Below are 56,445 nucleotides of genomic sequence, written 5' to 3'. Positions count from 1 at the left end.
GAGTTTTCCCCAACGGTCCGCTGGAGACAGTGACAACCGCCGACATCGACCAGGCGATCGATCTGCACATCCGCGCGCCCTTCCTGTTCAGTCAGGCCGCCGCGGCGGCCATGAGCGAAGGCGGCCGGATCATCACGATCGGTAGCAATCTCGCCGACCGCACCCCCTTTCCCGGGGTGACGCTGTACTCGACGACCAAGGCTGCCGTCGGCGCGCTCGCCCGGGGACTGGCCCGCGATCTCGGGCCCCGTGGAATCACCGCCAACGTGGTGCAGCCAGGCAATACCGACACCGAGATGAATCCGGCCGACAGCCCAGAAGCTCTCGCCGATCTACCGAACATTCCACTGGGACGCTTCGCTCAGGCCGGCGAAATCGCCGGCGCTGTCGCCTACCTCGCCGGCCCGGATGCGCAGTACGTGAACGGCGCAACCCTGACCGTCGACGGCGGCTACAACGCCTGACCCCGTGGAGACAAAGATGTCGTGGGCATTGCTGGTCTTCGCCGGCCTGCTGGAGATCGTGTGGGCACTGGCGATCAAGCAGTCGGATGGGTTCACCCGGTTGTGGTGGAGTGTGGTGTGCGTCGTGGCTGCGGCGGCCAGCTTCGTGATTCTCGCCATGGTGGTCAGACACCTGCCGGTCGGCACCGCGTACGCGGTCTGGGCAGGCATCGGCGCGGTCGGTGTCACCATCGCGGGAGTGGTGATGTTCAGCGATGCGTTGACGCCCTTGCGAATGACGTTCATCGCGATGATCGTGGTTGGCCTTGTCGGACTGCGGTTCGTCGAGTCGTGAGCCGATACGCCATGGCGTTGGCATATCGTTGACGCCGTGACGCCACCGCCGCCGAGCGGCGAATCAACCGAGCCGCCGAGCAGCGAATCGATGCTGCCCGTGTTCGTCGACGTCGACACCGGCGTCGACGACGCCATGGCGCTGGCGTATCTGCTGGCCAGCCCGGAAGCCGAGCTGGTCGGTATCGCCTCGACCGCGGGAAATGTTCCGGTACAACAGGTCTGCGCCAACAACCTCGGCCTGCTGGAGCTGTGCGGGGTGACCGGAGTACCGGTCTCCAAGGGAGCCGAACAGCCGTTGAGCGCTCCGCTGCGGACAGCCGAGGACACCCACGGGCCGCAGGGCCTGGGATATGCGGAGCTGCCGGCCAGCGACCGGCTGCTCACCGCGCACGACGCCGCCGAGGCCTGGGTGCGGGCCGCGCGCGCCTACCCCGGTGAGCTGATCGGGCTGGCCACCGGCCCACTGACCAACCTGGCGCTGGCCATGCGCGCCGAGCCCACCCTGCCCAAGCTGCTGCGCCGGCTGGTGATCATGGGCGGGGCATTCGATTACCGGGGCAACACCACACCCGTGTCGGAATGGAACATCAGCGTAGACCCCGAATCCGCAGCCGAGGTGTTCGGCGGTTGGAACGCCGCCTGGGGTCTGGACGAAGCCACCCATGTGCCAATCGTGCTGGGCCTCAACCTCACCGAGAACATCGCGATGACACCCGCGCTGCTGAACCGGCTGGCTTCCGCAGCTGGGTCACCGTCGACTCCGATGAGCGTGCTCGACGAGCGGGGCACCCGATCGAGCGCCGACAACCCGTTGATCCGGGCCCTCGAGGACGCCATGCGGTTCTACTTCGAATTCCACTTCGACACCGGTGACGGGTACCTGGCACACCTGCACGATCCGCTGGCCGCCGCGGTCGCCCTGGATCCAGAACTGGTGAGCTACCGGGAAACCACCGTCGACGTGGAGCTGAGCGGCACCCTGACCCGCGGCATGACGGTGGCCGACTGGCGGGGACACTGGGGCCGTCCACCGAATGCGCTGATCGGTACCGAGGTAGACCCCACAGCATTCTTCGACCGGTTCATCAGCCGGGTCGGGGCTTTCGCACAACGCCTGAGCTGATCAGCCCTCATTCATAGGCGCCCTCCAGATACCACCGACGCTGCCGATAACACAGCAGCAGTGCGAGATCGTCCCCTTCCCTGCCTCCAGAGCGCAGCAGCACCTGGACCCGCGCCGTCCGTCCGGCCCCTCGGTTCTCCGGATCCCACCACCGCTCGTCGACCGGCCATGGCCCGGCCCACCAGCGCAGCCTGCCGTCACGGCGGCCGGCACCGGCCAGCTGCGCAGGATCCGCCGAAAACAATCCGCGATTGGTGACTCGCACCAGATTTCCTTGTCCATCAAGCAATTCCACCGGATCATCCAGCAGCACGGTCGGTGAAGGCTCGGGCAACTGGCCAGGCCAGGGCTGGCGTGGATCGGCTCGCGGTACCGGCTCGTCCCCCAACGGCGTGAGGGTGATGCGCTCGGCAGGCCCGCGCCCGCCGCTGAGCACCGGAACCTGCACCGCTTCCGGACCGAGCAGCCCCTGAACCCGCAGCAGCGCCCGCCGGGCCCGCAGCCGATCCTCCTCCCCCAGCCCGCCCCACAGCGGCAATTGCAGCGCCGCCGCCGACACCACCTCCACCGGGCGCAGGCGCAGCACCGTGACCGGGCCGGTGGGCCGCTCGGAGGTGCGACGGTTCAGCCAGCCGTCCAGCTGCCAACGCACCCGGTCGGCGGTGGCATCCTCGGTCAAGGGTTCGGCACACCGCCAGACCCGTTCCAGCTCTTCACCGTTGGCGGTGATGGCGTGGATGGCCAAGCGGGTACAACCCACCCCGGCTGCCTCCAGATGACGATGCAGATCACTGGCGAGGGACCGTCCCGCAAAAGCCGCGGCGTCCACTCTTTCGATAGGCGGGTCACAGTTCATCACCGCATCGAGTTCGGTGGCCGGATCCCGCCCGGAGGGGCCACGGTCGGGCTCTCCGCAGGCGAACCGGTGCGCCGTCACCGCGTCGGCCCCGAACCGGGAGGCGACGTCGGTGCGGGACAACTCGGCGAGCTGCCCGAGGGTCCGAATGCCCATCCGCCACAACAGATCTGCCAGTTCTTCTCGCCCTGGGGCGGCCAGGGCCGGTTCAGTGGACAGTTGCCTGATCGACAGGCCGGACAGAAACCGCGCGTCGTTCCCGGGTTCGACGATGCAACCAGCCCGGGCGGCGAAGACCGCGGTGGAAAGTTGGTCGGCGATACCGACCTGGCATTCGGCCCCCGCCGCGGCGACAGCATCGATCAACCGTTCGGCCGCAACCGGTTCGGACCCGAAGTACCGTGCCGCGCCACGCACCGAGAGCACCAGCAGTCCCGGACGCAGCACCTCGGCGCGCGGCACCAGATCATCGACGGCGAGCGTCACGTTCTCGAAATGGCGGGCGTCCCTGGCCGGGTCCGCAGTGACGACGTGCAGTTGTGGGCACCGGGCCTGCGCCTCGCGCCGGCGCAGCCTGCGCCGGACCCCGGCCGCACGTGCCGACGCCGAGCAGGCGATCACTCGGTTGGCCAGAGTGACCGCGACCGGCACCGTCGAAGCCAGACCCGCTGCCGTCGCCGCGGCCACCGCCGGCCAGTCCATACACCAGAGGGCAAGCACCCTGGAATCAGCAGGCACGAGCTATCCGCCTGCCGCACAAGCCGATCCGACGCCCCGCCCCCTGGCTCGCATGGCCAGCCGGACCCGGCTGATCCGGCCGCGCCCAGGTGTCGGAGCGTCCTGGCCCGCACCGGCCACCTCATAACCGCACACCCGGGCCTCCAGCCGTGCCGATGCGCCCTGCCAGTCACCGTCGGTGACCAGCAGCGTGCAGCCTTTCTGCCGGGCCCGCGCCACCATCACCCTGGCCCGACTCGGAGGCACCGAACGCCCACCCAACCCGAGCACCACCAGATCCATCCCGTCCATCAGCACCGAGGCCACCTCGACCGGGTCGGCACCCGGATCGGGGATCACCGCGAGCCGGCTCAGATCGGCGCCCATCTCCACCGCGGCCAACAGGCCGACATCGGGCTGGCCGATGATCACCGCATGCCCACCCCCGGATGTCACAGCCGCCACCATGCCCAGCGTCAGCGACCGGGCACCCGCAGCCACCGCGACAGACCCGCGAGGCAGCATCGTCGGTAAGCCCTCAGGCAACGCCTCAACCAGGGTTTCAAGCGGCTCCAGCAAAGATTCGGGAGCCGGTACCATCGCTTCGGACCGGGGCGCGCCGCGATGCACCGGACCGACCTTCCCCGATACCGAGGCAATCTTGCGACGGAGGTGTTCTACCTGCTCAGAGCGGGTAAGCAGGCGCAAATCACGCTCAGCCGCAACAGTCACAACAACACCTCCCGCACCATCTGTATCGAATGATTTTCGAATGTATGTTCGATGGCTCGAGTAAACACCTACCCCCCGACAGCGTCAAGCCGCGCCCACCGGCGACCGCCCCGGGAAGGCGGGGCCGGCCGGGACCGTTCTGCGGCCGTGCCGACTCTGAGTTAGAGTTCGCCCCACCAGCACCCGCTTCGGGATGGGACTGGGCCGCCATTTGCGTTGCAGGTAGCGGGAATCCGCAGCGATTCGCCGAAGGCAAGTATCTGTAACAGCACGGGGGACAGTGAGGACAGCATCATGAAGTCTGGGCAGTTGACTCGTCGGCTCACCGTCATCGCAGGCGGTGCGGCAGTCATCGGGATGATCTCGTTCACCGCGGCATGCGGTACCGAAGAGCAGAAGGGTCCCGAGACCACCACGCCGACGACGACAACCACCACGACCACCACCGCTCCGGCCACTCCTGCCCCGCCGCCAACGGTCGAGCCGACCGAGAAGTCGATCAACCCCACCGGCGGCAACCTGTTCACCCCCGGCGTGAAGGCGCCGGCGGCACCGACCGCCATCCCCGGCAACAGGTCGAACTCCGGGTAGAACGCGGTTTCGGCGGCTTGCCGGGCCCTGGCGCCACATGCCCGGCAAGCAAAGTCGTCCCGTCACACCCCGATCGGCAGTGCCTGCAGCAAATGGCTCTGCGACCACGCGGACCTTAAGTTAGAGTTCGGTTCACCAGCACCCGCTTCGGGATGGGACTGGCCACCACTTTGCGTTGCAGGTAGTGGGAATCCACCAGGATTGGCCGAAGACCAAGTTCTGTAACAGCACGGGGGACAGTGAGGACACCATCATGAAGTCTGGGCAGTTGACTCGTCGGCTCACCGTCATCGCAGGCGGTGCGGCAGTCATCGGGATGATCTCGTTCACCGCGGCATGCGGTACCGAAGAGCAGAAGGGCCCCGAGACCACCACGCCGACCACAACCACCACCACGACCACCACCGCCCCGGCCACTCCTGCCCCGCCGCCAACGGTCGAGCCGACCGAGAAGTCGATCAACCCCACCGGCGGCAACCTGTTCACGCCCGGCGTGAAGGCACCGCCGGCACCGACCGCCATCCCCGGCGACAACTAAACGCGGAGCGCAGAGAGTCGGTCGTTCGCCGATGGCCGGGATGAACATCACCCCCGGGCGGGTGGTGCTGGCGCTGATCGTGTTCAGCACCCTGCTGGTCTCCGACCTGCGGGCTACACCCCCACCGGGCGGATCGGCGTACGGACCCACCCACATCACAGGTCCGTACGCCCAACTACTTTCCGCCTCAACCGATCTCGGCCCAGCCGGGAGTGGTTCGGCGCAGCTCACCATGACGCTGCACAGCGCCCACCGACCGGCTGCGCTGCTCGGGTGGGCCGAGGAGCATTCACTGTCGATCCGGTGGCGGCCCGGTGATTCCTGGGCCATTGCCGAAGGCCGATCCGCCGACCTGGCAACCGCTTTCGGCGTGGACATCCATGACTATCGGGGCCGGCGCGGGCAGGAGTTCTATGCCTCACCACAACAGCCCTCCGTACCCGAACGGCTGTCCGGAGAGGTCACCGAAGTCGGTCGCATCCTGGGCTACACGCCCTACCGGATGTCGCTGCCGGACCTGCGGAACCTGCCGACCGATGTTCCGGATCAGGGGTTGACGCCGCAGGGGGTGCTCAACACCTACAACCTGGGCAACCTGACGAAACAGGGATTCACCGGCAAGGGCACCACCATCGTGTTCTTCGCGTTCGACGGTTTCGATCAGGCTGACCTGGACACCTTCGCCACCACCTTCGACCTGCCCGAGTTCACGCCGATCGTGGTCGGCGGGCAACCGAGTGCCCCGCACGGCGAGACCACCATGGATCTGCAGCTCGCCCACGCCATCGCCCCGGATGCGCAGAAGGTCGTCGTCAACGCCCGGCCGACAGTCCAGGGCGACGGCGCCTACGAGAAGATCGGGAAGATGCTGGAATCCGCCGACCAGCAGTTTCCCGGTGCTATCTGGAGCTTCTCGATCGGCTGGGGCTGTGACAAGCTGATCACCGCTGCCGATCTCGCCCCGGTCCGCTCCGCCCTGGCCACCGCACACACCCACGGCACCACGGCATTCGATGCCAGCGGAGACCTGGCCGGCCTGGAATGCAAAGGCGGACAAGACTGGTCATCCGCACCCAGTGAGGACGACATCGGCCTGGACTCGGTGGCCTCCCTGCCGGAGATGACCGATGTCGGAGGCACGACACTGTCCACCGACGCCCACGGCGGCTGGCTGGCCGAGCAGGCCTGGTTCGACGTCCCGCTGTCGCAAGGCACCGGCGGTGGCGTCTCGGCCATCTTCGACCGCCCCGAGTGGCAACGCAACGTATCCGCTCCTGGCGACAACAGCGCCGGGCGGCGGCTCACCCCGGATGTGGCCGCAGTGGCCGATCCCTTCACCGGCGTGAAAATCGTTCTGAACAACCAGGTTCTGGTCGGGGGCGGCACATCGCAGTCCGCACCGCTGTGGGCCGGGATGGCCGCGGTGATGAACCAGTACCTGATCGCCAACGGCGGGCGGGCACTCGGCGACCTCAACCCGCTGTTGTACAAGATCGCCTCGGGTGCCCCGCTGCCGGCCTTCCGCGACGTCGATCTCGGCGGCAACGCGGTGGCCACCGCCTCACCCGGCTACGACCTGGTGACCGGACTGGGGTCACCCGATGTGGAGAACCTCGCCAAGAACATCCTTGTCCTGCAGAAGGCGCACCGATGACCGATACACCCGACGACACCGACGTGCCGACCACCGAGTGCCGGGTCTGCAAAGTCGATGTACCCGACGGCAAGTACTGCGGGCTGTGCGGGGTTCCGATCGACAAGGAACAAGGTGACGGCCCCGAATGGTTGCGCCTCAGCGCATCCTGCGTGGCTCCTGATGAACACCTGTTGCGGCCGTCGATCGCCAGCTCACTGTTCCCTCACCTGTCTCACCAGTCCCGCACCCCCTTCCGCATCGCGATGCTGGTCCTGCTGGCAGGTCTGGTGACCTGCGCCGTGCTGAGGTTGCCCGCGGCCCTGATCGCGGTGGCCGCACTCGGACTCCCGCTGCTGTTCCTGATCTATCTCTACGAGTCCGACGCCTTCCGCGACCTGCACCGTGTCAACCTGGTGGTGACCATCATGCTGGGAATCGCGTTGGGAATCGGCTGGGTGCTTCTCACCGGCCACATGATGGCCAAGTCCTACGGCGTCCCGCTCGGAAGCGGTGTGACCGCATTCCGGATCATGCGCAACGGCTTGGGAATTCCGCTGGGCGGAGCATTCCTGATGCTGGTACCCGCTGTCGTGGTCCGCCTGACCAACCGGTCGAGCCGGGAATCGTTGGACGGCTTCATGATCGGCGCCCTCGGCGCCACTGCCTTCACTGCAGCCACCACGCTCACCCGCCTGGCACCACAACTCACCACCGGCATGGTGGCGCGAAACCGCCCGATGTCCGGTCTGATCATCGAGGCCGGAATCCGCGGGGTAGCCATGCCTTTGACCGCAGCAGCCATCGGTGGCCTGATCGGCGCGGCCCTGTGGTTCACCCGTCCGGCCACCAAGGTCGACAAACACGTCGGCTATGTGCGGCTGGTGATGTTCTCCTGCGCGTTCGCGGTGCTGATCGTCTACTGCGCACTGGGTCTGATCGATGTGGCGCGGGTTCCGCAATGGGTCCAGTTGGGGGTGCACCTCACGGTTTCGGTGCTGGCGTTGTTGGCGTTGCGGGTCGGTCTGCATCTGGCGCTGCTGCACGAAGCCCAAGACGAGATCGCCGCCGATCAGCCCATCTTCTGCGCCCGCTGCGGCCATATCGTGCCCGACATGTCGTTCTGCCCGCACTGCGGTGCGGCCACCCACGCATCGTCGCGCACGTCCAGAGAACAGCGTCGTGAGCACCGGCCGGTGCGTGACCCGGGATCCGATGCCGGGTGAGCACATTCTTTCCCGGATATGCGGTGCCCATTTCCACGGGCAGAACCCGGGCCATTCGCCGCACCTCCGCCCTGAAAGTTGTGGCGACCCTGACCGCCGGAATCGCCCTCGTTGCCGGGGTACTGGCCTGGGTGTCACATGCGACGAGTGAGCCACCGGCTCGCTATATGTGCCCACCCGACTGCGGGTCGCCCCCGACCGGGCAGGCGGTGGCGATCAATCCGGTGTTCACCGCGCCCGACGGCAGCTTCTCGGTTTCCTACCCCGTGGCCTCCTCGGCATACACGGTCACCACCAACACGACCGGTGTCACCGCGGAGTTCAAAGCCGGTGACGGCGGCATGCTGCAGTTGTTCAGCGAGCCGGCAACCGGACGTAGCGCCGAGGAAATCGCCAACTCTCTGGTGAAGAAGACATATCCGGATACCAAGACCGCCTACAGCATCCCCAACGCCATGGTGGGTTACCACCCCGGATTCGGCCTGGTCGCCGACTGCTGGCCGCAGGGCGCGACGAGTAACTACATGCGGATGCGGGTGCTGGTGTTGGTCGCGGTGAAGGACGACCTCGCCCTCGTCGCGTCGGCCGTCGGACCGTATCGAGAATTCGGCCCCGGCTCGGGGGCCAGTAAACCGTCGGGCGCCAACCTGCAGTTGGCGCTGGACATGGGGAAATACGTCAACAGTTTCCGATGGCGCGGAGATCCCGACCGCTGATCGCCTGCCGTCCGGCCGGAAACACGGAATTGACGCCCACGCCGGAACGCACTGGGTTAGAGTTTGCTGGCAGGCCCGTTTCGCGGGCTGTATCTGTTTCGTCCGCGGGGGACAGTGAGGACTAATCATGAGGTCACGTCGATCAACTCGTCGCCTCGCAGCTGCCGCTGCCTCCGCCGCGATCATCGGAATGATCGGGCTCAGCGCTTGCGGTACCGGCGAGAAGGCACCAGAGACCACGACGCCGTCCACCACAACGACGACGACCACGACGCCGTCAGCGCCGCCGCCGACGGAGCCCACCGAGAAGAAGGTCACCCCCGGGGGCGCCAACAGCTTCACGCCCACCCACGTAGAACCCGTGGCCCCGCCCACCGGGCGTCACGGCATCGGCAGCCCTCATAGGCAATAGCGCCGGAACCGGCTCAGAGGAGCCGGAGCCCACCATCGAATGGCGGGTATGCCGGGTGTGCCGCACCGAAGTACCGGCCGGCACATTCTGCGGAGCGTGCGGCACCTACCTGAACCCGCGGCGCCAGGGGGCCGGGTGGTTACGGCCAGGGGCGTACTGCGCCGGCCGCGAGCACCTGCTGCGGCCGTCGGTGGTCAGCTCGCTGTTCCCGGCACTACCGCACCGTTCGCGGCTGCCCCACCGGCTTGGGATAGCAGCACTGGCGGTGGCGGTGCTCGCCTGCACACTGCTACGGATACCCGCCGCGATCACTGCCCTGGCCGCTTTCGGTTTGCCACTGCTGTTCGTCACATACCTTCGTGAATCCACTGTCTTCCAAAAACTTCCGTTACGGACTCTGCTGCAGACCGGCGTCCTGGGTGCCGGACTGGGCGCAGCCTGGACACTGCTGACCGGAACCGCGGTGGCGCGCGAGTATGACATGCCGATGGGCGTCGACGTGCCGGAGTTCCGGATCATGCGCGACGGCCTCGGTGTCCCACTCGGCGCGCTGGTGCTGATGCTCATCCCGGTGGTGGTCATCCGCCTGCTTGGACCGCGCACCCGAGAATCGTTGTCCGGCTTTGCGATTGGAGCCATCGGAGCGCTCAGTTTTACTGCGGCAGCCACATTGGGCCGGTTGGCTCCACAATTCGATGACGGGCTGGTGGACCGCGACCGGCCCTTGAGCGGACTACTGGTCCACGCCGGCATACAGGCAGTCGCGGTCCCGTTGACCGCCGCGGCCGCCGGGGCTCTCATCGGTGTGGCCCTGTGGTTCACTCCGGACAAGGCCAACGCCTGGCGCCCCAAATACTTGCGCGCAGCCTGGGCGGTAACGGTCGCCGCGGTCCCGGTCTTGTACGCGATCCTCGGCTTTGTCGACGTCGCGCCGGCACCCGAGATCGCGGTCCTGGTAGTGCATTTGGTCGTGATGGCCTTGGCCATGCTCGCGTTGCGGATCGGTCTGCAGATCGCCCTGCTGTACGAAGCGCACAGCACCATCCACACTGACGGATCGCTGCAGTGCCCGCAATGCGAGCACACCGTTCCCGACATGGCGTTCTGTCTCAATTGTGGAGCGGCGATCCGCGCATTGCAGCGGGCCGCACCCCGTGCCGGCCGCCCGCTGCTGGGAGCATGGGCTACCGGCGTCGTGCTGCTGACGGCCGCGCTGGTCGTGGTGTCGGCGGTGGTCAGCCCTGCTCCCGCACGCTACCGGTGTCCACCGGACTGCGGACGTCCCCCGACCAGCGATCCGGTGGCGACGAATCCCCGCTTCACCGCACCGGACGGCGCTTTCTCCGTGTCCTACCCCGCTTCCGGAGCCGCCTACCGGACCACCACCGCCGACGACGGGGTGACGGCAGACTTTCTCGCCGGCGACGGCGGCACGATGCAACTGATCGGCAAGCCCGCACATGGACGGACACCCAAGGAGGTCGCCGAGGAACTGGTCGAGGGCACCTACCCCGACACCGAGATCGACTACGAGATTCCGAATGCCATGGTCGGGTATCAACCGGGATACGGCATGGTGGTCGACAGTTGGCCGCAGAATGCCACCGGCGACTACATGCGGATGCGGGTCGTCATTATGGCTGCGGTCAAGAACGACCTGGCACTGATCGCCATCGCGACGGGCCCGTACCACGCCTACAGCCCCGATTTCGGCCCCGGGGTCCCGTCCGGCGCCAATTTGGATCTCGCTCAGGACATAGGCAAGTACGTCAACAGTTTTCGTTGGCGTGGTGACCCGGCGCGCTGATCACTCCCACTCGATGGTGCCCGGTGGCTTGCTGGTGACGTCCAGCACCACCCGGTTGACCTCGGGCACTTCGTTGGTGATCCGGGTCGAGATCCGTTCCAGCACTTCGTAAGGAACGCGGGTCCAGTCCGCCGTCATGGCGTCCTCGCTGGAGACCGGGCGCAGCACGATCGGGTGACCATAGGTACGTCCGTCGCCCTGCACGCCGACCGAACGCACGTCCGCCAACAGCACCACCGGGCACTGCCAGATCTGCTGATCCAGGCCGGCGGCGGTGAGCTCCTCACGGGCGATCGCGTCGGCACGACGCAGGGTGTCCAACCGGTCGGCGGTCACCTCGCCGACGATGCGGATGCCCAGTCCCGGACCCGGGAAGGGTTGGCGGGCAACGATTTCCTCGGGCAGGCCGAGTTCACGCCCCACCGCGCGCACCTCGTCCTTGAACAGCAACCGCAGCGGCTCGACGAGCTTGAACTTCAGGTCGTCGGGCAGGCCACCGACGTTGTGGTGGCTCTTGATGTTGGCGGTGCCGGTACCGCCACCGGATTCCACGACATCGGGGTACAACGTGCCCTGCACCAGGTATTCGATGTCCGCCTCGCTGAGGGTGTCGCGCACCGCGCCCTCGAACGCCCGGATGAACTCGCGGCCGATGATCTTGCGCTTGCCCTCGGGGTTCGTCACCCCGGTCAGCGCCTCAAGGAAGCGGTCGGCGACGTCGACGGTCACCAGCTTGGCACCGGTCGCGGCGACGAAATCGCGCTGCACCTGGGCCCGCTCCCCCGCGCGCAGCAGACCATGGTCGACGAACACGCACGTCAACCGGTCGCCGATGGCGCGCTGCACCAGCGCGGCGGCCACCGCGGAGTCGACACCCCCGGACAATCCGCAGATGGCCTGGCCGTCACCGATCTGAGCGCGCACCGCCTCGATCAGCTGCTCGGCGATGTTGGCGGCGGTCCACGTCGCACCGATGCCGGCGAACTCGTGCAGGAACCGGCTCAACACCTGTTGTCCGTGGGGGGAATGGAGCACCTCGGGGTGGTATTGCACACCGGCCAGGCGGCGGGCCCGGTTCTCGAAGCCCGCGACGGGGGCGCCGGCGCTGGAGGCGATCACCTCGAACCCATCCGGCGCGGCGGTCACCGCGTCGCCGTGGCTCATCCACACCGGCTGGGTACCCGGCAGGTCGGCATGCAGATCGCCACCGGCGACGTTCAGCTCGGTACGCCCATATTCGCTGGTCCCGGTGTGTTCCACGGTGCCACCGAGGACCTGGGCCATGGCCTGGAAGCCATAGCAGATGCCGAACACAGGTACGTCGAGATCGAACAGAGCAGGGTCCAGACGTGGAGCGCCCTCGGCGTACACACTGGCCGGGCCGCCCGACAGCACGATGGCCTGTGGGTCCTTGGCCTTGATCTCCTCGACCGTGGCGGTGTGTGGGATGACCTCGGAAAACACCCGCGCCTCACGGACTCGGCGAGCGATCAGCTGTGCGTACTGAGCGCCGAAGTCGACGACGAGGACAGGACGGGGAGATGCAGATGTCACCGCAACAGTCTAGTGGGCAGGTCAGCGCGTGCTTGAGGTGCCGGAATTCTTGGTAAAACGGACCCAGCGAACAACGGTCCGCAGCGGCGGCCAATGTGCACGAGGAGGCGCCGATGCAGCTGCAGTGGGTTCTTGAAGGTTTCCATCCCGAAACCGAAGAATTGGTGCAGGAGTACCCGCTTCCGCGCGTGGATGCGGACGCCATACGCCGAATCCTGAACGTGCCCAACGGCATTCCGATCGAGCCATTCTCCTTCGACGTACCCGACGCCGGCGCCGCACACGCGCTGGCCGAATTCACCGACGTACCCGTCACGATCGAACCGGCGATCAATTACCAATTGGGTTGCTACCGCGCGGAGCCATGACTATGTGGCAGGTGGAAGGGTATGACCGAAATACCGAGGAACTGGTTTGTGCACATTCTCTCCCGCACCTCGCTACCTCGGATGTCCGCCGAATATTGCGCGTGTGGGACGGGGAACCGATGGAACCGTTCTTGTTCGATGTGAATCAGGCAAATATTTTCGACGCCCTTGCTGAATTCAGCGATGTTGCGGTCGCAATGGATCCCGCGCGCAGCTACTACCTCGCCTTCTCTGAAGTTCAGAGCTAGCGAGTTCACACGGCAGGTGTCATAAGTCACCCCCAAGCCGTGTTTGAACCCACCGTCATCGTGGTGATTACGCATGATGGAGAAGACGTCGGCGAAAGCGAGGACCCTGTGCTGGGCCTGCCCGAGCAGATCACCGCCTGCCTGTTCGATCTCGATGGTGTGCTCACCGACACCGCGAGCGTGCACAAGAAGGCCTGGAAGGCCATGTTCGACGACTTTCTGCGCACGCGGACCGCGCGTACCGGGGACGAGTTCGTCGCCTTCGACATCGACGCCGACTACCTGAACTACGTCGACGGCAAGCGCCGCGAAGACGGCGTCCGGTCGTTTCTCGCCAGCCGCGGAATCCGACTGCCCGAGGGCACCGCGAACGACCCGGCAGATGCCGACACCATCGAGGGCCTCGGCAATCGCAAGAACGCAATGTTCCACCAGACCCTGAAGAAGGACGGGGTCGAGGTATTCGACGGATCACGCCGTTACCTACAGGCGGTGGCGGATGCGGGCCTGCGCCGCGCGGTGGTGTCGTCGAGCGCCAACACCGAGGAGGTACTCAAGATCACCGGATTGGGCACATTCATCGAGCAGCGGGTGGACGGGGTGACCATGCGCGACGAAAACCTGCCGGGCAAGCCGGCACCGGACAGCTTTCTGCGGGCCGCCGAGCTACTCGGTGTCTCCCCCGCGCAGGCCGCGGTATTCGAAGACGCCCTGGCCGGAGTGGCAGCGGGGCGGACCGGAAAGTTCGGATTCGTCGTGGGCGTGGACCGGGTGGGTCAGGCCGCGCAGTTGCGTCGCGACGGCGCCGACATCGTCGTCACCGACCTGGCGGAGTTGATGTAGCCCGATGATGATCGCCCATGACGCGTACCCGGTCGAACCGTGGCAGGTGCGCGAAACCCGCTTGGATCTCAATCTGTTGGCTCAATCCGAATCACTGTTCGCCCTGTCGAACGGTCATATCGGCCTGCGCGGCAATCTCGATGAAGGCGAGCCGTTCGGTTTGCCCGGCACCTACCTGGCCGGCTTCTTCGAGGTGCGTCCGCTGCCCTACGCCGAAGCCGGATTCGGCTACCCCGAGGCGGGGCAGACGGTCGTCGACGTCACCAACGGCAAGGTGATGCGGCTGCTGGTCGACGACGAGCCCTTCGACGTGCGCTACGGCGATCTGCTGGACCACGAGCGCACGCTGGATCTGCGCGCAGGCACTCTGACCCGTCGCGCCCACTGGCGGTCACCGGCCGGAAAACAGGTCAAGGTGGTTTCCACCCGACTCGTGTCGTTCGCGCACCGCGGAGTTGCAGCCATCGAATACATCGTCGAGGCGGTCGACGAATTCGTCCGCGTGACAGTCCAATCCGAACTCGTCACCAACGAAGACCAACCGGAGACATCCGACGATCCCCGGGTCTCGGCAGTACTCAAACATCCACTGCACGCCGTGCACCACGAGAACACCGACCACGGTGCGCTGCTGGTGCACCGCACGATCGGCAGCGGCTTGATGATGGCGGCCGCGATGGATCACGACGTCGACGTGCCCGGCCGCGTCGAGGTCAGCACCGAATCCTGGGAAGATCTGGCCCGCACCACCGTCATCTGCGGGCTGCGGCCAGGTCAGAAGCTGCGAATCGTCAAGTACCTCGGCTATGGATGGTCGAGCCTGCGTTCGCGCCCGGCACTGCGCGATCAGGCCGCCGCGGCCATCACGGGCGCCCGCTACAGCGGTTGGCAGGGGCTGCTCGAGTCGCAGCGCGCGTATCTCGACGAGTTCTGGGACTGCGCGGACGTCGAAGTCGAGGGAGATCCGGATTGCCAGCAGGCGGTGCGCTTCGGCCTGTTCCACGTGTTGCAGGCCAGCGCGCGAGCCGAGCGACGCGCGATCGCGGGCAAGGGACTGACCGGCACGGGTTATGACGGCCACGCGTTCTGGGACACCGAAGGTTTCGTGCTGCCGGTGCTGACGTACACCAAACCCCAGGCCGCAGCCGATGCGCTGCGGTGGCGGGCCTCCACACTGGAACTGGCCCGCGAACGTGCGGCACTGCTCGATCTGAAGGGCGCCAGTTTCCCGTGGCGAACGATCCGCGGCGAGGAATGTTCGGCCTACTGGCCCGCGGGTACGGCGGCATGGCACATCAACGCCGATATCGCCGCGGCGTTCGAGCGCTATCGCATTGTGACCGGCGACGATTCGCTCGAGCAGGAGTGCGGCCTCGAGGTCCTGGTGGACACCGCGCGGCTGTGGATGTCGCTGGGGCACCATGATCGCCATGGGGTCTGGCATCTCGACGGCGTCACCGGTCCTGATGAATACACCGCGGTGGTGCGCGACAACGTGTTCACCAACCTGATGGCCGCACACAACCTGAGGGTGGCGGCCGCGGCGTGCATGCGCCATCCGGATCTGTCCAGTTCGATGGGCGTGACCACAGAGGAGACCGCGGCCTGGCGGGACGCCGCCGACGCCGTCCACATCCCCTACGACGAAGAGCTGGGTGTGCACCAGCAGTGCCAGGGCTTCACCACGCTGGCCGAATGGGATTTCACCGCCAACACCACCTACCCGCTGTTGATGAACGAGCCGTATGTCCGGCTCTACCCCGCACAGGTCCTCAAGCAGGCAGATCTGGTGCTGGCCATGCAGTGGCAGAGCCACGCCTTCACCCCGGAACAGAAGGCCCGCAATGTCGACTACTACGAGCGGCGCACCACCAGGGACTCGTCACTGTCGGCATGCACCCAGGCGGTGATGTGCGCGGAGGTCGGCCACCTCGACCTGGCCCATGACTACACCTATGAGGCCGCCCTGATCGACCTGCGGGATCTACACCGCAACACCCGGGACGGCCTGCACATGGCGTCGCTTGCCGGTGCCTGGACGGCACTGGTGGCGGGGTTCGGCGGACTGCGCGACGACGAGGGCGCCCTCTCGCTCGACCCACACCTGCCCGACGGCATATCTTGCCTGCGGTTCCGATTGCGGTGGAGAGATTTTCGCGTAACGGTCGACGCGCATCACGACACCGTCACCTATACCTTGCGCGATGGGCCGGACGGGTCGCTGACCATCCGTCACGCCGGTGAGGAGGTACACCTGAGCACCCGCGAGCCGACCACCGTCAACGTCCGTCCCCGGCATCCGCTGCTGCCGCCCCCGCCGCAGCCGGCCGGGCGTGAACCGGTGCGTCGCCGCCCGGCCCAGTAGGAACCGGCCCAGCCGGTTTGAGATCCGAGGATCGCGGGGTACTCGGCTGTCGTAAGTCTCGGCGGTCGCATTGCCGTGCGCGGCGGGCGGCGCCGAACAGCGAAAGGAGCGACGGGGTGACCGGTACCCAGCCCAAGCCGACAACCACCGACGCCGGAATCCCGGTGTACAGCGACGAACATTCGTTGACGATCGGTCCGGACGGGCCGATCCTGCTGCAGGATCACTACCTGATCGAGCAGATGGCGATGTTCAACCGGGAGCGCATCCCGGAGCGCCAGCCGCACGCCAAGGGCGGTGGCGCATTCGGTCACTTCGAGGTGACCAGCGACGTCAGCGCCTACACCAAGGCCGCGGTGTTCCAACCCGGCGTCAAAACCGAGACCCTGACCCGGTTTTCGACCGTGGCCGGTGAGCGTGGCAGCCCCGACACGTGGCGCGATCCTCGCGGCTTCGCCACCAAGTTCTACACGACCGACGGCAACTTCGACATGGTCGGCAACAACACCCCGGTGTTCTTCATGCGCGACCCGTTGAAGTTCCAGCACTTCATCCGATCCCAGAAGCGGCGCGCGGCCAACAACCTGCGCGACCACGACATGCAATGGGACTTCTGGACGTTGTCCCCGGAATCGGCGCATCAGGTGACGTGGTTGATGGGCGATCGCGGTATCCCCCGCGACTGGCGCCACATGAACGGATACTCCAGCCACACCTACAGCTGGGTCAATGCCGCCGGGGAGATCTTCTGGGTGAAGTACCACTTCAAGACCGACCAAGGCGTCGAGTTCCTCACCCAGGAAGAGGGTGACGAGATGGCCGGCATCGACGGCGATGCCCACCAGCGGGATCTCTACTCGGCGATCGAGCGCGGGGAGTTCCCGACGTGGTCGCTGAAGGTCCAGATCATGCCGTTCGAGGAGGCCAAGGACTATCGCTTCAACCCGTTCGACCTGACCAAGGTCTGGCCGCACGGCGACTATCCGCTCATCGACGTCGGCACCCTGCGACTGGACCGCAATGTCGAGGACTACCACACCGAGATCGAGCAGGCCGCCTTCGAACCCAACAACCGCGTGCCCGGTACCGGCCTGAGTCCGGACAAGATGCTGCTGGCCCGCGACTTCTCCTATGCCGATGCGCACCGTCACCGGCTCGGCAGCAATTACAAGCAGATCCCGGTCAATGCCCCGAAGGTGGAGGTGAACAGCTACTCGAAAGACGGGGCCATGCGGATGAAGAATGCAACCGACCCGGTCTACGCGCCGAACTCGTACGGCGGCCCGCAGGCCGACCCGGCCCGCACCGGTGAATCGCTGTGGCGTGCCGACGGCGAGATGATCCGCGCCGCCTACACGCTGCACGCCGAGGACGACGATTGGGGCCAGGCCGGGACGATGGTGCGCGACGTGCTCGACGATGCGGCGCGCGCCCGGCTGGTGTCCAACATCGCCGGGCACCTGTCGAAGGGGGTCTCCGAGCACGTGTTGGAGCGTGCATTCGAGTACTGGAAGAACGTCGACAAGCAGCTCGGCGAGAAGGTCGAATCCTCGGTCCGCAACGGCGGCTGACTACTTCGCGGCGGCGCCGGGTTCGAGGATCCGTGCGACCTCGGCGCCGACCGCGTCCCGTACCTCGTCGTCACCGATCGGATCCAGGCCGGCCGACGACCGCAGGAACGGTTCGAAGAACCGCCAACCCAGTTTCAGGGCAACGGCATTGGCGACCGCCAGCCGTCCCTCACGTTCGTCGTCGAAACGCGGAAGCACCTCGTCGAGCAGCCTCGTGACCCCCGGAAACCGGGTCTGCAGTTGGCCGATCGGGTAGCCGTCGAGCAGTGCCCTGGCCATCACGCGCATGTGCTGGTCCAAGTTTTGTTCGACCTCGGCCTCGGATACGTCGCCGTCCAAAAGCGCGGTGAGCCGGCCGCCCAGATGCTCGAGCACCGCGCCGACCAATTGCTCCTTGGTGCCGAAGTGCCGGTAGATCAGCCCGTGGTTGACCTTGGACCTGGCGGCGATGTCGCGGATCGACGTCGCCGCCGGACCACGCTCGGCGAACAGCTCCGCCGCCGCGGACAACGCGGCCGCCACCACCTCATCCTTGCCGACCGGGCCGGCCGCAGCCTTGTCCGGTGGCGTCGGTGTAGTCATGTGGTTACACTAGCTCACATGCAAGTGTAGTCACTTGACTACAGTCGTTCCCGCCAGCGAAAAGGACACCGATGACTGCTTCCACCACTCCCCTCACCGTCACAAAGCTCGGCAGCCGCATCGGTGCCCGTATCGACGGGGTGAAACTGGGCGGGAATCTCGACGCGGCCACCGTCGCCGAGATCCGACGTGCGCTCCTCGAGCACAAGGTGGTCTTCTTCAGCGGCCAGCACGACCTCACCGACGAGGAGCACCACGCCTTCGCGCGGCTGATGGGCAAGCCCGTCGGCCACCACGCGCTCAAGCAGGAGGACGCCCCGCTCATCACCCCGCTCGACTCCGAGTACGCCAAGGCCACCCGCTGGCATACCGATGTCACGTTCGTGCCGGACTACCCGGCCATCTCGATCCTGCGAGCGGTGACGCTCCCCGCTTACGGTGGATCCACCCTGTGGGCCTCGACCGCGGCCGCCTACGATCACCTGCCCGCACCGCTGAAAGCCCTCACCGAAAACCTGTGGGCCGTCCACAGCAACCGCTTCGACTACGCAGCAGCACCGGTTGCTGCCCTGAGCGAGGAACAGCAGCTGATGCGGGCCGCGTTCGAGAAACCCGACTTCCGCACCGAGCACCCGGTGGTGCGGGTGCATCCGGAAACCGGCGAACGCACCCTGGTGGCCGGTGACTTCACCCGCGGCTTCCTCGGCCTGGACAGCCATGAATCCGCCACCCTGCTAGAGCTGCTGCAACGACGCATCACCATGCCGGAGAATACGATTCGCTGGAGCTGGGCTCCCGGTGACGTCGCGATGTGGGACAACCGGGCCACGCAGCACCGTGCGGTCGACGACTACGACGATCAGCGCCGAGTGATGCACCGGGTGACGCTGTCCGGCGATGTCCCCGTCGACATCCACGGACAGCCCAGCCGTCCCCTCGCCGATGCCGCTCTGCTGCAGGCGGTCTGACTCACATCTTGATCGCGGGCATCAGCCTGGTCATGTTCCACAGGCGGTTGCGCCGGGCCGACAATGCCGAAATGGTCAGGGCACCCGCCCAGATCACCAGCAGTGTGATGATCGCCTGCCACAGCCGGTGATCGATACCGCCCAGGATGAGCTGGCGTAATCCGTTGACGCCGTACGTCATCGGATCGTAGGCATGGAATACCTGGAACGGCCGGGACGTCGTCTCCACCGGATACATCCCGCCGGCGCTGACCAACTGGAGCATCAGCAGCGCCATCAACAGCACGCGTCCGACCGCGGGGCCGACGAGGGCGTTGACCGCTTGCGTCGCGGCGACGAACGCGCATGACACGAGGATCATGAAGCCCAGCATCGCGACCGGATGCACCACCTGCATGCCGAGCGCGAACCGCACTACGCAGTACAGGATGATCGCCTGGAACACCCCGATGAACGCCGCGGGCAGGTAGCTGGCGAGCACCACCCGGATCGCCAGCACCTCCGCGGCTATCGGGCGGTTCTGCAACGGGCGCAACACCATCCACAGCACCAGCGCGCCGAAGAACAGGGCGAGTGTGATGAAGAACGGTGCCATCCCGGTGCCGAAGTTGGGCGCGGAGTTCTCCGCCGAGTTCTGCAGGTGAACCGGGCCACCGATGGTGTCGGCGATCGCGTCCTTCTGCGCAGGCGTCCAATCCGGTACCTGACCGGCACCGTCGGCGAGCTTGGTGGCCAACTCGGCCGATCCGCTTCGCAGCTGCGTGGTGCCGGACTTCAGCTGCCCGGCCCCCGTGTCGAGTTTGGCGATCCCACTGGCCAATTCGGCATTGCCAGAGGCCAGCTGCTGAGCTCCTCCGCGCAACTCATTGAGTTTCGCACTGAGTTCCTGGTTCTTGCTGCCCACCTGATCGAGCGCGGAGTTCAACGGGCTGCCGGGGTTGCGCAGCGACGAGGTCATCGAGATCGCCGCGTTCTCGGCGTCGGTGAGCTGCTGGCGGATCTGCGGAGTGAACTGGTGGGCCCGAAGGTCGCCCTGGACGCCGCGCAGAGTTCCGGCGGCGTTGTTGGCGATCGGATCCGAGCTGGCCGACAGCTGGTCGATCACCGAGGTCAACGCCGTCGCGGCGGAGTCCTGTGCCCCGGTGATGGCACCGATCTGGTCATTGGCCTGCCGCAGGGCAATTGTGCCGTCTTCCAGTTTCTGCGTGTCACCACCGATCTTCGACAGCGCCGAGCTCACCGCCACCAGCGGATCGGTGGCCTTGTTGATCCCATCGGAGAGCTGCTTGGCGCCGGTGGCGAGCTGCGCCGAACCGGACCGGGCAGTGTGCAGACCGGTGGCCAACTGGCCGGCGCCGTCATCGACTTTCACTGCGCCGTCAGCGAGTTGGGCCGCACCGTCGGCAGCCTGCTTGATCCCGGCACCCGAGCTGACCACCACAGAGAGCACCTGGTTGACCGCCTGGCCGGAGATCCGCGTCGACACCGCATTGAGCACCTGGTCGATGGCGGTGCGGCCGATGTTCGATGAAATGTAGTTGTTGGCGTCGTTGTACACCGCGTTCAGGTTGGCCTGCTTGGGCTGGCCGGTCAGCGGCGACGCGATCGCCTCACTGAAATCCGGTGGCAGCTCGAGCATGAAGTAGTACGTGCCGTGGTCGACGCCCTTGCGGGCCTCTTCCTCATCCAGTACATGCCAGTTCAGGCTGGCATCGTCGGTCAGGCTCTTGGCGATCTCAGCGCCGACATTGACGTGCTGTCCCGACACCACGGCACCCCGGTCCGAATTGACCAGTGCCACCGGCATTTTGTCGACCTGACCGAACGGGTCCCAGTAGGCCCAGAGATACAGGGCACCGTAGACGAGCGGTAGCAACATCAGCACCACGATCGCAGCCCGCGTCATCCGGCTGCGGCCGAAGCGTTTGATTTCCGAGCCGAAGGCGAGACCGGCTATCGGGGATGAGCCGCTTGCGCGAAGATCCTTCAGCCGAGATGAGCCGCTTGCGCGAAGATCATTCAGCCGAGATGAGCCGCTTGCGCGAAGGCGATTCAGCATCACGAGTTCTTTCCGGTAAGGATGCGGTGATCGTGCAGGTCGTGGTCAGGAGCTTCATGGCCGAGCGGATTGGTCACTCCGACAACGACACTGCGCTGGGTGGCGATGGCGCCGAGCCGCTCGACCGCGATTGCGCGCCGGCAGTTGTCCCGGACCTGTTCGAGGTCACCGACCACGAGGATGGGGCGATTCGAGAACAGCGCCAGGGTGACCTTCAGCAGGAACAGGTCGAGGTCGGACAGTTCGCTGATGTACGTTTCCGGCGCGGGCGGCGTCAGGTCGCCGAAGACCTCGCGTAGTGCGGACTCGCCGGCTTGCGCCGGCACCCGCCGGTACCACGGGGCCAGCCAGCGGCGCTGCTCGGCGAGCACCGTCTGGACGGTGACCGAGTCCTCGAGTTCGTCGATGTCGGCGAACGCCGCGATCGCGCAATGTCGGCGGATGTCGCGGGGCCGGGACTCGCCGCAGACGGTGACGGTGCCGTGGGTGGGTGCAAGGCGGCCGGCCAGCGTCAGCAGCAGCGCAGTCTGGCCCCATCCCCCGGGCATCTGGATGGCGTGGAATCCCGGGGTGAGCTCCAGGTCGATGTCGGAGAACAGCGGGCCGTGCTCGCCATCGACCCCGAGTCCCACCGTGGTGATCTGAGGCGCGCCTTGCGTGTCCTCAGCGTCTTCCTGGGCGTCGTCCACCTCGGACGCCGCTTCGGACGCTTCGCACGCCTCGGTCTCCGAGGTGTCCCCGGCGTCGTCCCTGTCTTCCATCTCCGACCTTTCGATACTCACTGGTATCCATTCGATACTAGCGAGTATTGTGTTGGTCATGACTGCTGTCAAACCGGCACGTACGCGCCCGACCCGCGACGAGGTGCGCGACCGGATTCTGGATGCCGCGCTGACGGTTTTCGCCGCAGAAGGCTTCGCCGGCGCCACCATCGACGCCATCGGTCAGGCCGCGGGCTTCACCAAGGGAGCGGTGTACTCCAACTTCGAATCCAAGGACGAGCTGTTCCTGGCGCTGTTGGACCGGCAGTTCGAGAGCCGCGGCGCACTCATCGCGACCGCCCTCGACAGCGGGCAGGGCGACACCGCCGCGATCGCCGCGGCGCTGAGTCGCGCAACGCTGGACTCGATCCACGACCAGACCGAATACCAGATCGTCCTGATCGAGTACTGGCTGCGCGCAGTGCGCGATCCCGAGCTGCGCGAACGCCTGGTGGCCCGCCGCCGGACAGCCGCCGATCAAGCCTTGCGCATCGTCGAACAGGCCGGGACGTCACTGCCCGGCAAGCAACTGTCGGCACTCGCGCAGCTGGTGGTCACCATCATCTCGGGGATCGCCACCGAGGAGGTGCTGCAGCCGGGAACGATCGACATCGACACCCTCACCCGCTTGTTCACCGCGCTGCTGGAATCCAGCCCGGACGGGCGGTAACCGGCTCAGGCCAATTTCTTGTGCACGGGCCGTCCACCCGTGGCCTCGAAGATCACCCGCTTGCCGATCTCGACGGCGTGGTCGGCATACCGCTCGTAGTAGCGGCCCAGCAGTGCGACGTCGACAGCCGAGCACACCCCGTCCTCCCACTGACGGTCCAGCAGCAGGGTGAACAGGTGGCGGTGCTCGGCGTCGACGCCGTCGTCTTCGTCGCGCAGTCGCGCGGCGGCGTCCGGATCCCGCGACACCAGCACCTCTTGCGCGGTCTGCGCCAACCGGACGGCTTGCGATCCCATGTCGGTGAAACTCGCGCGCACTTCGTCAGGCAGGGCGCAATCGGGGTGACGCAACCGGGAGATGTCGGCGACATGGACAGCGAGCGCGCCCATCCGGTCGATATCGGCGGCGATGTGCATCGACCCGACCACTGTGCGCAACTCGCCGGCGACAGGCTGCTGGAGGACCAGCAGCCGGAATGCGGACTCCTCGATGCGGCGGTTGTAGTCGGCGATGTGTTCGTGGTCGGCGATGACCTGCTCGGCCAAGGACAGATCGGAGTCGAGCAGGGCCTCGTTGGCCCGCTGCATCGCGCTGACCGCCAGTGCACACATCTCGGCCAGTTGGTCGGACAATGCCGCCAACTCGTCGTGAAATGCCTTTCGCATCGCCACACCCTTCCTCGCCGGACGGTGCCGCCCGGCGAGGGTTAGGTACCCGGAATGCGGCGGGGGCTAACCGCCCGTGTTGACGGGTTCGATCGGCAGCCGCCGCAACCCCCCGGGAGCCTCGGCCGGCACCACGGGACGCTCGGGAGCGATCGGCGCCAGCTTCCGGTAGGACTCACCTTGAGCCGGACGCTCGTCGTTCTGGCCCTTGTTCGGCCAGAGCGACGCCGCGCGTTCGGCCTGCGCGGTGATCGAAAGCGACGGGTTCACGCCGAGGTTCGCCGATATCGCCGCGCCGTCCATGACGTAGAGCGTCGGGTAGTTGTACACCCGCTGGTACGGGTCGATGACACCGTGCTCGGCGCTGTCGCCGATCGCCGCCCCACCGAGGAAGTGCGCCGTGAGCGGGATGTTGAACAGCTCGCCCCAGGTGCCACCCGCGACGCCGTCGACCTTCTCCGCCATCCGCCTGGTGAACTCGTTGCCCACCGGGATCCACGTCGGATTCGGTTCACCGTGGCCCTGTTTGGACGTCATCACCCGCTTGCCCCCGGGCCCACGCTTGGTGAAGGTGGTGATCGAGTTGTCCAGGTGCTGCATCACCAGCGCGATCACCGTGCGCTCGCTCCACCGCTGCGGGTTGAGGAGCCGGACCAGCTTGCCCGGATCCTCGCGGGCCTGATCGAGGAACTGCCGCCAACGAGGAACGTCGGTGCCCTTCGGCCCGGTGCCGTCGGTCATCAGCGTCTGCAGCAGGCCCATCGCGTTGGAACCCTTGCCGTAGCGCACCGGTTCCACATGGGTGTCGGAGGTGGGATGCACCGATGAGGTGATCGCCACGCCATGGGTGAGATCCATGCCGGGTGTCACCGTGAGGGTCTGCGCCCCCACGATGGACTCGGAGTTGGTCCGGGTCAGCACGCCCAGCTTGTCGGAGAGCTTGTTCAGCTTGCCGGTGTCCCGCATCTTGAACAGCAGCTTCTGGGTGTTGTACGTCCCGGCCGCCAAGATCAGATGATTCGCAGTGAAAGTCTTGCGGTGACGACGCAGCTTGCTGCCGGTCCGCACGGTGGTGACCTCCCAGACACCGTCGGCACGCTGCTCGAAACTCGTCACGGTGGTCAACGGATGTACTTGCGCGCCGGCCGATTCCGCCAGGCCAAGGTAATTCTTGACGAGCGTGTTCTTGGCGCCGTGACGGCAACCGGTCATGCACTCGCCACACTCGATACACCCGGTGCGGGCCGGGCCGACTCCGCCGAAGAAGGGATCCGGCACGGTCTTGCCGGGGGTCATCTCACCGTCGGGACCGAAGAACACGCCAACCGGTGTGGCGACGAACGTATCCCCGCAACCCATGTCGTCGGCGACCTCTTTGACGATGCGGTCCGCGTCGGTGAAGGTCGGGTTCTTCACGACCCCGAGCATCCGCTGAGCCTGGTCGTAGTGCGGCATCAACTCGGCGCGCCAGTCGGTGATGTCCTTCCACTGCGGGTCGTTGAAGAACGGGTCCGGCGGCACGTACAGGGTGTTGGCGTAATTGAGGGATCCACCGCCGACACCGGCGCCGGCCAGGATCATGACGTTGCGCAGCAGATGGATGCGCTGGATGCCATACATGCCCAGCTGCGGCGCCCAGAGGAACTTGCGCAGATCCCACGAGGTCTTGGCGAAGTCGGCGTCGGTGAACCGCCGGCCGGCTTCGAGTACTCCGACCCGATAGCCCTTCTCGGTGAGGCGCAGCGCGCTGACGCTGCCGCCGAATCCCGAACCGATCACCAAGACGTCATAGTCAGGCTGCATGTGACCAGTATGACGCTACCCGCAGGTAACTTCTAGACAGGAGGCCCTAACTTGTAAAGAAGAATTTCTCCATGGGGCGGCGACCTCTACCGATTTCTACCTCAGGGTCGCGATCAGCGCCCGAGCACAACCCTGGTGCAGAAAACGGCGCAGCGGGCCCGGTCTGGGGATCCCGCCGAGATCAGGAACCGACCGTCAGGCCGACCTTCTGGAATTCCTTGAGATCGCAGTACCCGGCCTTGGCCATCGACCGACGCAGACCGCCGACCAGGTTCAACGAGCCGAACGGATCGTCGGACGGTCCGGTGAGCACCTGCTCCAGACTGGGCCGCTCCCCGACCGCCACCTGCAGCAGCGCGCCCCGCGGCAACGACGGGTGAGCCGCCGCCGACGGCCAGAACCAACCGCTGCCCTGCGCCTCGTCGGCCACTGCCAGCGGAGTACCGAGCACGACGGCGTCGGCGCCGCAGGCGATCGCCTTGGCCAGGTCACCGGAGGTGTGGATGTCGCCGTCGGCCAGCACGTGCACGTAGCGGCCGCCGGTCTCGTCGAGGTATTCACGGCGGGCGGCCGCCGCGTCGGCGATCGCCGTGGCCATCGGCACGCTGATGCCCAGCACTTCGTCGCTGGTGGTGACCCCGGCAGTGGAGCCGTAGCCGACGATCACGCCGGCCGCGCCGGTGCGCATCAGGTGCAGCGCGGTGCGATGGTCGAGCACGCCGCCGGCCACCACCGGCACGTCGAGCTCGGAGATGAAGGTCTTCAGGTTGAGCGGCTCGCCGTCGGACGCGACCCGCTCGGCGGAGATGATGGTGCCCTGGATGACCAGCAGGTCGATCCCGGCGGCCACCAGCGTCGGGGTCAGGGCCTGAGCGTTCTGCGGGCTGACGCGGACCGCCGTGGTCACGCCGGCTTCGCGGATGCGCGCGACCGCCGCGCCGAGCAGGTCGGGGTCCAGCGGGGCGGCGTGCAGCTGCTGCAGCATGCGGATCGCCGCAGAGTCGTCGTCGGCGTTCGCCGCGACATCGAGGACCTTCGCGATCTTCTCCTCGACATCGGCATGCCGGCCGATCAGCCCCTCGCCGTTGAGCACGCCGAGACCGCCGAGGCGCCCCATCTCGATCGCGAACTCCACCGACACCAGCGAGTCGGTCGGGTGTGCGATGACCGGAACCTCGAAGCGGTAGGCATCGAGCTGCCAGGCCGTCGAGACATCCTGGGACGAACGGGTGCGCCGCGAGGGCACGATCGTGACGTCGTCGAGCTCATAGGTACGGCGGGCGGTCCTGCCCATGCCGATTTCAACCATGTCGCGCATGACTGTTCTTAGTCTCCTGCCCCACCGATTCAGCGGGTGTAGTAGTTGGGGGCCTCGACAGTCATGGTGATGTCGTGCGGGTGGCTTTCCTTCAACCCGGCCGCCGTGATCTGGACGAACTGCGCCTGCTGCAACTGCTCGATGGTCGCCGAGCCGGTGTAGCCCATGGCTGCCCGCAGCCCGCCGGTGAGCTGGTGGATCACCGAGCCCAGCGGCCCCCGGAACGGCACCCGGCCCTCGATGCCCTCGGGCACCAGCTTGTCCTCGGAGAGCACGTCGTCCTGGAAGTAGCGGTCCTTGGAGTAGGACTTGCCACCGCCGCGTCCCTGCATGGCACCCAGCGAGCCCATGCCGCGGTAACTCTTGAACTGCTTGCCGTTGACGAAGATCAGGTCGCCCGGCGACTCGGCGGTGCCGGCCAGCAGCGAGCCCAGCATGGCCGTCGATGCGCCGGCCGCCAGCGCCTTGGCGATGTCGCCCGAGTACTGCAGGCCGCCGTCGGCGATCACCGGCACGCCGTAGGGCTTGCAGGCGGCGACGGCTTCGAGGATCGCGGTGATCTGCGGGGCGCCGACACCGGCGACCACGCGGGTGGTGCAGATCGAGCCGGGGCCCACACCGACCTTGACCGCGTCGGCGCCGGCCTGCACCAGCGCCGCTGCCGCGGCGCGGGTCGCGACGTTGCCGCCGACGACCTCGACGCGGTCGCCCACGGTCTGCTTCACCCGCGCCACCATGTCGAGCACGCCGCGGTTGTGGGCGTGGGCGGTGTCGACGATCAGCACGTCGACTCCGGCGTCGACCAGTGTCATGGCCCTCGCCCAGGCGTCGTCGCCGACGCCCACCGCAGCGCCGACCAGGAGCCGGCCGTCGCTGTCCTTGGTGGCCAACGGGAACTGCTCGGTCTTGACGAAGTCCTTGACGGTGATCAGGCCGGTCAGCTTGCCGTGACCGTCGACGATCGGCAGCTTCTCGATCTTGTGGCGGCGCAGCAGGCCGAGGGCAGCCTCGGCGGACACGCCTTCCTGGGCGGTGATCAGCGGCGTCTTGGTCATCACCTCGGCGACGGGCTTGTTCTCGTCGACCTCGAAGCGCATGTCGCGGTTGGTGATGATCCCGACGAGTTGCCCGGCCTCGTCGACGACCGGCAGCCCCGAGATCCGGAACCGGGCGCACATCGCGTCGACCTCGGCCAGGGTGTTGGTGGGCGAGCAGGTGACCGGGTCGGTGACCATACCGGCCTCCGACCTCTTCACCGTCTCCACCTGGGCGGCCTGTTCGGCGGCCGGAAGGTTGCGGTGCAGCACGCCCATCCCACCGGCGCGGGCCATCGCGATGGCCATCCGCGATTCGGTGACGGTGTCCATCGCGGAGCTGACCATCGGCACCCGCAGGCGGATGTTCCGGGTCAGCTGGCTCGAGGTGTCAGCGGTGGCCGGGACCACATCCGAGGCAGCCGGCAGCAGCAGGACGTCATCAAAGGTGAGACCGAGCATCGCGATCTTGGTGGGATCGTCGCCGCCGGTCGACACCGGTACGGCAATGGGAACGCTGCTTTCAGCGATCGACATGGGTGGGGCCTCCAGTGGCAGGCGTGGGGCTTATAACCCGATTCTATCGGCTCGGTTATTGACAGTGATGTTGCCGTTCCTTGCACCTCAGGGTGCACATCCCCCCGCGCATCAGGACGGCTGGCGCGATACCTGTGCGGCTGCGTAGTGTGGGACTCGTGCGTGACCACCTCCCCCCTGGTTTGCCGCCCGATCCGTTTGCCGATGATCCTTGCGATCCTTCTGCTGCGCTGGACGCGATCGAGCCGGGCCAGCCGCTGGACCCCCAGGAACGGACGGCTGTCGAGGCTGATCTAGCTGATCTCGCGGTGTACGAGGCGCTGTTGGCGCACAAGGGAATTCGCGGTCTCGTCGTCTGCTGTGACGAATGCCAGCAGGACCACTACCACGACTGGGACATGCTGCGGGCCAACCTGCTGCAGCTGCTCGTCGACGGCACGGTGCGCCCGCACGAGCCGGCCTACGACCCCGAGCCCGATGCCTACGTGACGTGGGACTACTGCCGCGGCTATGCCGATGCGTCCCTCAACGAGGCCACGTCGGACACCGACGGCTACCGCTGACCGCCGCCTAGCCCCGGCAACAGGGGCACTTCGATCCCCGGCGATGCCGGGCCCTCTCCGTTATGTCCGCCCGACGGGCTTTCGTGACCTCCGCCACTGCTGGGCTCCACAGGCGCGGCCTGCGTAGTACGCACCGACGGCGCGGACGGCACAGATGTCGGCTCGATGGTCGGCGCGACAGTCGTAGTGGTCACCGGGGGTGCTTCGGCCGCCGGCGCGGCCGTGGTGGTCGGCGCCGAGGACGTGCGAGGCGCCGCCGGCGTTGAGACAGGCGAGGACTCTGTCGCAGTGGCCGGCGCACTCGTCGTCGGCTCGGCACTGCTCGACGGCGTCGGGGCCGTGGTCGACGACGGCGGCGTCGACGGCTGGCTGGTCGACGGTTGCGACGTCGGGTTCTCCGACGGCGACGTGGGTGACGTGGACGTCTCCGAACCCGGGCTGGGCTCTGTCGGCGAGGTCGAAGGCCCGGTCGTCGGTACCGAAGGCGACGTCGGCGTCGTCTCCCCCGGCGTGGACGGGGACTGCGGCGTCGTCGTCACCGTCACCTCGGGTAACACCACCGGCGGCGCATTGGGCGGCACGGTCGCGTTCGGGTCGCGGTTCTCCACCTTGACCGACAGCTGCTGCCATTGGTCGACGAGTTCCTGCTTGCGCTGCTCGTCGCCGACAGTGGCGACCGTGGTCGTGATGGTCTGCAGCTTCTGCTGGGCCTGCTCCCACTGCCCATCGTCGATCATCTGCTGAACCTGCTTGAGCTCGCTCGACGCCAGTTCGACGCCCACGTCGCGGGTTACCGGCGCGGACCCGAAGACCAGTCCGCGCACACCGTAGAGGGCATCGCCCGGGCCGGAGCCGTACACGGCCGCACCGAACCCGCCGAGGCACAGCACCGCGGCCGCCATGGAGCCCACCAGCGCCATCGGGATGCGCACCCGACCCTGCCCGGTCGCCTTGTCGAGCGCCTTGACGGCCTCACGCGGTGTCGCGATGCCCGCCATCGGGGTTTGTCGTGCGTCGTCGCGCCAACCGGCCAGCAGGACGGCCAGTTCGGCCTCCTCCCGGTCGGTCGCATAGACCTGCCGCTCGAGGGACAGCGCCTCGATGAATTTCTCGGACCGGTTGATCTCGTTGAGGGACGGATCACCACCGTTTGAGGTCCAGCGGCCGAAGTCAGGCATGGTCGCGCCCCGTCGCCATGATCTCGTTCTTCAGCCGGGCGAGCGCACGGTGCTGCGCGACGCGCACGGCGCCGGCGGTGCTTCCGACGGCCTCCGCGGTCTCCTCGGCGCTCATGCCGACCACGATGCGCAGGATCAGGATCTCGCGCTGCTTCTCGGGCAGCACGGACAGCAGCCTGGCCATCCGTTCAGAAGACTCGGTGTCGAGAGCGGTCTGCTCGGGCCCCGCGTCAAGGGAGAACCGCTCGGGCACCACCTCGGTGGGCTCGGCACGGTTCCTGGCTGCCGCGCGATGCGCGTCAGCAACCTTGTGCGCAGCGATGCCGTAGACAAAGGCCAGGAACGGGCGTCCCTGATCCTTGTAGCGCGGCAGCGCCGTAATGGCGGCCAAGCAAACCTCCTGCGCAACGTCATCAGCTGATAGACCACTGCGCTCGGTCGCCCCCACCCTCGCCCGGACATACCGAACGACGATCGGCCGAATGATCTCCAGCACTTCCGAGAGCGCGTTCCGATCACCTGCCACTGCGTCAGCAACGACAATGTCGAGACGGTCTCCCGAACTTGTCATCGTGGGCGATCTCTCCAGCGTTACGTTGCACCGACACTCGGGGCGGATTGGCTCAGCTAAACAATAACGATCGATGAGGCAGGGCCCTGCCGGTGCCGGATCTAGGCGCCGGCCCACACCCCGCCTCTGCGACGCACTGTATCGGCGCCGAGGTCCCGGATCCGGTTGATTTGGGCAGCGTCGTGTGACTCGCTGCCGATGTCGGTCAGCACGCAGGCCAACGCCCAGCGCAGCGGGATCAGTCCGAATTTCTCGGTGGCCGGCAGTGCCGCGTCGGCGACCTCCCGCGCGGCGTCGAGCTCGCCGGCACTGCACAACGCCGCGGCCAGCACGACGTCGGATTTGACGGTGTGGCGCGTCGAGCGGTGACCGGCCGCGGCCGCGACTCCGCATCGGGCATGTTCGACGGCCTCGGCGCCGTGGCCCTGGACCATGGCCAGTTCGGCGCTCACCCACGACAGCCGGATCCGCTGCCGCGAGTCGCCGGGGGTGTCTATGGCGCGAGCCCGGTCGAGCAGGCGGGCCGACACCCCGAACCGGCCCATCCCCAGGGCGTCGGCGGCGAGCCCGATGAGCGCGTCGCCGGCGGCCTCGTCATCGTCGCCGCGGTGCGCCCACGCCTGGCCGTCGGCGCCGCGAGCGCGCGCGTGCCCACCCAGCTGGCGAAGAAACGAGGCGCGGGTGCTGTGGGCCAGCGAGACCAACGGACCCGAGTCCTGGCACCGCAGGATCTCGGCAAGCTCGGTGAGCGCACAGGCGTAGCGCCCCTGCCCGCCGGCGGCGACCGCCCGCAGCCAGCGCTCGTGCGGGGTGGTCGCGCCGGGCAGCGGCCAGCGGCCGGGGTCGGCCCCGAAGGCAGCGTCAGCCAGGGCCGCGGCGGCCCCTGCGATTGCAGTCATCGGTCAGCGACGCTATCAATACCGTCGGTACCGCCGGGTTCGTGGGCAACCCGGTACCGACGGATACGCCGGAATTCACGTTGCCGGCGACAATTAGTTAACAATTGATGGCTCGAATGTTAATGGCAGGTCAACTAACTATCGCCCGGCCGGAATAGCGCATGACGACACCTCTGGTCCGAGCAGGGAAAATCCGATGACCTCTAGCAGATCCTTAACACCGATGTCTCGGTCACCGCGTCACAATGATGAACGTGATGTAAATTCTCGACCTGCGGTTATGTCCTTTAGCACATCGGCAAGGTATTGACTCGCTTTATCGGGCCCCCCTAGTTTGTGTGCACGAGCGGTCATCGGCGACATGTGCTCAGTTCGGTTCCACCGACTCAAACCCGCCCACTTTTGGCGAAATGGGCGAGCAGAGAGGGGTTTTCCAAATGCCGCAGCCGCAGCAACTTCCCGGACCCAATGCGGATATCTGGGATTGGCAAATGCAGGGACTTTGCCGTGGAGTCGATTCGTCAGTGTTCTTCCATCCCGATGGCGAGCGCGGGCGGGCCCGGGCGCAACGCGAGGTTCGCGCCAAGGAGATGTGCCGCAGCTGCCCGGTGATCACCCAGTGCCGCACCCACGCGCTCGCCGTCGGCGAGCCCTATGGCATCTGGGGCGGCTTGAGCGAGTCCGAGCGCGAGCTCTTGCTCAAGCGGGGGATCCGCCGCAGCGCCTGAATCCCACAGCAAACTTCACACGCCGAACTGCAGAGGCTCCATTCCGCGAGGGATGGGGCCTTTGCAGTTCCTGGCATCCACAGCCAGGGTCAGCCCGCCAGGAAGGCCCCAAGCGCGAGGACCGCGAGCACGAGGAACGCGGCGGGAAAGGCGATGTTGTAGAACACGCCCGCGCGGATGTGGGTGATGACGGCGCCGACGAAGAACGCGATCAGCCCGATCGCGGCGGCGATACCCAGCGGCGGGAAGGCCAACAGGCCCACGAGCAGTCCGACCGCGCCCGCGCCCTTGAGCAGTCCGAGGGTCGGTACCCAACTCCGCGGGACACCGACCTCGGCGGAGTTCGCGAGGACGAAGCGGACCGCGGCGAGGTCCGCGACAGCCATCGCCCCATTGGCCACGATGGCGATCGCGACGATCACGGCCGCGATCATGCCGAGTTGTAGGGTCATGATGGTCGTCTCCCATGTTCGGATGCTGCGGTGGTGGTTCACCTTGATGACGTTTCCGACGCCCGGAAGGTGACGCTGTGACCGATCTGGAGACCCTGGCCGCCCGGTTCGAGGAGGATCGGCACCACTTACGCGAGGTTGCCCACCGACTGCTCGGCTCGGTGCATGACGCCGACGACGCGGTCCAGGCCGCGTGGCTGAAAGTGAGCCGGCGCGGCATCGCCGAGGTGACCAATCCGACTGGCTGGTTCACCACGGTGACCGCCCACGAATGCCTCGACCGACTCCGGGAGCGGAAACGCCGCGCGGAAGTGCTCGGCGCCGACGAGCACGTTCCTGCTGCCGTGGCTCCGGCCGCCGAGGAACAGGTGGCCATGGCCGAGTCGGTGGGCCGCGCCCTGCTGGTGGTGCTCGACCGGCTCTCCCCCGCCCAGCGCGTGGCGTTCGTTCTGCACGACGCCTTCGCCGTGCCCTTCGACGACATCGCCGCGCTGCTCGACCGCACGCCGGCGGCCACCAAGAAGCTGGCCAGCCGGGCCCGGGAGCGGGTGCGGGGTGCAACCGGCGCGGCTCGCCCCACCGCCGAACACCTGTCCGTCGCGCGAGCTTTCCTGGCAGCCTCGCAGGAGGGCGACCTCGACGCTCTGTTGGAGATCCTCGACCCCGACGTGGTGCGCCGCGTGGACCGAGTGCTCGTCGGCGGGCACATTCCCGTCGAGCTTCGGGGCGCCCGGGAGTTCGTCGAGGAGTCCAAGCTGTTCGCCGCGACAGCGCGCGGCGGCGAGGTCGCCGTTCTCGATGGCGCCGCGGGCATCGTCGTCGCGCCCGGCGGCCAGCTCAAGTCCCTACTGCGCCTTGACATTCGGGACGGCCGGATCCATGTCATCGACATCATCGGCGATCCGGCACGCCTGGCGTCGGTCGACGTGACGTTGGCGGACTAGGCACCCGGAGGTGCCTGGAAGCCACCGATCTGCTGTTCGAGCAGTTCGGCCAGCCGCAGCGGGGTGCGGTCCTCGAACATCGGACCGATGAGCTGGACCCCCACCGGCAGTCCCTCGGCGGACCGCCCCGCCGGTACGGCGGTAGCGGGCAGGCCGGGCATCGTGGCCGCACCGGCCCACACGAGCTGGTCGAAGTACGCGTACTCGACGCCGTCGACATCGATCCGACGTTCCAACAGATCTGGGTTGTGGTCGTGAGGGAACGCGGGAGTCGGCGTGATCGGGCACACCACGACATCGAACTCACCGAACAACTGTCGCCAGCCCTGACGGTGGAGCTCACGAAGAATGTTCACCTCGATCCAATCGCGGTGGCTCAACACCATTCCGCGGAGCCGCGCCGCGTCGAGGCTCTGATCGTCTGGGCTCAGGCCGGCGGCGAGGGTTTGCAGCTGCTCGTACGCGTCGACAGGGAATCGCGCCGAGGTGCTGGAAAACAGCAACTGCGTGTACAGCAGCGCGGCGTCGGCCAGATCTGGCAGCAGTGGACTGTGTCGTTCGACGCGGGCACCGCTGGAAGCAAGGGCATCCGCCACCCGGCTGATGCCGGCGCGCACCGCGGCTGAGGTTGCGAGGAACGGATGCTCGTCGAGGACCAGGACCCGGAAGTCGCCGAGGCCCTCATGACGCGGGGGCGGCAGCGTCACCCGGTGTGCCACACCGAGAGTCAGCGGGTCCGGTCCTGCCATCACGTCGAGCAGGAGCGCGAGATCGCGGGCAGTGCGCGCCATCGGACCGACGACGGCGAGGTCGGACTCGGTCGGCAATGCCGGGGTCGACGGCGGGGTCATACCGCGGATCGCGGCCAGGCCGAGGGTCGGCTTGTGCGCGTAGACGCCGCAGAAATGCGCGGGGGTCCGCAACGATCCGGCGAGGTCGGAGCCGATGGACAGGGCGCCGAACCCGGAGGCCAGGGCCGCCGCCGAGCCGCCTGAGGATCCGCCCGAGGTACGACCGGGATCCCACGGATTGTTGGTGGTGCCGTAGATGTCGTTGAAGGTCTGGATGTCTTGCAGCCCCAACGGGACGTTGGTCTTACCCAGCACCACCGCACCGGCGGCCTTGAGCCGCGACACCTGTACCGCGTCCTCGGCCGGCCGGAAGTCCCGGAACTGCGGCATGCCCCAGGTCGTGGGCAGCCCGGCCATGTTGTAGGACTCCTTGACCGTCACCGGAATACCCAGCAGCGGCCGGTCTTCACCCCGGGCACGTGCCCGGTCGGCGTCCCGCGCGGACTCCCGTGCCCGGTCGAAGTCGGGCACACAGATCGCGTTGATCACCGGATCATCCCGCTCGATCCCGGCGATCGCCGCCTCGGTCAGTTCCGCCGAGGACACTTCACCGGCGCGCAACGCGACCGCCAACTCACCGGCCGACTGAAAATTCCACTCCATGAATCCGACGCTAAACGCGCGCTGCGGGAGCCATAAAATCCCACTTCCTGCAACAGCTGGTTTCCTCGGCGAGCAGTTCCCGCAAGCGCGCGGTACCCAGGTTGCGGACGGACAACTCATGCGACGATCCGGTCTGGAAAGCCATCGATCGACTTGTTGAGGAGAGCGGGATGACATCTGAGGAACCCGGGCGCGACACAGCATCGCCGGTCGGTGTGGTGACCGTGGCCGAGACGGGGGCCGGCACCTACACCCAGCAGATCACCGCCGGCCGCCACCAATTCATCGCCGACGAGCCCCTTCCGGTGGGCGGAGACGCCGGCCCGAATCCCTATGACCTGGTGCTGGCCGGCCTGGGTGCGTGTACGTCGATGACGGTGCGGATGTATGCCAACCGCAAAGGCTGGCCGCTTCAACAGGTACGAGTTGCGTTGCGGCACTCCCGCATTCATGCCAAGGACTGCGCCGACTGTGAGACCTCCAAGGGCATGATCGACCACATCGATCGCGAGATCGAGTTGGTCGGCGATCTCGACGACGCCCAACGGGAACGGTTGATGGGCATCGCCGAGCGCTGCCCGGTACACCAGACCCTCACCTCGTCGGTCCACATCACCACGACCGCGGTTTCGTGATCCGCGGGCCTCATCGCGGTGCGCAGGCGTAGGAAGGAAGCCATGGCAGACAACTGGAATGACAACATCATCGCCGAGTTCCGGGCCAATGGAGGCAAGGTCGGCGGTCCGTTCGAGGGTGCGACCCTGCTCCTGCTGCACACCACCGGAGCCAAGTCCGGCAAGGAACGGGTCAACCCGGTGATGGCGTTCGACCTCGACGGGAAACTCGCCATCGTCGGTTCCTATGCGGGCGCTGACGTCGACCCCGCGTGGTTGCACAATCTGCGCGCGCATCCCGATGCCCACATCGAGATCGGCACCGACGCCTACGACGTACATGCTCGGGAAATGCCGCGGGCCGAGCGCGATGCCGCCTATCCACGGATCGTCGAGAAGGCGCCGGGATTCGGCGAATACCAGACCAAGACCGACCGGGTCATCCCGGTCATCGAGTTGCAGCGGCGATAACCGAAATCAACGCCGGTGGCCTAGTCGGACGCTCGCACAGTAGGCCAGAAGAGCCGGAACAAGCGCTCATCCCAGCCCTGCTGGACACCGCCGGTCCGGGCGCTTTCGGCGATGTAGGCACCGACCACCGCATCGATCAGCGTCACCGTGTCGATGTCCGCGCGCATCGAAGCATCGGCTTTTGCGGCATCGACCACGGCAGCCAGCGCCGCACGTTGGTCGACGAGGATCCGCCTGAAAACGGCGGTGAATTCGGGGTCATCCTCAGTGAGCATCGCCGCCAGGCCACCGAGGCCGATGCCGTCCTCGACCATCCCGACCGCCTGCGCGATGAGCCACCGCAGTCGCTCGGGTCCTGTCGCATCTGGATCCACCGGACCCGGAGACGCGAGGCGCGACAGCGCGCTCGCGAGCATGTCCCTTCGATTCGGATGACGCCGGTAGATCGTCGTTTTCGCGATTCCTGAGTGCGCGGCCACCGCCTCGACCGTCACGGCCCGAGGTCCGCCGCTCCGCAGCAGGTGCAGCGTCGATTCCGCGATGCCGTCCTCGACCCTTCCCTGCGCCACCGCCCGGCCTCCTTCGCTCGCCAATCGCCTGCCGGGAATATCGCAACCCGGTTATGCGCTACGCTATACGTATCGATCGATACGCTCCGCGTAGCGTTTCGTTCGTCCGCACATTCGATTCCTACGAGGTGATCCCATGCTGAAGGCTTTCCGTCGCATTCCGGTTTCCAACGTCGCGTATGTTCTCCTGCTTGTCGCATTCGTCGCACTCGGACTGTTCGTCACGGCCATGGCGCTCGGCAGCAACCTGGCGGTCGTCGCAGCGGTTGCAATGATCGCCTGCCTCGGCAGCGCCGTGGCCGGCTTCTGGGCAAGCGCCCGGAGACTGAGTGCTGCCCGGTTACCGGGCGCCCCGACCAACAACGTGAGCATGTTCTCCACCCCGGTCGACCAGGGTCAGGTGGATCGCTATCGCCAGATGTACCGTGCCGAAGGCCAAGTCCGCACCGAAGACCGGACCATGGCTGTCCTTCCCGGTGGAGAATCGAAGAACCTGATTGCCCCCTCGGCGGATACCCGGCACCGCCACGCCGCCTGATGCCGCGACCAGTCGGTGGCGCCGCCGGCTACGTCGACGCCACCGACCAAGTGGGAGAGCGCTTTTCGACGAAGGCCTGCACACCTTCGAGCGCGCTCGGATCCATCATGTTGCAGGCCATCGTCGTGCCCGCGTCGGCATAGGCAGACTCGATGTCGGCCTCGATCTGCCGGTAGAACAACGCTTTCCCCATCGCGACGGCAACCCGGGGCTTCGCCACGATGCTCGCGACCAGCGCCTCTACCTCGTCGTCCAGGGCGTCCGCTGCCGCCACCCGGTTGACCAGCCCCAGCGACCGGGCCTGCTCGGCAGAGACGAACTCACCGGTGACCAGCATCTCGAAGGCGGCCTTGCGAGGCACGTTGCGCGACAAAGCCACTCCCGGAGTTGCACAGAACAGCCCGACATTGACGCCGCTCACCGCCAGCCGTGCGTCGTCGCTCGCCACCGCGAGGTCGCACATCGCGACAAGTTGGCAGCCCGCTGCGGTGGCAAGCCCCTGGACCCGCGCGATCACCGGCACGGGCACGCGCTGAATCGACAGCATCACTTTGGTGCACTGTTCGAACAATCGCTCGTAGTACGCCAGCGACGGCTCGGCCCGCATTTCCTTGAGGTCGTGCCCAGCACAGAAGGCCTTGCCGGACGCTGCCAGGATCACGGCCCGCACGGTCTGGTCTTCGGCCAGCCCGTCGAACGCGTCACCGAGGGCGGTCAGCATCGCCTCCGACAGCGCGTTGAAGGCCTGCGGGCGGTTCAAGGTGACCGTGACGACACCACGCTCATCGCGGTCCTGAAGCAGCAGTGTCATGGCTCGATCAACACCTTGAGGGCCTCGCGGTCGGCCATCGCGCGGTAGCCGTCGGGGGTTTCGTCGAGACCGATGGTCCGGTCGAACACCCGACCGGGTTCGATGACGCCGTCGAGAACATCGGGCATGAGTTCCTCGATGTAGGCGCGAGCGGGCGCGACACCGCCGGTGAGGGTGACGTTGCGGAAGAACGTGCCGAAACCCATTGGCACTTCGGTGTATTGAGATACGCCCAGGCGGCTGACGCGACCACCGGCGCGGACCGCGTCGAGGGCGGTGGCCAGCGACGGCTCGGTCCCGACACATTCGATCACCGCGTGCGTACCGTCACCGCCGGTGAGTTCGCGGATCTTCTCGACGGCTTCGTCGCCGCGTTCGGCGACGACGTCGGTGGCGCCGAACTCGCGCCCGAGGTCGGTGCGGACCGTGTGCCGGCCGTTCAGGATGATCTGCTCGGCACCCAGCCGCTTGGCGGCCAACACTGCGCACAGCCCCACCGCACCGTCACCTATGACGGTCACGGAAGATCCCGGCCCCACCCCGGCCGTGACCACGCCGTGGTGACCGGTGCAGAAGACGTCGGACAACGTCAGCAGGGACGGCATGAGCGCCGAGTCCTCCGCCACCGGAAGCTTCACCAGCGTGCCCTGCGCCTGTGGGACGCGCACGGCCTCGCCCTGGCCGGCATCGACGCCGGGAGCGCCCCAACCACCACCGTGACGGCACGACGTCTGCAATCCCTCCTGGCAGAAGTCACACGTGTTGTCCGCCCACACAAAGGGGGCGACCACCAGATCGCCGCGCCCCAAACCGGACACGTCAGCGCCGACGTCTTCGACGATGCCGATGAATTCGTGGCCCATCCGCCTGCCACCGTCCTTGTGCGGCATCGACTGGTACGGCCACAGATCGCTACCGCAGATGCAGGCTCGGGTGACCCGCACGATCGCATCGGTGGGTTCCTTCACAACGGGGTCGGGTACGTCCTCGACACGCACGTCGCCGGCCCCATACATCACGGTTGCTCGCATGCTCGGTTCCTTCACTCGTCCGGGTGGCAGGTGAGTCCCAACGTTTCGAGGCTAAGCCCGCGGCAGCTGCTCTGTCCCGGGAGCACCTGATTGTCCGGTCCTGCCAGCTTCAGGCGTCCATCGGGTTGGCCCGGATGCGGTCGGCGCCATTGTTGGCCACCGATGCGGCAGCGGCGCCACCTGGTTTGCGGCCGGCCTGGTCCTCGAAGCACGCGATGAATTCGCGGCCGAACGAATGTCTGGGATAACGCGCGAGGACGTCGGTCCTCACGTCGCTGGGGAACTCCTCCGGCCGGCGTCCGACGACGTCCCAGCCGGTGGCCACCTGCAAGAGATGCGACTCAGGGTCGACCGCCGCCGAAATGTCGTCGCGCATGTGCAACACGATGATCTCCGTAGCCCTGCCGGCCCGGTCGGCAGACCACCCGGCCGCCACGCCGAACACCCAGGCCAGGTCCCCACCCGCCTCCTCGAACGACACCCGGTGACTGTCGAACGGGTCGGTGAGCCCGATGTCGTGCAGCAGTGCCGAGACGTAGTAGAGCTCGTCGTCGAAAGCTATGCCATGTGCCGCCGCATACGTCGCGCCCCACAGATATGAACGGATGCAGTGGTTGAGCAAGGCAGGTGAGTAGAAGCGCGTTGCCACCGCGAGGGCCGCCGCGGCGGCCGGTGTCTGCGGAAACGTCTCGTCCATGAGTCTTCTCTCCCTCAGAAGTTCAAGCCCGAGAACATGATCCGTCCCGGGTCATACTTCTGTCGAGTAGCGGCCAACCGGGACAGATTGGCGCCGAAATACCGCGACGCCGGTTGGTTCGCCTCGAGATAGTTGACGTAGCCGCCGGCCGAATACGGCGCCACCGCCTGATGGGCGGTGGCCAGCCAGTTGGCTGCTGCCGCAGGCGAACCGGCGGTTTCCACATACCACTGCACCAGTGAGGACTGCCGCCGCCACGGAAAAGCGGTGTCACCCGGGCCCACGGTGGCCAGCGCGCCGTCGAGCGCATGCATGATGACGATCGGGCGGCCGGCCCCCGCGGGGAAGGCGTTGAATGCCGCAGCGATGCCCTGAGCCGCGGCCGGGGTGATCGTCGGGAAGACGTCGGATCCGCCGACATAGCCGAGCGGTGACGGGTTGAGATTGTCGGCGGCCAGGAACTTCACCAGATCCAGGTAGTTGAACGTGCGGTTCTCGGTGTTGGCCGGCTGCAGCCCCACGGCCTTGATCACGGCGGCTCCCACGCTGCTGCCCGACCCGGCCGGGCAGGTCGCCAGGATGCGACAGTGCGCGCCCTGCGGATCGGTGATGGTGTCGGCCAGTGCCCAGCTGCTGCGGTCGGCGGTACGCAGCCAGTTCTGCCAGCCCAGGAGGACCTGCGGGAAGGACTCCAGCGGGAAATGCAGCCCGACGACGTCCACGTCGCTGGTCGGGAACGTGGCGAAGGTCAGCGCCGTCGTCACCCCGAAATTGCCGCCACCACCGCCGCGCAATGCCCAGTACAGATCCGGGTTCTCGGTGGCCGAGGCCGTCACCCCGGCGCCGCCCGGCAGCACCACGGTCGCCGCCACCAATTGATCACTCAATAGGCCCGCGTGCCGCGATTGGGCACCCAGCCCACCACCCAGGGCGTGCCCCGCGACGCCGACCGACGGGCAGGTACCCGTCGGGATGCCCCGCCCGGCACCGGCCAGCGCCTGGTGAATCGCGTACAGCGAGGTCGCGGGCGTTACCGTCACACGCCCGGTCGCCGCGTCGTAGTTGATGTCACCGGGCAGTTGGCGCAGGTCCAGCACCATCGTTCCGTTGGCTGTCGACGCGCCCACATACGAGTGCCCGCCGCCGCGAGGAGCAACCTTGAGGTTGTGCGTCGCAGCGAAGGCCAGCGCCCGTTGCACGTCCGCCGCCGATGCCGGGGTGACGACCGCCGCCGGTGTCAGGCCGTTGAAGTTGGTGTTGAAAACACTTTTGGCCGAAGCGAATTGCCCGCCGCTGTCCGGAAGTACCACTTTCCCGTTGATGGCAGCCGAGAGGTCACCCCAGCCGGCCGGATCCGCACTGGCCCGGCTCGACCCGAACACCGCGCCGACGGCCAACGCGCCCACGGCGCCGCGCAGGAACGTCTGACGCGAGACCCCACGCGGCGACTCCCGCGGTTCCGTCATATCCGCATTGTGAGCTGCCCGGGATCAAAAACCCCGCTCATGCTTGGCGTGTCGCGTCAATGGTCGTTGCCGTGCGGAGCCGATGGCGCGTGTCAAATCACCCGAATCACGATGTTGCGATCGGAGATATACGCTCCGCCCGACACCCAGACTTGGTCAGAGCCATCGTCAAACTTCTTCCGCCACAACTCCTTCCCACTGGCGTCGACACAGATCACATCCCGTTGGTCACGGTACAAGTACCGCGCACCATCGGATCCGAGGAAGAAGGTCATCTGCACATTCGCGGTTGGCGCAACGTTGACATCCTGGCAACTACCAGCCTTCAGCTTGGCATCCGAGGTCTCCTGCACACCGATCACGCACAATTCGCCACTGCCGAATCCCCCGATCATGTTGGCAAGCACCGCATCTGCGCCGGCGGGATACGTCCAGAGAATGCGTCCGGATTGCCCGTCGAACGCACGGAATTCGCCGGTAGATCGGTTGTAGGCCAGCGGATAGTAGAAACCTGACGACCCGTACGGGTCGTTGTCGGGACACCCCAAGGGAAATTGGTATATTCCGGAGCCCGCATTGCCCATCAGTGTGTATCCCTCGCTGGGCACAGTGGCGGTGTTTCTACCGCTGAAGTCAAAGAACTTGAACGAGTTTGCAAATGCCACCGCGAATCCCGATGCAAAAGCGGTATTCGAGGTGCTCGGTTCGCTCACGATGGGCTTCCCGGTGTTGGCGTCAAGCACCTCATGCTCGGTGATGACGACCCCTTGATCGCCGAACACCGAGACGCCGTCATGCCGAACACGCCATGCCTCGTTGCCGTCCGCGCCATACGAGACCAGTTCATTGCGAAAAACGACAGCGATGCCGTCACCGCTTCCTTGAAGATTGGTTATCCGGTCCGACGGCAACGAAGGCTGGCTCAATATGCGTCCGGTTGCCACGTCGAGGAACACCAGCACCTCGGGATCTCCACAGCAGAGATTCAGATTGAGTCCACATCCCATGGTCTTTGCCGAGCGGGTGATGACGCACTTGGCACTCCCAAACCGGTTGATATTGACCGTGGGCGGCTTGACTCCTTGCGACCAGCGTGGTTCGCCGGTCTCCTTGTCCAAGGCCATCACGCCTTGATCCGACCCGACCACCACGGTGTAGGCGTCGCCGCCGAGCACGTAGGCATCAATGCCGGTCTCGTAGGTCCAGCGCGGTTCATGAATCGGCTGTTCAAGCGAGGGCAACGCCACGTCGGCCGGCGGACGTAAGTCGCCCAGCGGCGGCACGGACGCCGGCAGCGGTCCCCCGCCGGCCGCAGTCACCTCGCCGGCCCCGCCGCCGCCGCGGTTCAACCACCACAGAAGAGTGCCGATACCCGCGGACGCGACGACGACGGCAGCCACCACGGTGAGCACCAACCACACCTTGCGCTTCTTGCGCGGAGGTTCGGGCGGTGGCCCTGCCGGTTGATATCCGGCCTGAAAAACCGGAGGAAACTGACCGAACGACGGGTCCGCCGGTGGGAATTGAGGACCACCGCCCTGGAACGGACTCGCCGGCGGCTGGTTGCCGAAGGGGTTCGAGTGAGGGTTCGGCGCGCCCCCCGCCGACGAAAACGGGTCGTTCGGATAAGTCACCGTCATTCCGTACCACGCCGCCAGGCCGGTAGCAATGTTGTGCGGTTTGCCGACGTGGCTGCCATCCCCCGCTTTTCGTGCACGCGTCGACTCGTAACGGCGGTTACGATCGCCCCGCCGGGCGGATTCGCCCGTCCCCACAACATCTGGAGGCCAGCGCTGTGAGCGCACCGTCGAACCCGAACGTGATCCCCGCGTACGCCGCGCTTCCCGACCTCGCGTTGGACGACGAGGACCGCGCCACTTTGACCTCAGAGATCTGGGGCATGCTGGTCACCGGCAACGACGACGTCGAGGACTTCCTCGACACCTATGCCGAGGACTACGAGCTCACCGAGGAACAGCTCACAGTCGCCTTCACGTCGCTACGCGAAGCGAGACTGCGCCAGCAGACCGAGATCGGTGACTACCGGTCCCGGACACACGCGGCGTTCGAGGAACTCAACGCCAACGGCGTGATCGCCCGTGCCGACTTTTCCTGCTGCGGAACCTGCGCGTCAGCCGAGATCGGCGACGAGCGCGACGACAGCCGCCACTGGAGCGGCTACATCTACTTCCACAGCCAGGACACCGACCGCCTGGTCGAGGATGGCTCCACCTACGTGGGCTATGGAGCGTTCGAGCCGGAGAACTTCGACGAGGAGGCCTACAACCGGCTGAGCGATCAGGCGAAGGAAGACCTTTACACCAGCGACGTGACCCGGATGCTCGACGAGGTGGTGTTCCCCATCGTGCGGCGCCACGGCATCGAGCCGGAGTGGAACCGCGACCTCGGAACGCGGGTGCTGCTCACCAACGCGGACTGGTACGCGCCGATCGAGAGCTGACGATCTGTAACTCCTGTGGCGGGCGCGCCGACATATAGGTCAGCGCGTCCGAAGGAGGTTAGCCCGATGCCGAATCATCGTGGCCGCGCAATGACCGCGGTCGGTGCTGCGCTTGCCGTTCCGGCCGTCCTGAACATCGCCACTGCCCATGCGGCCCCGCTGCCCGGTTTCTGTGTGCCGCCCAACGTCGTCGACAACGTGTGCACAGCGCGACTGATATCCGTGACGGCCGACGTCATCGACGGGACGATCACCGGGACGCCGGTCGGCGGCGGGTCGGCGATCACCCTTGCGGGACAAGCGGATGCGTACCTGAAATCGACCGGATTCGGCGATACGCCGCCGGACCCGGTTCAAGAATGGGACACCCAGATCGACGAGGTCGGCAACCTCGACACCTCGCCCTCCAACCCCAATTGGTACGGCAACGCGAAGGCCAGGGTCTTCCTGCCCCGGACACTGAACGACCTGGCCACCAAGTTTCCTCCCGACAGCATCGTGGTCCAGTTCGTGTCCGACGACGCCCGGCCGGATGCGTTGCGGTTGGTGTCGATTCAGCCGACCGCTACACCCGATCCTGCGCCAACCCGGCCAGGTGCTTGAGCGAGTTGTCCAGGTGCTGCCGGTCGAACGGCGGGAACTCGATCTCATTGCGAAGCGCGGGCGGCACCGCCGACCAGTCGTACGTGAGGGTGACCTCGGTCCGGTCGTCGCCGCGCGGCTCAAGGTCATAACGCCAGATCCAGCCGCCGAACTCGATATTGGCGTCGTCATCGCCCTGGCCCGGTAGCCACGCAATCGCACGCGGAGGCTCGAAAACCTCGACGCGATTGGCCATTTCGTAGTGCATACCGCCGTAGTTGTCGTGGTACATCGCCATTCGGAAGATCTGGCCGGTTTCGGTCAACGGCTTGCCGTCGAGTGACTCCCGCACCCAGCCGGTGCCGTCGATCGCCTGGTGGGAGGTCGGGTCGGCCAGCACCGCGAACACGGTTTCGGCCGGCGCGTTGATGATGCACGCAGAGCTCATGGTTTCGTCAGACATACCGGTACCGACCTGCGATGGCTCACAAACTCATCGACGGATCAAGCGCGAAAACCTGTACCGCTGCTGACTTGCCTTTCAGCTCGTGAGGCCCGCGATCGGCGAGTCCGGCTGGACGCACGTACATGGCGTCGACGGTCGGCTGGGTCAGCAGGATCAGATCGCCGGTTGCCTTGTTCAGTTGCTCGACGCGCGCGGCCACATTGACGGCGTCACCGATCAGCGTGAACTCCAACTTGCCCCCGCCGCCGATGGTGCCGGCGATCACCACGCCGGTATTGATACCGATCCCGATCCGTAGTGCGTCCTCGAATCGTTCGGCGACCAGTCGCTGCATCAACACGGCGGCACTCACCGCGGCGTCGGCATGATTGGCAAGTTCATTCGGCGCCCCGAACACCGCCAGCGCGCCGTCACCGAGGAACTTGTTGACGTGCCCTCCTGCGTCGACCACAGCGGGCACGACGATTTCGAACAGAGCGTTCAAGCGTGCCACGGTGTCTTCTGCGGTGTTTGCCTCGGCGAACGGAGTGAAATCTCGGACGTCGATGAACATCACCGTCACCTCACGACGCTCACCGGTGAACACATCGTCGCCTTGTTCAAGTAGCCGCGTGGCCAGGACCGGGTCGACATAGGTGCCGAATGCCGCGTGAAGCCGCTGCCGCTCGGCCAAGCCCGCCTGCATCCGGTTGAACGACGCCGCCAGAGCGCCCAAGTCATCGTCCTGAACCACCGGTAGCCGTTGGCTATAGTCGCCCACCGCAACACGTTCCGTCCCCTCGGCGAGGTCGCGAAGGGGACGCAACGACGGCGCGAATGAAGCGCCGACGGTGATCGGTACGGCGAAGACGAGCGTCAGCCCCGACCCGATCACGACGACGAGCACCGGTATTTCGCTGACCCGATTGACAGCCGCCGCCAACATGGCGCCGGCGAGCGCGAAAATGAACGCCGTGGCAAGCACCGACAGGTCCGACCACCGGGCGAAAGTTGGGTGCGCGCGGGGCAGTTCGTCGCCCGCTGCAGTGTCGGCAGTGAGCGCAACCCTGGCCGGCCGCATGGCGGCTTCCGGATAACTGTGTACTGCGACCAGCACCGCCGAAGCCCCCGAAGCCGCGCCCAGAATCGCGTACTGGACCAACCGTGCTCCGGTCGCCCCGGCGATCGCACCCACAACGACGAATGCCAACGCGATGAAAACCCCATTGGCCCACAATGCTCGGCGCCCTGCCAACCGACTCCAGGTGTAGGTGGCGTCCAGCACCCGAACCCGATCGACGTCGTGCCCGGCTACCCACCGCTCCACGAGACGGCTTCCGCCGAACCCGGGCAGGGCCGTCACATACTCGGTCACCACTACCGCACCAAGGGTCACCGCGGCCGCCGCGACATAGCGGTCCGACCGCTCGAGAGCCACGATCATGAGCGCCAACACCAGGTAGACCGAGAGCAGTTCGGCGACGGTGACCGCGAAGATCACCCACGAGTACCGCGCTGCATAGCGATCCCACGCCCACTGCCAGATGCGATTCATGGCACGACAGCATTCGACCCACGTAGTGGTGGGTTTCGCCGCATCCGCATCCCCAGGCCGACGGGCCACCGCTCAACTGCCATGATGCCCTCCCTCGGTGGTTACCAGGAAACGCTATTTCGCTTTGCACAGTGGCGAATGAGTAGCCTCCTACTCGTTTCGGAGGACAATCTCATAAGCCATCGCACAATGCAGCGACAACCTGCGAACGCTCCTCAAGAGTGGCCGGATGGGCTTGCTCCCAGGCGAAGTAAAACATCCACGCCCATCGGTCCGAGGGACTTTCCCCGCAGCTACGGGCGACAGACTGAGTACGTCCACGTTCGCAGCCTCACCGCGTCCCACCACGAAAACACCCCCGGCCCAAAAGGACCGGGGGTGTTCTACGTGACTACTTAGTGAGCGTGGCCGTGATGGCCGTGCCCGTGATCTTCTTCCTCGGCAGGCTTGTCCACGACGGCCGTCTCGGTCGTCAGGATCATGCGTGCCACGGATGCGGCGTTGAGCACCGCCGAGCGGGTCACCTTGGCCGGATCCACGATGCCCTCGGCGACCAGGTCACCGTAGGTCAGGGTGGCGGCGTTGAAGCCCTGCCCGTTGGACTGCTCGCTGACCTTGTTCACCACAACGGAGCCGTCCAGGCCGGCATTGGTGGCGATCCAGTACAGCGGGGCCGACAGCGCCGATGAGAACACGTCGACACCGAGAGCCTCGTCGCCCTTGACCTCGCCGCGCAGCTTGTCGAGGGCCGCGCGGGCCTGCACGAGTGCCGCGCCACCACCGGTGACGATGCCCTCCTCGACGGCAGCCTTGGCCGCCGCGACGGCGTCCTCGACCGCTTCCTTGCGCTTCTTCAGGTCGGTCTCGGTGGCCGCGCCGACCTTGATCACCGCGACGCCACCGGACAGCTTGGCCAGCCGCTCCTGCAGCTTCTCCCGATCCCAGTCGGAATCGGTGGTCTCGATTTCGGCCTTGAGCTGCTTGACGCGGTCGGCGACCGCGTCCTTGGAGCCGCCACCGTCGACGATCACGGTGCTGTCCTTGGTGACCACGACGCGACGGGCCGAGCCCAGCACATCCAGGCCTGCCTCGCGCAGCACCAGGCCCACGTCGGGGTTGACGACCTGGCCGCCGGTGACGATGGCGAGATCGTCCAGGAACGCCTTGCGACGATCGCCGAAGAACGGCGCCTTGACGGCGACGGCCTTGAGCGTCTTGCGGATGGCGTTGACGACCAGCGTGGACAGGGCCTCGCCCTCGATGTCCTCGGCGATGATCAGCAGCGGCTTGCCCGATTCGGCGACCTTCTCCAGCAACGGCAGCAGGTCCGGCAACGAGCTGATCTTGTCGCGGTGCAGCAGCACCACCGCGTCCTCGAGCACCGCTTCCTGCGAGTCGAAGTCGTTGACGAAGTAGGCCGAGATGAAGCCCTTGTCGAAGCCGACACCCTCGGTGACCTCGAGCTCGGTGTTGAGCGTCGAAGACTCTTCGATGGTGACGACACCGTCGTGACCGACCTTGGTCATGGCCTCGCCGACCAACTGGCCGATCTGCTCATCGCGTGAGGACACCGTGGCGACCTGGGCGATGGCCTTTTCGTCCGACACCGGGGTGGCCGCGGCCAGCAGGGCCTCGGATACGGCGTCGGCGGCCTTGCTGATGCCCTGGCCCAGGGCGATGGGGTTGGCACCGGCCGCGACGTTGCGCAGCCCCGCCTTGACCAGAGCCTGTGCCAGGACGGTGGCGGTGGTGGTGCCGTCGCCTGCGACGTCGTTGGTCTTGGTGGCCACCGACTTCACCAGCTGGGCACCGAGGTTCTCGAACGGGTCTTCCAGGTCGATCTCGCGTGCGATGGTCACACCGTCATTGGTGACCTGCGGGCCGCCGAAAGCCTTGGCGAGCACCACGTTCCGACCGCGCGGACCCAGCGTCACCTTGACCGCATCGGCGAGCTTGTCGACGCCGGCCTCCATGGCACGGCGCGCAGTCTCGTTGAACTCAATCTGCTTGCTCATAAGTCTCTTTCATGACTCCTAACGCATACCGCCCCGGAAACCGCCCGCATTGAACGCGGGGATCTCCGGGGCGGACGCACGAGTACTTACTTAGCGACGACAGCCAGCACGTCGCGGGCCGACAGGATCAGGTACTCCTCGCCGTTGTACTTGATCTCGGTGCCGCCGTACTTGCTGTAGATGACGGTGTCGCCCTCGGCAACGTCCAGGGGGATCCGCTTCTCGCCATCCTCATCCCAGCGGCCGGGGCCAACTGCGACGACGGTGCCTTCCTGCGGCTTTTCCTTGGCGGTGTCGGGGATAACCAGACCGGAAGCGGTCGTAGTCTCGGCCGCGTTGGCCTGAACGAGGATCTTGTCCTCGAGTGGCTTGATGTTGACTGCCACGATGGAAGCCCTCCACTTGTTTGGGTATCGAGTCCCGGTGTGCTCCGGGGCCCTCGGGTTAACCAGGTGTTCGGCATGCGCCCGTACCCCTCGCTCCGTCGTCGCGGGTGCCGGCGCTGGGGGTTGGCCGCGTGCCACCTAGCACTCTATACATGCGAGTGCTAGCACTCAAGGGTGGGTTGTGCGCCGCCCGCGAACTCATCTACGGGCTGAAACCCTGTCAAAAAGATCGAGTCAGTGAACGGTGCTACACTCGAACACATGTTCGAAGTTGGTTGGAACATCGACCCCGACGCCACGGAAGCGGCGTTGGTCGACCAGCTAGCTGCGATGACCCGCGCGACCGCCGGCATTGCCGCGGCACAGGCCAGAGTGACGACGATGCTGGAAGCCAAGCGTCTCGCCCGTAAGGCCGCTGAGGGTGTGCCTGCCGCCAGACGCGCTCAAGGGCTGGCGTCCGAGGTGGGGCTGGCCCGCAAATCCTCCCCTTGGCACGGGGCCAAGTATCTGAAGATGTCCAGGATCCTGGTCGACGACATGCCCTACACGCTCGCGGCTCTGCAGTCCGGCGTGCTTACCGAAGACCGGGCGATGATCATCGCGGACCAGGCCGCCTGTCTGTCACCAGCAGATCGACACGCGATGGACGCCGAACTGTGCGCGGATCCTGCCGTGCTGGATGGTCTGGGGGACAGAAGGGTTGAAGCTGAGGCCGGCCGGGTGGCTTTTCGGCTCGACCACGACGCGGTGATGGCGCGCATCAGCCGCCATCAGTGCGATCGCACTGTCACGTTGCGTCCGGCCCCGCACGGCATGGCGTACGTGACGGCGCTGCTGACCTCCGCAGAAGGCGTTACGGCCTATCAAGCGCTGCAGGCGGAGGCCGCCGCCGCCAGGGCCGCCTCGATCGCCGCCGGAGGTGGATGCCAGGGGCGAGGCCCATTGATGGCCGATGCCTTCTACCGACGGGCCACCGGGCGTGAGGTCGAAGCCGCGGTCCCGGTCGCGCTCAATCTGGTGGTCTCCGACGAGAGCTTGTTGGCCCAGGGTTCCGAACCGGCGGTGCTGCAGGGATACGGCCCCATCCCGGCAGAGGTGGCCCGACAGATGGCCTTGGCGGCGCTGCTGGACCCCCAGGCCGAGGCCGCGGTGCGCAAGCTCTACGCCGATCCGGCCACCGGCAACCTGGTCGCCATGGAGTCCACCGCCCGGGCGTTCCCCAAGGGGCTGCGCTGGTTGATCGCCATGCGCGACCAAAAGTGCCGCACGCCGTATTGCGACGCCCCCATCCGGCACATCGACCACATCACCCGGCACGCCGACGGTGGCGCGACCACCTCCGTCAACGGGCAAGGGCTTTGCGAACGCTGCAATTACGCAAAGGAAAGCCCCGGGTGGCAGACCGCGACCACCTACGACGGTTACGGCCGGCACACCACAGAACTCACCACGCCGACCGGCCGGACCTATCGAAGTACCGCCCCGCCGCTACCCGCCGGCGCGCGGGTGTTCACCAGCGACATCCACGTCGTGCGGATTCACACTGCCGCCTGACCGGTCGACCCGGTCCAGCTCTTCATCCCGCGGCTGACCGCCCGGCATCTGCGCCGCCATGGCCACCAGTCCGTAGGCCACCGCGAACCGATGCCCCAGCTGACCGGCCACGTTTCCCCGGCCCACACTCACCTCGTGGCCGAGCTGCTCGCTGACGGCCCGGACCAGTTCGTCGTCACTGGCGCCACCTCCGACGAGCAGCACTCCGGTCACGCCGGGAGCCGCCCGCTCGATACCCCGCATCACGTTGCCACCGATCACCTGTCGTTTGGCGGCCAGGCGCCAACCGCGCCACTCGGCACCCGACAGCCGTGACGTGAAGGGCAGCCAACCGCTGGGGGCGGCCGTCAGCAACCACCCGCTGCACCGGCCGCTGACCGGCGTGTCCAAGAACTGTCGCCGGCCGTGTTCGTCCTCGATGATCTGGACGGTGACGGCCGTGACCGCCTCTGCCCGTTTGGCGTATTCGGCGGCGCTTCGGGAGATGTCCAGGGCGGTGGCCGTCGCCGCCGTCAGCAGCTGTCCCGCACCCGGCAGCACGATGCGGGATCCGTCGGACACGACGTCGACGGTGCCCCCGCCGACATCCACCACTACGACCTCGGGGGTGATCCCGGGAGTGGTGAGAGCGCCGACGCGGGCCGCTGCGGCTTCCGAGTCGACGCGCGTCACCGGCACACCCAACGCCCGGGCCAACTCGTCGGCCCCGGCCGGCGGCTCCTGCTCGCCGGCCATGTTCGCCATCACCAGGCTGTCCACGGTGACCGATCCGCGCCGCGAATTGGCTTGCGCCGCGATGTCGGCGAGGTAGACGACGTGGGCGCTCTCCCCCATGGGCCGGACGACGGGTGCGGCAGCCACCGGTTCGGAATCGCCGAGGCTGACCACCGCACAGGCACTGTCGAACAGTTGATCGGCGATCACACGGGCATCGGCCCGCTCGGCCTCACCCAGCCCGAACGCATCGACGAGCCAGAAGGGATCGGTGAGGTGTTGCAGGGGTGCGACGCCCTGGCGCACTTCGACGGCGACGCGGGCAGCCGGCAGCAGCGACTTGATATCGACGTCGTCGACGACGGGCAGAGCAGTGTTCAGCCGATTCGACACCAGCACGGCCTCATCGTTGGCCGTCAACACCGCGGTGACCTTGCATCCTTGGGCTACAGCGTCATTCACGCGCTGCGCGACCTCACGGTATCCCCACTGCGCCGTGGCGCAAGCGACGACCGGGCGGCCGGGATCCACGTCACCGAGGCACTCGACCGGAACCGGCTGCCCCACACCGACCGCATCCCCCGCGGTGGTGGCGGCCGACCGGGTGACGATCGTCAGCCTGCCTGTCCGTCGGGTCTCGAGCTGAACCTGTTCGACGGTGGACTTCACGGGCGGAGTCGGGGCGAAGGCCGCCCGGTCGATCACCAGCCCATGCGACTCGGCCAGGCGCCGCACCAACTGCGCAGCGCCCTGCACCGCCCGGGGCGATCCCTTGCCACCACGGGTCGGGGTGCGGGCGCTGGCCAGCACCGTCAGTTCGGCGTCCATCCGGCAGAGCACCACCTCGGTGGTGGAGTTGCCGATGTCGACACCGGCCCAGACGGTCACCGCAGCAGGCCGCGCCGCTGGTAGGCCGTCGCGGCCTCCCGGACGAGTGCGGCGCAAGTGGGTGCGTCCCGGTCGGCGAGACGTTGTGCCAGTTCCTGCAATTCGGCGAAGCTCGACCGGCGGGGCCTGAGCGCCTCGTAGGCGTCAAGCATCTCCTCGGAGCTGAGTGCGGTCATCTCAGCAGCCCGCCGCAGGTTCATCGCCAATTGCAGGGATCCGGAGCGCTCCGCGATATCAGCTTGGGACAGAAGGGTTTCGCGGCTGATCCGGATGTCGTCGAGAACCAGTTCGCCGTTGCGGGCGGCCTCGACCGTCACCTCGGTAAGGTTGCGGCCCGAGTGTGCGGTGATCGTCATCGCTTGAGCTCCAATTCCATGTTCAGGCCGTGGTCGTCGCACTCGGACCGTTCGATCGCCACCATCGACACGACTCTGGTGTGGTAGCGCGCGGTGATCGCCTCGTCGGTGTACGCGTTGCGCATCGGGGCGGGTGTCGCACCCTTGGCGTGCCGGCCGGCGTTGATGCCGATCAGCCGGTACATCTCCGGGGTGATCAGTGGTGCCACACTGAGCAATTCGAGGTTGGCCAACGGCGGGAGATCACGGCGGTGGATCAGTGTGGTCCCCTTGGCCTGAAGACCGACACCGATCCCGGATCCGGACAACCGGGCCGCGGACTTGCCGATCACCCCGAGATCCACGGAGTCGGCGATCCGAACCAGGCGCGGCACACACTGCTCCTCTTCCAGCCCGGCCAGGATCTGTTCCAACACGTCGTAGCCGGTCATCCCCGACAGGGTGCGAAACAGCTTGACACCGAACGCGGGAGACACCCCGATGACCACTTCGCGGGGATCTTCTCCCACATCCGCGACCCCGCTCACGATCAGCCGGTCCGGATGGGCGAAAGCCGCCTGCTCCTTGACCAGGTCGGTCACCGACCGCGCCTGACGCACGGCATCGATCTGAGCCTGACGCTCCGCCGTCGGCCGGTACCCGGTGCCGGGACCGCGGTAGTCGTTCGGATCCTGCAGCGCTGACAGCACATTCATCTGTTCGTCGAAGATCGCCGCGGTCTGCAGGTAGTCGCCGGTGACGCGGGCCTTGGCCATGTTTAGGACCCGTTCGGCGATATCGGTGAATCCCGTCTCGACGAGCGCGGCGACGATGTCGAGGACCGTCAGACCCGACTGCTCGATCATCCGGGCGGCGCTGAGCACCTTCACCCCGTCGGTGGGCGGCAGATCCTTGGAACCCGCCGCCCCGACAACGGTTTCCACATGCTCGTCGTCGAAATCGGCCAGCCCCAGATATTCGAATACCGCACGGGTGGCCTCGGCGGCCTGCCGGCGCATGGCTTCCAGAGTCGTCGGGTCCACCGACCGCAGCCCGCCGTCGACACCCCAGTCGCGCTGCATCACCAGATAATCATCTAGGTCGGCGGCATTGAAGTTGGACGGGCCGAACATGTTGTCGTAGGCCACCACCGAACCGAAGCCGGAGAAGATGAAATCCGATCCGGACAACAGAACCGGCAACGTCCGACTGGTTCGCCGCATCGTGGACTCGGAGACCAGCGAGTCGTTGCCACTGCAGGATTCGAGCCCGCGCAGCATCACCATGAGGTTCTCCGCGATCAGCTCCCGGACACCGCCCGGCACCGACGCGGTGATCGAGGCGCCGTCGATGCCGCCGTTCTGAACCCCCTGTGCACCAATCCCTTTGGCCAGGGCGACGCAGCGGGACTCCAGGTAGTTCATCGACTTGCGCTCGGCCTGGCCCATCAGCACCTCCGAGCCCGCCCCGCTGGACAGCCGCATCTTGATACCGCGGGAGGCGTAGGACGAAGTGAGAAACGCCTTCGACCACGGGGTGTCGTCACCGTCGGTGAACACCTGCTCGGTGCCGTACACCGAGACCGTCTCGGCGTAGGACACCAGGCCGCGGACCCCGAGTTCCAGCTCGCGCGCCTCCTCGACCGAGCACTGTGTCAGCGCCCCGGGCGCGGGTACCTGCGACCCGATGAGCAGGCCCACCGCGACGGCCGGGGCGTCGTCGAGCACCGGGACGGTGGCTTCCAGCTCCCGGAACCCGTAGACGACCGCGGTGGCGGCATCGGCCGCGATGAGCAAGGGGTCGTCGAGGCGGTTGGTGACATGGGCCTGGTTCGCGGGCGTACGGCGGGCCCGCATCTTCATCATCGCCATCTGGATCTCGACGGGCTGCAGGAGCGCCACCACCCGGGCCATCTTGGCCGGGGTCAATCCGCCGCAGACTCGGAGCACCTCCTCGCGCGGCACATCCGAGTGGACGATCATCCGGGCCAGCTCGACGTCACTCATCGCCATCGATCGCGGTGCCTCCGCAGGATCGACGGCGTAGCGGACGATGAACTCGTCGATGGTGTCGAAGTCGGCGACGGGCTTCGAATCCATCTCCACCACGGTGCCGTCGTCGGCCACCTTCCAGGACGGTTCCGGATCGTGGGGCGACAGATGGGAGATCATGCCCAGCTCGGGGTCGGCCTGGGCGAATCCATCCAGGTTGACGCGCTGCTCATCCAGCAGTCGGATGCGTCCCAGCCGGTGATCCTGCTCGGTTTCGCTGCTGTCCGGGTTCATTGCAGTCGTCGTACCTCTCTGTCGGCGCGACGGATGCGTCGCGTAACCGGCCAAGCATCGACTGGATGCCGCGGTGGAAACAACATCCACTCGGCACCTTCCAACAAAGTGTGTGACTGCGCGGCGGCCGATGTGAACTGGCTTACAACAAGGTGTTGGAAAGTGACCTACTGCAGTGGCGAAGCGGCCTGTGATTCTCGCAAACTTGCCCCGGACTTCACCCGGCCGCCAACTGCGGCCGGCAGTTAGGAGGAATCAACCCAATGACCGAGGTTGTCAACGCGGGCCAGAAGACCCCACCTGATACGTCATCGGACGGCCGTCCGGCCAAATTGCGCGGCCACCTCGGCGTGCCCGCGATCGTGCTGATGGTCGTGGCGGCTTCGGCGCCGCTGTCGACCATCGGCGGCAATGTGCCGATCGCGATGGCGTTGGGCAACACCACCGGCATCCCGGTCGCCTTCATCGTCGCGGGCGTCATCTTCGGCCTGTTCGCGGCCAGCTTCGTCGCGATGTCGAAGTACGTCACCGACGCCGGGGCCTTCTACGCCTACATCCGTGAGTCGCTCGGCCGGGCGGCCGGAACCGGAGCGGCCGTGCTCGCGCTCCCGGCCTACATGGCGACCCTGATCGCCGTGGCCGCCTACGACGGCGTCATCCTCAACGAACTGATCACCCGGTTCGGTGGACCCGATCTCCCCTGGTGGTTGTTGACCGGCGTGGTGCTGGCGGCCGTCGGTTGGCTCGGCTACCGCGACATCGACCTCAGCGCCAAGGTGCTCGGTGTCTTCCTGGTGTCCGAGGTCGCGATCCTCATGGTGGTGGATCTGGTCATCGTGGTGCGCGGCGGCGAGCACGGGCTCACCGGTGACTCGTTCACCCCGCAGGGCATCGCCGGCGGATTCGGCATCGCCCTGCTCTACGCCCTGTGGGGATTCGTCGGCGTCGAGGCGACCGCGGTTTTCCGGGACGAGGCCAAGGACCCCGACCGCACCGTGCCCCGGGCCACCTACTGGGCGGTGGGCATCGTCGCGGTCTTCTACGCCTTCACCAGCTGGGCCCTCGTCGAGGGCAACGGCGGGCACGACGCCATCCAGCTCGCCACCGACGACCCCGACAACTTCATGGTGAACACCGCGGGCAAGTACCTCGGCATGGTCGGACGTGACCTGAACACCATCCTGTGGTCGGTCAGTGTCTTCGCGTGTGCCCTCGCGTTCCACAACATCGCGTCGCGGTACGCGTTCGTGCTCGGGCAGAGCGGCGTGTTCTCGAAGAAGATCGGCAAGGTGCACGAGCGTCACGGTTCACCGTCGAACGCCTCACTGGTCATCACCGTGGCCTCGTTCGTCGTGATGGGGATCTGCGCCGCGCTGCAGCTGGACCCGGTGTTGCAGATCTTCGGACCGGGCGGTGGCCTCGGCATCCTGGCCCTCGCGCTGCTGTGGCTGCTGACCACGATCTCGGTGGTGATCTTCTTCGTCCGGCGGGGCAATTCGACCGGCAAGGTGGTGCTGGCCTCGTTCGCGACGCTCGCCCTGGCGGCGGCCCTGGTGCTGGTGGTGTCCAACCTGACCCTGGTGGTCGGCGGCACTCCCGCCCTGGCGGCGATCTTCGGTGTGATGCCACTGATCTTCTTCGCAGTAGGCATGCTCCTGAGCCGACGGTCCACCGAGGAACTAGCCTCGATCTCGTCCGTCGGCTGAACCAACCCCGACGGCGGTGGCCACCTGCCCGGCAGG

At 66.8% G+C, this 56,445-nt stretch carries 55 protein-coding genes (1 of these 55 only partly in view); 27 read left to right on the top strand and 28 right to left on the bottom strand.

Annotation, left to right across the window (positions count from 1 at the left end):
* From A5779_RS02025 to A5779_RS02015, 3 genes are all read left to right on the top strand, one after another.
* Nucleotides 1-464, top strand: partial view of a 3-oxoacyl-ACP reductase family protein gene (locus tag A5779_RS02025; RefSeq protein ID WP_064878411.1) — the 3' portion only. The gene continues 283 nt to the left of window position 1, outside the view; only the last 464 of its 747 coding nucleotides appear in the window; the start codon falls outside the window, past its left edge; it ends in the stop codon at nucleotides 462-464.
* Between the two features lie 16 nt (nucleotides 465-480).
* Complete coding sequence (locus A5779_RS02020; protein WP_064878409.1) at nucleotides 481-798, top strand: DMT family transporter; 318 nt, start codon at nucleotides 481-483, stop codon at nucleotides 796-798.
* Nucleotides 799-888: 90 nt separating this feature from the next.
* Entirely contained in the window at nucleotides 889-1,923 is a 1,035-nt protein-coding gene (locus A5779_RS02015) for a nucleoside hydrolase (RefSeq protein WP_165609733.1), read from the top strand.
* A 7-nt stretch (nucleotides 1,924-1,930) separates the two neighbouring features.
* Here the strand turns inward: A5779_RS02015 and A5779_RS02010 are convergent, their stop codons facing one another.
* Both A5779_RS02010 and A5779_RS02005 read right to left on the bottom strand, forming a co-directional pair.
* Complete coding sequence (locus tag A5779_RS02010; protein ID WP_064878407.1) at nucleotides 1,931-3,481, bottom strand: DNA polymerase Y family protein; 1,551 nt, start codon at nucleotides 3,479-3,481, stop codon at nucleotides 1,931-1,933.
* Nucleotides 3,482-3,520: 39 nt separating this feature from the next.
* On the bottom strand, nucleotides 3,521-4,228 hold the full coding sequence (locus A5779_RS02005; protein ID WP_064878405.1) for a DnaE2-dependent mutagenesis accessory factor ImuA': 708 nt from the start codon (nucleotides 4,226-4,228) through the stop codon (nucleotides 3,521-3,523).
* Between the two features lie 294 nt (nucleotides 4,229-4,522).
* On the opposite strand from A5779_RS02005, the gene A5779_RS02000 reads away from it, so the two are divergent.
* The 7 genes from A5779_RS02000 (at nucleotide 4,523) to A5779_RS01975 (ending at nucleotide 11,151) form a co-directional block, all read left to right on the top strand.
* A complete protein-coding gene (locus A5779_RS02000) occupies nucleotides 4,523-4,819 on the top strand; it encodes a hypothetical protein (RefSeq protein WP_064878403.1) in 297 nt (98 codons plus the stop codon).
* 253 nt (nucleotides 4,820-5,072) lie between these two features.
* Nucleotides 5,073-5,357 (top strand): hypothetical protein, encoded by a 285-nt coding sequence (locus tag A5779_RS01995; RefSeq protein ID WP_064878433.1) that lies wholly within the window; start codon nucleotides 5,073-5,075, stop codon nucleotides 5,355-5,357.
* A gap of 40 nt (nucleotides 5,358-5,397) precedes the next feature.
* Nucleotides 5,398-7,011, top strand: coding sequence for a S53 family peptidase (locus A5779_RS01990; RefSeq protein ID WP_413784886.1), 1,614 nt, complete (start codon nucleotides 5,398-5,400; stop codon nucleotides 7,009-7,011).
* Nucleotides 7,008-8,216: a zinc ribbon domain-containing protein gene (locus A5779_RS01985; RefSeq protein WP_064878399.1), complete on the top strand. Its 1,209-nt coding sequence runs from the start codon at nucleotides 7,008-7,010 to the stop codon at nucleotides 8,214-8,216. Before A5779_RS01990 ends, A5779_RS01985 begins: the two co-directional genes overlap by 4 nt.
* Entirely contained in the window at nucleotides 8,213-8,932 is a 720-nt protein-coding gene (locus tag A5779_RS01980; protein WP_082941484.1) for a hypothetical protein, read from the top strand. The genes A5779_RS01985 and A5779_RS01980 overlap by 4 nt, the downstream gene beginning before the upstream one ends.
* A 127-nt stretch (nucleotides 8,933-9,059) precedes the next feature.
* On the top strand, nucleotides 9,060-9,344 hold the full coding sequence (locus tag A5779_RS32710; RefSeq protein ID WP_082941483.1) for a hypothetical protein: 285 nt from the start codon (nucleotides 9,060-9,062) through the stop codon (nucleotides 9,342-9,344).
* A 55-nt stretch (nucleotides 9,345-9,399) separates the two neighbouring features.
* Complete coding sequence (locus tag A5779_RS01975) at nucleotides 9,400-11,151, top strand: zinc ribbon domain-containing protein (RefSeq protein WP_236734622.1); 1,752 nt, start codon at nucleotides 9,400-9,402, stop codon at nucleotides 11,149-11,151.
* On the opposite strand, the gene guaA is transcribed toward A5779_RS01975, so the two are convergent.
* Nucleotides 11,152-12,705, bottom strand: a complete 1,554-nt coding sequence (guaA, locus tag A5779_RS01970) for a glutamine-hydrolyzing GMP synthase (RefSeq protein WP_064878393.1) — start codon at nucleotides 12,703-12,705, stop codon at nucleotides 11,152-11,154.
* Nucleotides 12,706-12,818: 113 nt separating this feature from the next.
* Between guaA and A5779_RS01965 the strand changes: the two genes are divergently transcribed.
* The 5 genes from A5779_RS01965 to A5779_RS01945 all read left to right on the top strand — a co-directional run bounded on the left by A5779_RS01965 (nucleotide 12,819) and on the right by A5779_RS01945 (nucleotide 18,100).
* The gene (locus A5779_RS01965) at nucleotides 12,819-13,073 is read left to right on the top strand and encodes a DUF7683 domain-containing protein (RefSeq protein WP_131811550.1); all 255 of its coding nucleotides are present in this window, start codon (nucleotides 12,819-12,821) and stop codon (nucleotides 13,071-13,073) included.
* Nucleotides 13,074-13,075: 2 nt separating this feature from the next.
* Entirely contained in the window at nucleotides 13,076-13,321 is a 246-nt protein-coding gene (locus A5779_RS01960; RefSeq protein ID WP_064878389.1) for a DUF7683 domain-containing protein, read from the top strand.
* 108 nt (nucleotides 13,322-13,429) lie between these two features.
* The gene (locus tag A5779_RS01955) at nucleotides 13,430-14,164 is read left to right on the top strand and encodes a beta-phosphoglucomutase family hydrolase (RefSeq protein WP_064878431.1); all 735 of its coding nucleotides are present in this window, start codon (nucleotides 13,430-13,432) and stop codon (nucleotides 14,162-14,164) included.
* 7 nt (nucleotides 14,165-14,171) lie between these two features.
* Entirely contained in the window at nucleotides 14,172-16,529 is a 2,358-nt protein-coding gene (locus A5779_RS01950; protein WP_064878429.1) for a glycoside hydrolase family 65 protein, read from the top strand.
* A gap of 116 nt (nucleotides 16,530-16,645) precedes the next feature.
* Nucleotides 16,646-18,100, top strand: coding sequence for a catalase (locus A5779_RS01945; RefSeq protein ID WP_064878387.1), 1,455 nt, complete (start codon nucleotides 16,646-16,648; stop codon nucleotides 18,098-18,100).
* Here the strand turns inward: A5779_RS01945 and A5779_RS01940 are convergent, their stop codons facing one another.
* Nucleotides 18,101-18,682, bottom strand: coding sequence for a TetR/AcrR family transcriptional regulator (locus A5779_RS01940; RefSeq protein WP_064878385.1), 582 nt, complete (start codon nucleotides 18,680-18,682; stop codon nucleotides 18,101-18,103).
* Nucleotides 18,683-18,753: 71 nt separating this feature from the next.
* Here A5779_RS01940 and A5779_RS01935 point away from each other — a divergent pair, with 71 nt between their 5' ends.
* On the top strand, nucleotides 18,754-19,650 hold the full coding sequence (locus A5779_RS01935; protein WP_064878383.1) for a TauD/TfdA dioxygenase family protein: 897 nt from the start codon (nucleotides 18,754-18,756) through the stop codon (nucleotides 19,648-19,650).
* Between the two features lies 1 nt (nucleotide 19,651).
* Here the strand turns inward: A5779_RS01935 and A5779_RS01930 are convergent, their stop codons facing one another.
* Together A5779_RS01930 and A5779_RS01925 are read right to left on the bottom strand one after the other, a co-directional pair.
* Complete coding sequence (locus A5779_RS01930) at nucleotides 19,652-21,607, bottom strand: YhgE/Pip family protein (protein WP_413784887.1); 1,956 nt, start codon at nucleotides 21,605-21,607, stop codon at nucleotides 19,652-19,654.
* Between the two features lie 101 nt (nucleotides 21,608-21,708).
* Nucleotides 21,709-22,470, bottom strand: a complete 762-nt coding sequence (locus A5779_RS01925) for a P-loop NTPase family protein (protein ID WP_236734621.1) — start codon at nucleotides 22,468-22,470, stop codon at nucleotides 21,709-21,711.
* A gap of 58 nt (nucleotides 22,471-22,528) precedes the next feature.
* Here A5779_RS01925 and A5779_RS01920 point away from each other — a divergent pair, with 58 nt between their 5' ends.
* Nucleotides 22,529-23,140: a TetR/AcrR family transcriptional regulator gene (locus A5779_RS01920; protein WP_413784885.1), complete on the top strand. Its 612-nt coding sequence runs from the start codon at nucleotides 22,529-22,531 to the stop codon at nucleotides 23,138-23,140.
* Between the two features lie 5 nt (nucleotides 23,141-23,145).
* Here A5779_RS01920 and phoU read toward each other — a convergent pair whose 3' ends face one another.
* The 4 genes from phoU to guaB all read right to left on the bottom strand — a co-directional run bounded on the left by phoU (nucleotide 23,146) and on the right by guaB (nucleotide 28,497).
* Nucleotides 23,146-23,805, bottom strand: a complete 660-nt coding sequence (gene phoU / locus A5779_RS01915; RefSeq protein ID WP_064878378.1) for a phosphate signaling complex protein PhoU — start codon at nucleotides 23,803-23,805, stop codon at nucleotides 23,146-23,148.
* A 66-nt stretch (nucleotides 23,806-23,871) separates the two neighbouring features.
* Nucleotides 23,872-25,608 (bottom strand): GMC family oxidoreductase, encoded by a 1,737-nt coding sequence (locus tag A5779_RS01910; protein ID WP_064878376.1) that lies wholly within the window; start codon nucleotides 25,606-25,608, stop codon nucleotides 23,872-23,874.
* 181 nt (nucleotides 25,609-25,789) lie between these two features.
* Nucleotides 25,790-26,926, bottom strand: coding sequence for a GuaB3 family IMP dehydrogenase-related protein (locus tag A5779_RS01905; RefSeq protein ID WP_064878374.1), 1,137 nt, complete (start codon nucleotides 26,924-26,926; stop codon nucleotides 25,790-25,792).
* A gap of 29 nt (nucleotides 26,927-26,955) precedes the next feature.
* Entirely contained in the window at nucleotides 26,956-28,497 is a 1,542-nt protein-coding gene (gene guaB / locus A5779_RS01900) for an IMP dehydrogenase (protein WP_055109737.1), read from the bottom strand.
* A 158-nt stretch (nucleotides 28,498-28,655) separates the two neighbouring features.
* Here guaB and A5779_RS01895 point away from each other — a divergent pair, with 158 nt between their 5' ends.
* Nucleotides 28,656-29,060 carry a DUF5319 domain-containing protein gene (locus A5779_RS01895; RefSeq protein ID WP_003882245.1) on the top strand — a complete coding sequence of 135 codons (405 nt, stop codon included), beginning with the start codon at nucleotides 28,656-28,658 and terminating at the stop codon, nucleotides 29,058-29,060.
* Here the strand turns inward: A5779_RS01895 and A5779_RS01890 are convergent.
* From A5779_RS01890 to A5779_RS01880, 3 genes are all read right to left on the bottom strand, one after another.
* Complete coding sequence (locus tag A5779_RS01890) at nucleotides 29,051-30,238, bottom strand: anti-sigma-D factor RsdA (RefSeq protein ID WP_064878372.1); 1,188 nt, start codon at nucleotides 30,236-30,238, stop codon at nucleotides 29,051-29,053. The genes A5779_RS01895 and A5779_RS01890 overlap by 10 nt on opposite strands.
* A complete protein-coding gene (locus A5779_RS01885; RefSeq protein WP_055109741.1) occupies nucleotides 30,231-30,809 on the bottom strand; it encodes a sigma-70 family RNA polymerase sigma factor in 579 nt (192 codons plus the stop codon). The genes A5779_RS01890 and A5779_RS01885 overlap by 8 nt, the downstream gene beginning before the upstream one ends.
* 101 nt (nucleotides 30,810-30,910) lie before the next feature.
* Nucleotides 30,911-31,708: a tetratricopeptide repeat-containing protein gene (locus A5779_RS01880; RefSeq protein ID WP_064878370.1), complete on the bottom strand. Its 798-nt coding sequence runs from the start codon at nucleotides 31,706-31,708 to the stop codon at nucleotides 30,911-30,913.
* A gap of 437 nt (nucleotides 31,709-32,145) precedes the next feature.
* Here A5779_RS01880 and A5779_RS01875 point away from each other — a divergent pair, with 437 nt between their 5' ends.
* Complete coding sequence (locus tag A5779_RS01875; protein WP_055111427.1) at nucleotides 32,146-32,436, top strand: WhiB family transcriptional regulator; 291 nt, start codon at nucleotides 32,146-32,148, stop codon at nucleotides 32,434-32,436.
* 89 nt (nucleotides 32,437-32,525) lie between these two features.
* On the opposite strand, the gene A5779_RS01870 is transcribed toward A5779_RS01875, so the two are convergent.
* Nucleotides 32,526-32,870, bottom strand: coding sequence for a DoxX family protein (locus tag A5779_RS01870; RefSeq protein WP_064878425.1), 345 nt, complete (start codon nucleotides 32,868-32,870; stop codon nucleotides 32,526-32,528).
* A 95-nt stretch (nucleotides 32,871-32,965) separates the two neighbouring features.
* On the opposite strand from A5779_RS01870, the gene A5779_RS01865 reads away from it, so the two are divergent.
* Nucleotides 32,966-33,832, top strand: a complete 867-nt coding sequence (locus A5779_RS01865) for a sigma-70 family RNA polymerase sigma factor (protein ID WP_064878368.1) — start codon at nucleotides 32,966-32,968, stop codon at nucleotides 33,830-33,832.
* On the opposite strand, the gene A5779_RS01860 is transcribed toward A5779_RS01865, so the two are convergent.
* A complete protein-coding gene (locus tag A5779_RS01860) occupies nucleotides 33,829-35,286 on the bottom strand; it encodes an amidase (protein ID WP_064878366.1) in 1,458 nt (485 codons plus the stop codon). The two genes, A5779_RS01865 and A5779_RS01860, sit on opposite strands and share 4 nt — an antisense overlap.
* 170 nt (nucleotides 35,287-35,456) lie before the next feature.
* Between A5779_RS01860 and A5779_RS01855 the strand changes: the two genes are divergently transcribed.
* Complete coding sequence (locus A5779_RS01855; RefSeq protein ID WP_064878364.1) at nucleotides 35,457-35,921, top strand: OsmC family protein; 465 nt, start codon at nucleotides 35,457-35,459, stop codon at nucleotides 35,919-35,921.
* A 42-nt stretch (nucleotides 35,922-35,963) separates the two neighbouring features.
* Nucleotides 35,964-36,371: a nitroreductase family deazaflavin-dependent oxidoreductase gene (locus A5779_RS01850; protein WP_055109748.1), complete on the top strand. Its 408-nt coding sequence runs from the start codon at nucleotides 35,964-35,966 to the stop codon at nucleotides 36,369-36,371.
* A 20-nt stretch (nucleotides 36,372-36,391) separates the two neighbouring features.
* Here A5779_RS01850 and A5779_RS01845 read toward each other — a convergent pair whose 3' ends face one another.
* Nucleotides 36,392-36,940 carry a TetR/AcrR family transcriptional regulator gene (locus A5779_RS01845; protein ID WP_064878362.1) on the bottom strand — a complete coding sequence of 183 codons (549 nt, stop codon included), beginning with the start codon at nucleotides 36,938-36,940 and terminating at the stop codon, nucleotides 36,392-36,394.
* A gap of 136 nt (nucleotides 36,941-37,076) precedes the next feature.
* Here A5779_RS01845 and A5779_RS01840 point away from each other — a divergent pair, with 136 nt between their 5' ends.
* Nucleotides 37,077-37,478, top strand: a complete 402-nt coding sequence (locus A5779_RS01840) for a hypothetical protein (RefSeq protein ID WP_064878360.1) — start codon at nucleotides 37,077-37,079, stop codon at nucleotides 37,476-37,478.
* 28 nt (nucleotides 37,479-37,506) lie between these two features.
* On the opposite strand, the gene A5779_RS01835 is transcribed toward A5779_RS01840, so the two are convergent.
* The 5 genes from A5779_RS01835 to A5779_RS01815 form a co-directional block, all read right to left on the bottom strand.
* Entirely contained in the window at nucleotides 37,507-38,289 is a 783-nt protein-coding gene (locus tag A5779_RS01835; protein ID WP_064878358.1) for an enoyl-CoA hydratase, read from the bottom strand.
* Nucleotides 38,286-39,320, bottom strand: coding sequence for a zinc-dependent alcohol dehydrogenase family protein (locus A5779_RS01830; protein WP_064878423.1), 1,035 nt, complete (start codon nucleotides 39,318-39,320; stop codon nucleotides 38,286-38,288). The genes A5779_RS01835 and A5779_RS01830 overlap by 4 nt, the downstream gene beginning before the upstream one ends.
* Before the next feature lie 109 nt (nucleotides 39,321-39,429).
* A complete protein-coding gene (locus A5779_RS01825) occupies nucleotides 39,430-40,017 on the bottom strand; it encodes an HD domain-containing protein (protein WP_064878356.1) in 588 nt (195 codons plus the stop codon).
* Nucleotides 40,018-40,031: 14 nt separating this feature from the next.
* Nucleotides 40,032-41,483: an FAD-dependent oxidoreductase gene (locus tag A5779_RS01820; RefSeq protein WP_064878354.1), complete on the bottom strand. Its 1,452-nt coding sequence runs from the start codon at nucleotides 41,481-41,483 to the stop codon at nucleotides 40,032-40,034.
* 92 nt (nucleotides 41,484-41,575) lie between these two features.
* Nucleotides 41,576-43,117 (bottom strand): BamB-related PQQ repeat family beta-propellar protein, encoded by a 1,542-nt coding sequence (locus tag A5779_RS01815; RefSeq protein ID WP_165609732.1) that lies wholly within the window; start codon nucleotides 43,115-43,117, stop codon nucleotides 41,576-41,578.
* 161 nt (nucleotides 43,118-43,278) lie between these two features.
* Between A5779_RS01815 and A5779_RS01810 the strand changes: the two genes are divergently transcribed.
* Together A5779_RS01810 and A5779_RS01805 are read left to right on the top strand one after the other, a co-directional pair.
* Nucleotides 43,279-43,944, top strand: a complete 666-nt coding sequence (locus tag A5779_RS01810; RefSeq protein ID WP_236734620.1) for a DUF6891 domain-containing protein — start codon at nucleotides 43,279-43,281, stop codon at nucleotides 43,942-43,944.
* A gap of 66 nt (nucleotides 43,945-44,010) precedes the next feature.
* A complete protein-coding gene (locus A5779_RS01805) occupies nucleotides 44,011-44,547 on the top strand; it encodes a hypothetical protein (protein ID WP_236734619.1) in 537 nt (178 codons plus the stop codon).
* Here A5779_RS01805 and A5779_RS01800 read toward each other — a convergent pair.
* From A5779_RS01800 to groES, 4 genes are all read right to left on the bottom strand, one after another.
* The gene (locus A5779_RS01800; protein WP_064878348.1) at nucleotides 44,510-44,989 is read right to left on the bottom strand and encodes an SRPBCC family protein; all 480 of its coding nucleotides are present in this window, start codon (nucleotides 44,987-44,989) and stop codon (nucleotides 44,510-44,512) included. The two genes, A5779_RS01805 and A5779_RS01800, sit on opposite strands and share 38 nt — an antisense overlap.
* Before the next feature lie 22 nt (nucleotides 44,990-45,011).
* On the bottom strand, nucleotides 45,012-46,526 hold the full coding sequence (locus A5779_RS01795) for an adenylate/guanylate cyclase domain-containing protein (protein WP_064878346.1): 1,515 nt from the start codon (nucleotides 46,524-46,526) through the stop codon (nucleotides 45,012-45,014).
* Between the two features lie 395 nt (nucleotides 46,527-46,921).
* Complete coding sequence (gene groL, locus A5779_RS01790) at nucleotides 46,922-48,541, bottom strand: chaperonin GroEL (RefSeq protein WP_055109763.1); 1,620 nt, start codon at nucleotides 48,539-48,541, stop codon at nucleotides 46,922-46,924.
* 86 nt (nucleotides 48,542-48,627) lie between these two features.
* Entirely contained in the window at nucleotides 48,628-48,930 is a 303-nt protein-coding gene (gene groES, locus A5779_RS01785) for a co-chaperone GroES (protein ID WP_036390082.1), read from the bottom strand.
* 258 nt (nucleotides 48,931-49,188) lie between these two features.
* On the opposite strand from groES, the gene A5779_RS01780 reads away from it, so the two are divergent.
* Nucleotides 49,189-50,481 (top strand): HNH endonuclease signature motif containing protein, encoded by a 1,293-nt coding sequence (locus tag A5779_RS01780; RefSeq protein WP_064878344.1) that lies wholly within the window; start codon nucleotides 49,189-49,191, stop codon nucleotides 50,479-50,481.
* Here the strand turns inward: A5779_RS01780 and A5779_RS01775 are convergent.
* From A5779_RS01775 to A5779_RS01765, 3 genes are read right to left on the bottom strand one after another with little or no spacing between them, the layout of a single operon-like run.
* Entirely contained in the window at nucleotides 50,416-52,083 is a 1,668-nt protein-coding gene (locus tag A5779_RS01775; RefSeq protein WP_082941482.1) for a diol dehydratase reactivase ATPase-like domain-containing protein, read from the bottom strand. The two genes, A5779_RS01780 and A5779_RS01775, sit on opposite strands and share 66 nt — an antisense overlap.
* On the bottom strand, nucleotides 52,080-52,439 hold the full coding sequence (locus A5779_RS01770; RefSeq protein ID WP_064878342.1) for a diol dehydratase small subunit: 360 nt from the start codon (nucleotides 52,437-52,439) through the stop codon (nucleotides 52,080-52,082). Before A5779_RS01770 ends, A5779_RS01775 begins: the two co-directional genes overlap by 4 nt.
* Entirely contained in the window at nucleotides 52,436-54,703 is a 2,268-nt protein-coding gene (locus tag A5779_RS01765; RefSeq protein ID WP_064878340.1) for a propanediol/glycerol family dehydratase large subunit, read from the bottom strand. The genes A5779_RS01770 and A5779_RS01765 overlap by 4 nt, the downstream gene beginning before the upstream one ends.
* 263 nt (nucleotides 54,704-54,966) lie before the next feature.
* Between A5779_RS01765 and A5779_RS01760 the strand changes: the two genes are divergently transcribed.
* On the top strand, nucleotides 54,967-56,409 hold the full coding sequence (locus tag A5779_RS01760; protein WP_064878338.1) for an APC family permease: 1,443 nt from the start codon (nucleotides 54,967-54,969) through the stop codon (nucleotides 56,407-56,409).
* Nucleotides 56,410-56,445: the final 36 nt, after the last annotated feature.

Origin of the sequence: Mycolicibacterium peregrinum, assembly GCF_001665625.1 — a bacterium.
GTDB lineage: Bacteria > Actinomycetota > Actinomycetes > Mycobacteriales > Mycobacteriaceae > Mycobacterium > Mycobacterium peregrinum_B.
The sequence above is the reverse complement of the archived record's forward strand: the minus strand, read 5'-3'. Positions and strand labels throughout refer to the sequence as shown.

Excerpts from the sequence above, each read along its gene's own strand:
- A5779_RS02020 (WP_064878409.1), top strand. The coding sequence starts at position 481 with ATGTCGTGGGCATTGCTGGTCTTCGCCGGCCTGCTGGAGATCGTGTGG.
- A5779_RS02015 (WP_165609733.1), top strand. The coding sequence starts at position 889 with ATGCTGCCCGTGTTCGTCGACGTCGACACCGGCGTCGACGACGCCATG.
- A5779_RS02010 (WP_064878407.1), bottom strand. The coding sequence starts at position 3,481 with ATGGACTGGCCGGCGGTGGCCGCGGCGACGGCAGCGGGTCTGGCTTCG.
- A5779_RS02000 (WP_064878403.1), top strand. The coding sequence starts at position 4,523 with ATGAAGTCTGGGCAGTTGACTCGTCGGCTCACCGTCATCGCAGGCGGT.
- A5779_RS01995 (WP_064878433.1), top strand. The coding sequence starts at position 5,073 with ATGAAGTCTGGGCAGTTGACTCGTCGGCTCACCGTCATCGCAGGCGGT.
- A5779_RS01990 (WP_413784886.1), top strand. The coding sequence starts at position 5,398 with ATGAACATCACCCCCGGGCGGGTGGTGCTGGCGCTGATCGTGTTCAGC.
- A5779_RS01985 (WP_064878399.1), top strand. The coding sequence starts at position 7,008 with ATGACCGATACACCCGACGACACCGACGTGCCGACCACCGAGTGCCGG.
- A5779_RS32710 (WP_082941483.1), top strand. The coding sequence starts at position 9,060 with ATGAGGTCACGTCGATCAACTCGTCGCCTCGCAGCTGCCGCTGCCTCC.
- A5779_RS01965 (WP_131811550.1), top strand. The coding sequence starts at position 12,819 with ATGCAGCTGCAGTGGGTTCTTGAAGGTTTCCATCCCGAAACCGAAGAA.
- A5779_RS01960 (WP_064878389.1), top strand. The coding sequence starts at position 13,076 with ATGTGGCAGGTGGAAGGGTATGACCGAAATACCGAGGAACTGGTTTGT.
- A5779_RS01950 (WP_064878429.1), top strand. The coding sequence starts at position 14,172 with ATGATCGCCCATGACGCGTACCCGGTCGAACCGTGGCAGGTGCGCGAA.
- A5779_RS01940 (WP_064878385.1), bottom strand. The coding sequence starts at position 18,682 with ATGACTACACCGACGCCACCGGACAAGGCTGCGGCCGGCCCGGTCGGC.
- A5779_RS01935 (WP_064878383.1), top strand. The coding sequence starts at position 18,754 with ATGACTGCTTCCACCACTCCCCTCACCGTCACAAAGCTCGGCAGCCGC.
- A5779_RS01925 (WP_236734621.1), bottom strand. The coding sequence starts at position 22,470 with ATGGAAGACAGGGACGACGCCGGGGACACCTCGGAGACCGAGGCGTGC.
- A5779_RS01920 (WP_413784885.1), top strand. The coding sequence starts at position 22,529 with ATGACTGCTGTCAAACCGGCACGTACGCGCCCGACCCGCGACGAGGTG.
- phoU (WP_064878378.1), bottom strand. The coding sequence starts at position 23,805 with ATGCGAAAGGCATTTCACGACGAGTTGGCGGCATTGTCCGACCAACTG.
- A5779_RS01910 (WP_064878376.1), bottom strand. The coding sequence starts at position 25,608 with ATGCAGCCTGACTATGACGTCTTGGTGATCGGTTCGGGATTCGGCGGC.
- A5779_RS01905 (WP_064878374.1), bottom strand. The coding sequence starts at position 26,926 with ATGCGCGACATGGTTGAAATCGGCATGGGCAGGACCGCCCGCCGTACC.
- guaB (WP_055109737.1), bottom strand. The coding sequence starts at position 28,497 with ATGTCGATCGCTGAAAGCAGCGTTCCCATTGCCGTACCGGTGTCGACC.
- A5779_RS01890 (WP_064878372.1), bottom strand. The coding sequence starts at position 30,238 with ATGCCTGACTTCGGCCGCTGGACCTCAAACGGTGGTGATCCGTCCCTC.
- A5779_RS01885 (WP_055109741.1), bottom strand. The coding sequence starts at position 30,809 with ATGACAAGTTCGGGAGACCGTCTCGACATTGTCGTTGCTGACGCAGTG.
- A5779_RS01880 (WP_064878370.1), bottom strand. The coding sequence starts at position 31,708 with ATGACTGCAATCGCAGGGGCCGCCGCGGCCCTGGCTGACGCTGCCTTC.
- A5779_RS01875 (WP_055111427.1), top strand. The coding sequence starts at position 32,146 with ATGCCGCAGCCGCAGCAACTTCCCGGACCCAATGCGGATATCTGGGAT.
- A5779_RS01870 (WP_064878425.1), bottom strand. The coding sequence starts at position 32,870 with ATGATCGCGGCCGTGATCGTCGCGATCGCCATCGTGGCCAATGGGGCG.
- A5779_RS01860 (WP_064878366.1), bottom strand. The coding sequence starts at position 35,286 with ATGGAGTGGAATTTTCAGTCGGCCGGTGAGTTGGCGGTCGCGTTGCGC.
- A5779_RS01855 (WP_064878364.1), top strand. The coding sequence starts at position 35,457 with ATGACATCTGAGGAACCCGGGCGCGACACAGCATCGCCGGTCGGTGTG.
- A5779_RS01850 (WP_055109748.1), top strand. The coding sequence starts at position 35,964 with ATGGCAGACAACTGGAATGACAACATCATCGCCGAGTTCCGGGCCAAT.
- A5779_RS01840 (WP_064878360.1), top strand. The coding sequence starts at position 37,077 with ATGCTGAAGGCTTTCCGTCGCATTCCGGTTTCCAACGTCGCGTATGTT.
- A5779_RS01835 (WP_064878358.1), bottom strand. The coding sequence starts at position 38,289 with ATGACACTGCTGCTTCAGGACCGCGATGAGCGTGGTGTCGTCACGGTC.
- A5779_RS01830 (WP_064878423.1), bottom strand. The coding sequence starts at position 39,320 with ATGCGAGCAACCGTGATGTATGGGGCCGGCGACGTGCGTGTCGAGGAC.
- A5779_RS01825 (WP_064878356.1), bottom strand. The coding sequence starts at position 40,017 with ATGGACGAGACGTTTCCGCAGACACCGGCCGCCGCGGCGGCCCTCGCG.
- A5779_RS01820 (WP_064878354.1), bottom strand. The coding sequence starts at position 41,483 with ATGACGGAACCGCGGGAGTCGCCGCGTGGGGTCTCGCGTCAGACGTTC.
- A5779_RS01805 (WP_236734619.1), top strand. The coding sequence starts at position 44,011 with ATGCCGAATCATCGTGGCCGCGCAATGACCGCGGTCGGTGCTGCGCTT.
- A5779_RS01800 (WP_064878348.1), bottom strand. The coding sequence starts at position 44,989 with ATGTCTGACGAAACCATGAGCTCTGCGTGCATCATCAACGCGCCGGCC.
- A5779_RS01795 (WP_064878346.1), bottom strand. The coding sequence starts at position 46,526 with ATGAATCGCATCTGGCAGTGGGCGTGGGATCGCTATGCAGCGCGGTAC.
- groL (WP_055109763.1), bottom strand. The coding sequence starts at position 48,541 with ATGAGCAAGCAGATTGAGTTCAACGAGACTGCGCGCCGTGCCATGGAG.
- A5779_RS01780 (WP_064878344.1), top strand. The coding sequence starts at position 49,189 with ATGTTCGAAGTTGGTTGGAACATCGACCCCGACGCCACGGAAGCGGCG.
- A5779_RS01770 (WP_064878342.1), bottom strand. The coding sequence starts at position 52,439 with ATGACGATCACCGCACACTCGGGCCGCAACCTTACCGAGGTGACGGTC.
- A5779_RS01765 (WP_064878340.1), bottom strand. The coding sequence starts at position 54,703 with ATGAACCCGGACAGCAGCGAAACCGAGCAGGATCACCGGCTGGGACGC.
- A5779_RS01760 (WP_064878338.1), top strand. The coding sequence starts at position 54,967 with ATGACCGAGGTTGTCAACGCGGGCCAGAAGACCCCACCTGATACGTCA.